Annotated in this window: 45 protein-coding genes and 1 pseudogene (2 of these 46 cut by a window edge); 26 read left to right on the top strand and 20 right to left on the bottom strand. The window is 57.9% G+C overall.

Going from position 1 to position 57,671, the window contains the following annotated elements; genetic code table 11:
* Both LHW45_00700 and LHW45_00695 read left to right on the top strand, forming a co-directional pair.
* Positions 1-20 carry the 3' end of a lamin tail domain-containing protein gene (locus LHW45_00700; protein MCB5284104.1) on the top strand. 3,253 nt of this gene lie to the left of the window's left edge, so only the last 20 of its 3,273 coding nucleotides appear in the window; the start codon falls outside the window, past its left edge; the stop codon is at positions 18-20.
* Positions 21-2,050: 2,030 nt separating this feature from the next.
* Positions 2,051-2,203 carry a hypothetical protein gene (locus LHW45_00695; protein MCB5284103.1) on the top strand — a complete coding sequence of 51 codons (153 nt, stop codon included), beginning with the start codon at positions 2,051-2,053 and terminating at the stop codon, positions 2,201-2,203.
* Positions 2,204-2,566: 363 nt separating this feature from the next.
* Here the strand turns inward: LHW45_00695 and mce are convergent, their stop codons facing one another.
* From mce to LHW45_00650, 9 genes are all read right to left on the bottom strand, one after another.
* Positions 2,567-2,983: a methylmalonyl-CoA epimerase gene (mce, locus tag LHW45_00690; protein ID MCB5284102.1), complete on the bottom strand. Its 417-nt coding sequence runs from the start codon at positions 2,981-2,983 to the stop codon at positions 2,567-2,569.
* A gap of 4 nt (positions 2,984-2,987) precedes the next feature.
* Positions 2,988-3,536 (bottom strand): 2-oxoacid:acceptor oxidoreductase family protein, encoded by a 549-nt coding sequence (locus tag LHW45_00685; protein ID MCB5284101.1) that lies wholly within the window; start codon positions 3,534-3,536, stop codon positions 2,988-2,990.
* Positions 3,533-4,375, bottom strand: a complete 843-nt coding sequence (locus LHW45_00680) for a 2-oxoacid:ferredoxin oxidoreductase subunit beta (protein ID MCB5284100.1) — start codon at positions 4,373-4,375, stop codon at positions 3,533-3,535. The genes LHW45_00685 and LHW45_00680 overlap by 4 nt, the downstream gene beginning before the upstream one ends.
* A gap of 2 nt (positions 4,376-4,377) precedes the next feature.
* On the bottom strand, positions 4,378-5,496 hold the full coding sequence (locus LHW45_00675) for a 2-oxoacid:acceptor oxidoreductase subunit alpha (protein MCB5284099.1): 1,119 nt from the start codon (positions 5,494-5,496) through the stop codon (positions 4,378-4,380).
* Between the two features lie 124 nt (positions 5,497-5,620).
* Positions 5,621-5,773, bottom strand: coding sequence for a 4Fe-4S binding protein (locus LHW45_00670; protein MCB5284098.1), 153 nt, complete (start codon positions 5,771-5,773; stop codon positions 5,621-5,623).
* A 192-nt stretch (positions 5,774-5,965) separates the two neighbouring features.
* A complete protein-coding gene (locus LHW45_00665; GenBank protein MCB5284097.1) occupies positions 5,966-7,186 on the bottom strand; it encodes a PLP-dependent aminotransferase family protein in 1,221 nt (406 codons plus the stop codon).
* A gap of 27 nt (positions 7,187-7,213) precedes the next feature.
* Entirely contained in the window at positions 7,214-7,504 is a 291-nt protein-coding gene (locus LHW45_00660) for a hypothetical protein (protein ID MCB5284096.1), read from the bottom strand.
* A 115-nt stretch (positions 7,505-7,619) separates the two neighbouring features.
* Entirely contained in the window at positions 7,620-8,600 is a 981-nt protein-coding gene (locus LHW45_00655) for a lipoate--protein ligase (GenBank protein ID MCB5284095.1), read from the bottom strand.
* 156 nt (positions 8,601-8,756) lie between these two features.
* Positions 8,757-12,617 (bottom strand): T9SS type A sorting domain-containing protein, encoded by a 3,861-nt coding sequence (locus tag LHW45_00650; protein ID MCB5284094.1) that lies wholly within the window; start codon positions 12,615-12,617, stop codon positions 8,757-8,759.
* 139 nt (positions 12,618-12,756) lie between these two features.
* Here LHW45_00650 and LHW45_00645 point away from each other — a divergent pair, with 139 nt between their 5' ends.
* The 5 genes from LHW45_00645 to LHW45_00625 all read left to right on the top strand — a co-directional run bounded on the left by LHW45_00645 (position 12,757) and on the right by LHW45_00625 (position 17,430).
* The gene (locus tag LHW45_00645; GenBank protein MCB5284093.1) at positions 12,757-13,161 is read left to right on the top strand and encodes a pyridoxamine 5'-phosphate oxidase family protein; all 405 of its coding nucleotides are present in this window, start codon (positions 12,757-12,759) and stop codon (positions 13,159-13,161) included.
* Positions 13,162-13,296: 135 nt separating this feature from the next.
* Positions 13,297-14,439 carry an iron-containing alcohol dehydrogenase gene (locus LHW45_00640; GenBank protein ID MCB5284092.1) on the top strand — a complete coding sequence of 381 codons (1,143 nt, stop codon included), beginning with the start codon at positions 13,297-13,299 and terminating at the stop codon, positions 14,437-14,439.
* A 97-nt stretch (positions 14,440-14,536) separates the two neighbouring features.
* Positions 14,537-15,502 (top strand): signal peptidase I, encoded by a 966-nt coding sequence (lepB, locus tag LHW45_00635; protein MCB5284091.1) that lies wholly within the window; start codon positions 14,537-14,539, stop codon positions 15,500-15,502.
* An 81-nt stretch (positions 15,503-15,583) separates the two neighbouring features.
* Positions 15,584-16,699: a radical SAM family heme chaperone HemW gene (gene hemW, locus LHW45_00630; GenBank protein ID MCB5284090.1), complete on the top strand. Its 1,116-nt coding sequence runs from the start codon at positions 15,584-15,586 to the stop codon at positions 16,697-16,699.
* Positions 16,696-17,430: a CCA tRNA nucleotidyltransferase gene (locus LHW45_00625; protein ID MCB5284089.1), complete on the top strand. Its 735-nt coding sequence runs from the start codon at positions 16,696-16,698 to the stop codon at positions 17,428-17,430. The genes hemW and LHW45_00625 overlap by 4 nt, the downstream gene beginning before the upstream one ends.
* 268 nt (positions 17,431-17,698) lie before the next feature.
* Here LHW45_00625 and LHW45_00620 read toward each other — a convergent pair whose 3' ends face one another.
* Together LHW45_00620 and LHW45_00615 are read right to left on the bottom strand one after the other, a co-directional pair.
* On the bottom strand, positions 17,699-19,198 hold the full coding sequence (locus LHW45_00620) for a hypothetical protein (GenBank protein MCB5284088.1): 1,500 nt from the start codon (positions 19,196-19,198) through the stop codon (positions 17,699-17,701).
* Between the two features lie 254 nt (positions 19,199-19,452).
* Positions 19,453-21,651 carry a BamA/TamA family outer membrane protein gene (locus LHW45_00615; protein ID MCB5284087.1) on the bottom strand — a complete coding sequence of 733 codons (2,199 nt, stop codon included), beginning with the start codon at positions 21,649-21,651 and terminating at the stop codon, positions 19,453-19,455.
* Between the two features lie 297 nt (positions 21,652-21,948).
* On the opposite strand from LHW45_00615, the gene LHW45_00610 reads away from it, so the two are divergent.
* The 12 genes from LHW45_00610 to LHW45_00555 are packed head-to-tail and all read left to right on the top strand — an operon-like array spanning position 21,949 to position 32,331.
* On the top strand, positions 21,949-22,296 hold the full coding sequence (locus tag LHW45_00610) for a transcriptional regulator (GenBank protein ID MCB5284086.1): 348 nt from the start codon (positions 21,949-21,951) through the stop codon (positions 22,294-22,296).
* A 2-nt stretch (positions 22,297-22,298) separates the two neighbouring features.
* A complete protein-coding gene (locus LHW45_00605; protein MCB5284085.1) occupies positions 22,299-22,790 on the top strand; it encodes an ATP-binding protein in 492 nt (163 codons plus the stop codon).
* Position 22,791: 1 nt separating this feature from the next.
* Positions 22,792-24,075 (top strand): 4Fe-4S binding protein, encoded by a 1,284-nt coding sequence (locus tag LHW45_00600; GenBank protein MCB5284084.1) that lies wholly within the window; start codon positions 22,792-22,794, stop codon positions 24,073-24,075.
* A gap of 14 nt (positions 24,076-24,089) precedes the next feature.
* Positions 24,090-24,437: a hypothetical protein gene (locus LHW45_00595; protein MCB5284083.1), complete on the top strand. Its 348-nt coding sequence runs from the start codon at positions 24,090-24,092 to the stop codon at positions 24,435-24,437.
* 3 nt (positions 24,438-24,440) lie between these two features.
* Positions 24,441-25,178, top strand: a complete 738-nt coding sequence (locus LHW45_00590) for a PHP domain-containing protein (protein MCB5284082.1) — start codon at positions 24,441-24,443, stop codon at positions 25,176-25,178.
* A 25-nt stretch (positions 25,179-25,203) separates the two neighbouring features.
* On the top strand, positions 25,204-25,686 hold the full coding sequence (locus LHW45_00585) for an NAD(P)H-dependent oxidoreductase subunit E (protein MCB5284081.1): 483 nt from the start codon (positions 25,204-25,206) through the stop codon (positions 25,684-25,686).
* A 9-nt stretch (positions 25,687-25,695) separates the two neighbouring features.
* On the top strand, positions 25,696-26,265 hold the full coding sequence (locus tag LHW45_00580; GenBank protein ID MCB5284080.1) for an ATP-binding protein: 570 nt from the start codon (positions 25,696-25,698) through the stop codon (positions 26,263-26,265).
* Entirely contained in the window at positions 26,265-26,630 is a 366-nt protein-coding gene (locus LHW45_00575) for a (2Fe-2S) ferredoxin domain-containing protein (GenBank protein MCB5284079.1), read from the top strand. The genes LHW45_00580 and LHW45_00575 overlap by 1 nt, the downstream gene beginning before the upstream one ends.
* 15 nt (positions 26,631-26,645) lie before the next feature.
* The gene (locus LHW45_00570; protein ID MCB5284078.1) at positions 26,646-28,493 is read left to right on the top strand and encodes an NADH-quinone oxidoreductase subunit NuoF; all 1,848 of its coding nucleotides are present in this window, start codon (positions 26,646-26,648) and stop codon (positions 28,491-28,493) included.
* 12 nt (positions 28,494-28,505) lie between these two features.
* Positions 28,506-28,964 (top strand): NADH-quinone oxidoreductase subunit NuoE, encoded by a 459-nt coding sequence (nuoE, locus tag LHW45_00565; GenBank protein ID MCB5284077.1) that lies wholly within the window; start codon positions 28,506-28,508, stop codon positions 28,962-28,964.
* Positions 28,961-30,523, top strand: a complete 1,563-nt coding sequence (gene nuoF / locus LHW45_00560; protein ID MCB5284076.1) for an NADH-quinone oxidoreductase subunit NuoF — start codon at positions 28,961-28,963, stop codon at positions 30,521-30,523. The genes nuoE and nuoF overlap by 4 nt, the downstream gene beginning before the upstream one ends.
* A 17-nt stretch (positions 30,524-30,540) precedes the next feature.
* Positions 30,541-32,331, top strand: a complete 1,791-nt coding sequence (locus LHW45_00555; GenBank protein ID MCB5284075.1) for a [FeFe] hydrogenase, group A — start codon at positions 30,541-30,543, stop codon at positions 32,329-32,331.
* 2,550 nt (positions 32,332-34,881) lie between these two features.
* Here LHW45_00555 and LHW45_00550 read toward each other — a convergent pair.
* Both LHW45_00550 and LHW45_00545 read right to left on the bottom strand, forming a co-directional pair.
* On the bottom strand, positions 34,882-37,374 hold the full coding sequence (locus tag LHW45_00550) for a chitobiase/beta-hexosaminidase C-terminal domain-containing protein (GenBank protein MCB5284074.1): 2,493 nt from the start codon (positions 37,372-37,374) through the stop codon (positions 34,882-34,884).
* Between the two features lie 10 nt (positions 37,375-37,384).
* Positions 37,385-38,086 carry a hypothetical protein gene (locus tag LHW45_00545; protein MCB5284073.1) on the bottom strand — a complete coding sequence of 234 codons (702 nt, stop codon included), beginning with the start codon at positions 38,084-38,086 and terminating at the stop codon, positions 37,385-37,387.
* Between the two features lie 414 nt (positions 38,087-38,500).
* On the opposite strand from LHW45_00545, the gene LHW45_00540 reads away from it, so the two are divergent.
* Entirely contained in the window at positions 38,501-39,217 is a 717-nt protein-coding gene (locus LHW45_00540; protein MCB5284072.1) for a hypothetical protein, read from the top strand.
* A 42-nt stretch (positions 39,218-39,259) separates the two neighbouring features.
* Here the strand turns inward: LHW45_00540 and LHW45_00535 are convergent, their stop codons facing one another.
* Positions 39,260-41,116 carry an FG-GAP-like repeat-containing protein gene (locus LHW45_00535; protein ID MCB5284071.1) on the bottom strand — a complete coding sequence of 619 codons (1,857 nt, stop codon included), beginning with the start codon at positions 41,114-41,116 and terminating at the stop codon, positions 39,260-39,262.
* A gap of 219 nt (positions 41,117-41,335) precedes the next feature.
* On the opposite strand from LHW45_00535, the gene hutH reads away from it, so the two are divergent.
* The 5 genes from hutH to hisS are packed head-to-tail and all read left to right on the top strand — an operon-like array spanning position 41,336 to position 48,285.
* Positions 41,336-42,865 carry a histidine ammonia-lyase gene (hutH, locus tag LHW45_00530; protein MCB5284070.1) on the top strand — a complete coding sequence of 510 codons (1,530 nt, stop codon included), beginning with the start codon at positions 41,336-41,338 and terminating at the stop codon, positions 42,863-42,865.
* A 31-nt stretch (positions 42,866-42,896) separates the two neighbouring features.
* Positions 42,897-45,572, top strand: coding sequence for a tetratricopeptide repeat protein (locus LHW45_00525; GenBank protein ID MCB5284069.1), 2,676 nt, complete (start codon positions 42,897-42,899; stop codon positions 45,570-45,572).
* Entirely contained in the window at positions 45,556-46,209 is a 654-nt protein-coding gene (locus LHW45_00520; GenBank protein ID MCB5284068.1) for a hypothetical protein, read from the top strand. Before LHW45_00525 ends, LHW45_00520 begins: the two co-directional genes overlap by 17 nt.
* Positions 46,210-46,213: 4 nt before the next feature.
* Positions 46,214-47,005, top strand: a complete 792-nt coding sequence (truA, locus tag LHW45_00515; protein ID MCB5284067.1) for a tRNA pseudouridine(38-40) synthase TruA — start codon at positions 46,214-46,216, stop codon at positions 47,003-47,005.
* Positions 47,006-47,007: 2 nt separating this feature from the next.
* Positions 47,008-48,285, top strand: a complete 1,278-nt coding sequence (gene hisS / locus LHW45_00510) for a histidine--tRNA ligase (GenBank protein ID MCB5284066.1) — start codon at positions 47,008-47,010, stop codon at positions 48,283-48,285.
* A 324-nt stretch (positions 48,286-48,609) separates the two neighbouring features.
* Here the strand turns inward: hisS and LHW45_00505 are convergent, their stop codons facing one another.
* The 6 genes and pseudogenes from LHW45_00505 to ppdK form a co-directional block, all read right to left on the bottom strand.
* Positions 48,610-49,305, bottom strand: coding sequence for a CDP-alcohol phosphatidyltransferase family protein (locus LHW45_00505; protein ID MCB5284065.1), 696 nt, complete (start codon positions 49,303-49,305; stop codon positions 48,610-48,612).
* Positions 49,302-49,784, bottom strand: coding sequence for a GtrA family protein (locus tag LHW45_00500; GenBank protein MCB5284064.1), 483 nt, complete (start codon positions 49,782-49,784; stop codon positions 49,302-49,304). Before LHW45_00500 ends, LHW45_00505 begins: the two co-directional genes overlap by 4 nt.
* 222 nt (positions 49,785-50,006) lie before the next feature.
* Positions 50,007-51,359: a phosphomannomutase/phosphoglucomutase gene (locus LHW45_00495; protein MCB5284063.1), complete on the bottom strand. Its 1,353-nt coding sequence runs from the start codon at positions 51,357-51,359 to the stop codon at positions 50,007-50,009.
* Positions 51,360-51,395: 36 nt separating this feature from the next.
* Positions 51,396-51,965: pseudogene (gene rdgB, locus LHW45_00490) on the bottom strand (RdgB/HAM1 family non-canonical purine NTP pyrophosphatase).
* Positions 51,966-51,969: 4 nt separating this feature from the next.
* Entirely contained in the window at positions 51,970-52,491 is a 522-nt protein-coding gene (locus LHW45_00485) for a DUF1232 domain-containing protein (protein ID MCB5284062.1), read from the bottom strand.
* Between the two features lie 146 nt (positions 52,492-52,637).
* The gene (gene ppdK / locus LHW45_00480; GenBank protein ID MCB5284061.1) at positions 52,638-55,358 is read right to left on the bottom strand and encodes a pyruvate, phosphate dikinase; all 2,721 of its coding nucleotides are present in this window, start codon (positions 55,356-55,358) and stop codon (positions 52,638-52,640) included.
* Between the two features lie 413 nt (positions 55,359-55,771).
* On the opposite strand from ppdK, the gene LHW45_00475 reads away from it, so the two are divergent.
* Positions 55,772-57,671, top strand: partial view of a hypothetical protein gene (locus LHW45_00475; protein MCB5284060.1) — the 5' portion only. Its footprint extends 791 nt past the window's final position; 1,900 of the gene's 2,691 nt are visible here — the first part of the coding sequence; it begins with the start codon at positions 55,772-55,774; its stop codon lies beyond the right edge, outside the window.

The following is a 57,671-nucleotide window of genomic DNA, read 5'->3' as shown; positions in this document are numbered from 1 at the left end:
AGGTGATCGCCAAGAACTAACTAACTTATAATACAACAAGATAAGCATACCCGGGAGTCCGCTCCCGGGTTTTGTTTTTGGCTCTGATTCAAACCAAGTGGGTGCAGCCCGTGAGGGCGGCAGAATGATAGCGAGGGTGTGGAGGCGCGGCTTCAGCCGCGGCGGAACCCCTCGTGCACCGTCCAGATCAACCCTGCTTTCCAAGTCCAGCGCCCATCCCCCCAAAACGCGCCGCGTTTCCGGGGTGGGAAGCTGGCAATGTTCATTATTCATCGATCTGTCGCGTTACGAGGGGCTTACGCGCCCTCGCTATGATCTATCGCCCTCCGGGCTGCTGGCTGGATGATCGCTTCCACCCTCTCGGTTTGAATGGAAACCTTGTCTTGCCCTTTGCCCTCTCCCATACGCCTCCCGCTAACCTCCCGCTGAGTTCCCGCCTGTTGGGCGGGAAGTCAGGGGGAAGTTCATGGGAAGTGAATGGGATGCGGTTTGGGGGGTGTTTTGAGGTATTGGAGTGGTGGGGTGGCGTCGGGGTGGAGGTTTGGCGGGGTGGAGTGGTGGCGCCTCACAGGAGTCACAGACGTCCCCGTATGTGAAGCTTCGGAGAAGCTTGTCTTTGGGTTCTGAAAGGCCCTCTGGGCCTTGGCTCGGGGTCCTCGCGGACGAGCACAGCGAGTTCGAGGTGTGAATGGCGGGGATGTCTGCCACTCCATTTGTTACGATGGGGACGTCTGCCACTCCATTTTTGTGGTCGACGGGGACGTCGACCTTCCGTGGAGCCCATTTGAATACGCTATGGTTACGTCATTCCGGGACGACGCAGTCGGGCCCGGAATCCAGACGGTCCGGGTAATGCCCTGGAAGGGTGTCGGTCCAGACAGCGTCTGGAGCGACCCCGCATTTGCCTGGTATCGGTTGGCTATTCCCGCAAGGCTTGGACCCGTTTGTCCGGAGGACAGCAGACGGAAGGCGGTGGCTTCAGCCACCGTACACCGCCCGGGGACCGACCCCCAAATAGACGATGTCCGGTGCTTTCAAGCACCGGCAATACACCCGGTGATTCGCCCTCTACGGCCTCCGGAGGTCGCGTTTACGGCCTTTTCACTGGATACAGGAGGATGGCGTCAGCCGGCGGTTGAAACCGCCGGAGATCGTCTCTCCCTCGCCGCTGAGGCCCGGGAACGGTGGCTGAAGCCACCGCCTTCCGTCTTTTCCCGCGGGGGCTTGGGTTTCGGTTCTGAAAGGCCCTCCGGGCCTTGGCTCGGGGTCCTCGCGGACGAGCACAGCGAGTTCGAGGTGTGAATGGCGGGGATGTCTGCCACTCCATTTTTGTGGTCGACGGGGACGTCGACCTTCCGGAGAGGGGATGCCATCTCAATTTGATTTTTGATAGCATTTTGCCGGTTCCTATCTTGAATCCTATCAGAACCCTTTAGCAGAGAGGGTTTAGGGTATATAAAGCACAGAAATCGGCCTCTCCTCCCCCGCCGCCGGAAGGCTGAAAACAGAGGTTTTTTCTACCCTGACCCCAGATCTTGGAACCTACCCCAGACCCTGGAACCTGATCCAGGACCTGGACTCATGGCCAGGATCCAGGACACGCTGGAGGAAGTGAAAAGTGAGGATGCTGAGCTTGTATCTATATAGTAATAGTAAAATATATAATAATATAATAAATATATAATATAACTATATATAGATTAATAAGATATAGCATTAGCGGCTATATACACTCTACCTTGTCAGCCCTTCCGCCGGGGAGGGAGGAGAAGGCTTTTTTTGTGCTTTATATACCCTAAAACCGCTCTGCTAAAGGGTTCTGATAGGATCCAGAATAGGAACCGCCCAGTGTTTCCAAACCCAAAATCCAGCTCTCTTTCAAATCGAGTGAGGACAGCCTAAGCTGCATTTCGGGCGTTCTCACCTGAATACATCACCGTTGCGTCATTCCGGATGTTCTCACCCGAATACTCCACCGCTACGTCATTCCGGGTCGACAAAGTAGCGCCCGGAATCCAGACGGTCCGGGTAATGCCCTGGGGAGGTGTCGATGCAGACTGCGTCTGGATCGACCCCGCATTTGCCTGTGTCCGGGATGGGCTATTCCCGCCAGGCCTGGATTCGATTCACCCCACCGGCCAACAAGTTGTCCGGCGAGGACCCCGACGGATCTCCGGCGCTGAAGCACCTGCGTCCGGAATGACGTGCGTTTGGGGTTGGGCGGTGGTTGTTTCTGGATTCCGGGGCCCCCACCCCGGAATGACACCCAGTCCGGCTCTTCAGGTGATAACGCCTGGATTGGTGAAGTGCTCCCGAAGAATTGACAGGACAAGGCCTGGATTCCGGATCTCCGGCGCTGAAGCACCTGCGTCCGGAATGACGTGCGTTTGAGGCGGGGAGAGGGATGTTCAGCTGTAGTCGATGCTCGTTCCTCTCTCGACGCCAGCTAGCTCGACGCTAGCCTCCGCCCGGAATGACGGGCTTTATATCCGGCACAGGAAAAGGCCGGCGCTGAGGCCGGCCTGGATATCAGTTCCCGGAGTCAAAAAACCGCCGGGCTGGGGATTTATTTCTCTTCTTTGGGCTGTGCTTCCTGGCAGAATTCGATCAGCACGCCGAGGCTGGATTTGGGATGCAGGAAGGCGATATCGGCATGGTGGGCCCCGGGGCGGGGTTCTTTGTCGATGAGGCGGATGCCGCTGTCTTCAGCTTCCAGCAATGCTTCGGGCAGATCGTCCACGGCGAAGGCGATGTGTTGGATCCCCTCGCCTTTCTTTTCCAGGAATCTGGCGATGGGGCTGTCTTCGGAGGTGGGGGCCAGCAATTCGATGCGGGTGTCGCCGCAGGGAAAGAAAGCCACTTTCACCATCTGGGAGGGCACTTCCTCGGTGCCTTCGAGGGTGAGGCCCAGCTTTTCATAGAAGGCGATGCCTTCGTCCAGGTCCTTGACCGCGATGCCGATGTGGGAGATATGTTTGATCATGGGGTCATTTCCCGTAGTTTTTGGCCAGCTCGAAGCCGAGGTCCATGGCCTTGAGATTCAGCTCCACGAAGGCTGGTTTCACGGTTTCGGAGATGGATTGCTTCAGCGAGGCTTCCTTCACGATGCCGGTAACCTTCACCAGGAATGCCAGAGAGAGGATGTTCGTGGTGATGGGGCTGCCCAGCTTGGCGATGGCGATCTCGGTGAAGTTGAGCTCATAGGTGTTTTCCGCGGCGAGGGCGAGGTTTTTCACGTAGGTGGTATCGATGATGAGGATGCCGCCTTCGCTGAGGTCGAAGAGATATTTGTCGCAGGCTTCCTGGGTGAGGGCCAGGAGGCAGTTGAAGCTGGTGGCTTCGGGGAAGTAGATCTCCTCGTCGCTGATGATCACGTCCGCGCGGGAAGAGCCACCGCGGGATTCGGGGCCGTAGCTCTGGGTTTGGGTAACGCGGCGTTTGTCCAGCACGGCGGCGCGGGCGAGGATGATTCCGGCCAGGATGAGTCCCTGTCCGCCGCTTCCGGATAGGCGGACCTCGTAGCTGCGGGTCTTCATTTGTCACCTCCCATGGCCTGGACGCGTTTCACGAGGTCGGCGTATTGGGCGGTGAATTCCGGCCGGACTTGCTTGCGCAGGACGCCGCGGATGATCTTGCCCTCCACCTTTTCCGGGGGAAGTTTTTCCACCGCGGCCAGGGGCACGGAGTTGTCGCGCATTTCCTTCATCATTTCCGGGGCGCCGCCTTTTTTGTTCAGGCGCCCGAAGATCACGGGGCAGGCGCTAACGATCTCGATGAGGGCGAAGCCGGGATGTTCGATGGCCTCTTTCACCATGTTTTGGGTTTCCTGGGTGTGGTAAGCCGTGGTGCGGGCCACATAGCTGGCTCCGGCGCCGAGGGCGAGTTCGCAGATGTTGAAATCCGGCTCGATGTTGCCGTAGGGCGCGGTGGTGGCAATGGCCTCGTGGGGGGTGGTGGGCGAGCACTGGCCGCCGGTCATGCCGTAGATGTTGTTGTTCACCAGGATCACGGTGAGGTCGATGTTGCGGCGGGCGGCGTGGATCAGATGGTTGCCGCCGATGGCGGTGCAGTCGCCGTCACCGGTGACCACGATCACCTTCAGATGCGGCTTGTGCAGCTTCACCCCGGTGGCGTAGGCGATGGAGCGCCCGTGCAGCGTGTGCAGGGTGTTGAAATCCACATACACCGGCATGCGCGAGGAGCAGCCGATGCCGGAGACCATCACGATGTCGTCGCGGTCGATATCCATTCCGGCCAGGGCGCGGATGATGGAGCCCAGCACGATGCCGTTGGAGCAGCCGGCGCACCAGACGTGGGGGAATTTCTTGTCGTGGCGCAGGTATTCGTGGATTATTCTTTGCGGTACGTTGGCCATGATTACATTCCCTCCTTCATTTTTCTCAGGATGTCCTGGGGTGAGATCAGTTTTCCGTTCACGCGCTGGATCTTGATCAGTTTGCTGTCGCTGCGGTCTTTCACCAGGCGCTCGATCTCGCGGACGAGCTGGCCCTGGTTGAGTTCCGGCACCACCACGATGTCCACGTCGCGCAGCATTTTGCGCACCGCGTCATCCGGGAAAGGCCAGATGGTGAGAGGACGCAGCAGGCCCACCTTGATGCCTTCGTGACGGGCCATGGCCACGGCCGCTTTGGCGGCGCGGGCTGTGATCCCGGCTGCGAAGATGGCGATCTTGGCGTCTTCCATCTCATAGCTTTCGATCTGCACCAGGTCGCGGATGTTGTAGGTGATCTTTTTGCGCAGGCGGTCCATCATATCCGCGGCTTCAGTGGGCTTGTTGGTGGGAAATCCCAGCTGGTCGTGGGTGAGGCCGGTCACGTGGAACCTGTAGCCGTCGCCGTAGCTGGCCAGGGGGGAGAGGTATTTCTGGTTTTCGTCGTAATGTTTGTACCAGTGAGGCGGCACGGTGGGTTTGATGCGCGAGATCACGCGCACGTTGGCCAGATCCGGCAACCGCACGGCTTCACGCATGTGGCCCAAAACCTCGTCCAACAGCAGGATCACGCAGGTGCGGTATTTTTCAGAGAGGTTTACGGCGCGGATGGTGAGCTCGTAGCATTCCTTCACGCTGTCCGGATAAAGAACGATGGCCGGGCTGTCGCCGTGGCTGCCCCAGCGGGATTGCTGGATCTCGCCCTGGGCGCAGCTGGTGGGCATGCCGGTGGAGGGGCCGACCCTCTGGACGTTCACCACCACGCAGGGCGTTTCGGTGATCTTGGCAAAGCCGATGCCTTCCTGCATCAGCGAAAAGCCGGGACCGGAGGTGGCGGTGAGGGATTTCGCGCCGGCCAAAGAAGCGCCGGTGATGGCGCAGATGCTGGCGATCTCGTCTTCCATCTGCACAAAGACGCCGCCGCGCTTGGGGAGCTCGGTGGCCAGGATCTCGGCGATCTCGGTGGAAGGGGTGATCGGATAGCCGGCAAAGAAGTTGCAGCCGGCATCCAGAGCGCCGTAGGACACAGCTTCGTTACCCTGCATCAGCACGGTTTTGCGTTCGCGGGTGGCCTGCAATTCCTCGAGCTTGGTTTCGGCCTTGGGGGGCTTGGGCGCGGCTTTTGGAGCGGGTTTGGTGATAGTTGGCTTTTTCGGCATGAAGCTCTCCTCAACGGTCTTTGGCGCCAGTGATGGCGAAATCGGGGCAGAGACGGTCGCAGGTCTCGCAGTGGATGCATTTTTCCGGCGCGGCCACGTAGGGTGAGCCGTCGGCTTTGCGGCCCAGACAGCCGGTGGGCAAAAGGCGACGCAGATGCCGCACTTCTTGCACCAGTTGTAATAGATCAGAACGGGGGAATCGTCGTCGCCGGGAGCCTTGACTTCGGTGAGCTCCACCTCCATCTTTTCCAGCGCGTCTTCTTCCCTGATGATCATGCCCATGCGGTCTTTTTCGACTTTTTTAGGCACTTTTCCTCCAGGTTGTATATTTTTCATTTCAAGTCTTGGAAAGGGTTCAGGACTTTTTGGCCAGAACCTGTTTGTAAAAGCTTCCCAGGCGTTTGCAGCCCTCGCGGTTGTTCTCCTCGGATTCGTAGGAGAAATTGAGGCGCATGGTGTTTTGGCCCTTGCCGTCGCAGAAGAACGAGGTGCCGGCCACGTAGGCCACCTTTTGCTCTTTGATGCAATCCAGCAGCAGGGCATTGGTGTCGATGCCCTCGGGGCCGTAGGCCATCAGGAAGAGGCCTCCCTGGGGCTTGATCCAGGTGAATTCCTCAGGCATGAATTCCTGCAGGGAATCCAGCATCACTTTCTGCTTGGCCTTGTACATGGCGCGGATCTGGTCCAGCTTGGGATCCAGGAAACCCTGTTCGATGTAGCGGGCGGCGATGCGCTGGGTGAAGGGCGGGGTGCAGAGGTCGGTGGCCTGCTTGGCCACGACGATCTTGTCCAGAACGTCAGGATGGCCGATCACCCAGCCGATGCGGAAACCGGGGCAGAAGATCTTGGAGAAGGTGCCCAGCAGGATCACCTGGCCGCTGCCGTCCAATTCGTAGAGGGTGGGCTGGTCTTCGCCTTCATAGCGCAGCTCTCGGTAGGGGCTGTCTTCCAGGATCAGGATGTCGTGGCGGTGGGCGATGTCGATGATCTCGCGGCGGCGCCTGGCGCTCATGGTCATCCCGGCGGGGTTTTGGAAATCCGGGATCACATAGATGAATTTCGGTTTTTTGCCCCGGGCGATGGCTTCTTTGATCCGTGTTTCCATGATCTCAGGGATTTCGCCCTCGTCGTCCATCGGAATGCCGATCATGTCCGCGCCGTAGGAGTTGAAAGCGCTCAGTCCGCCCAGGTAGGAGGGCAGGCCCACGATGATGGTGTCGCCGCGGTCGATGAAGATCTTGGCGATGAGGTCCAGCGCCTGCTGGGAGGCGGTGGTGATGATCATGTTGTCGATGCTCAGGTCAAAGCCGGCTTTCTTGTAGCGGTCCACCATCAGGGTGCGCAGCAGGGTGTCGCCTTCCGTGGCGCCATATTGCAGCGCGTAGGCGGCTTCGGTATCCATCACTTCGGCGATGATGCCTTTCAGCTCTTCCACGGGGAAGGTGGCCGGGGCGGGAAAGCCTCCGGAAAACGAGATCAGGCCGGGCTGGCCCAGATACTTCAGCAGCTCGCGGATGGCGGAGCGCTTCATTCCTTTGACGTTGGTCGAGAGAATTTCTTGCAGGTCGGTGATCATGATGATCCTCCAGCTGTTTATTTTTTGTTATTTTTCTTCGTAAACCAGTACTTTCTTGTTCGCCTTGCGCCATTCGCGGTAGGCGCTCTTTACCTCGAGCTCCCACACTATGCGTTTGTCGTTGTCCTCAAAGGTGACCACGTCCATGTAGAAAGTACGCTTGTTTTTGCCCAGAAAGCTTTTGCGGGGAAACTCCACCACGATCTCGCCATCGATGTTGAGGATGGTGATCTCGTTCAGGAAAACGCCGTCGGCGATCTCCATGATGGCGCGGGCTTCCACGCTGCCCGTCTGCACGTCGCGAAAATGTATGTTCATTAAAACTCCAATCTTAAGTTGAACCGCATTAAAAAAGGCAGGCCTTATTGGTCAAGGTTTTTTTTGGCGTTGGAAAAGCAGGGCTCAGGGCCTGGAACCCGCTTTGAGGAAGGGTTCAGATCAGCCCTGGCAAGAGGTCGGTGCTGGTGGCCGGGCCGAAAAATTCTTCCAGGGGAAGGGCATCCAGGGCCTGGCGCAGTTCTTTTTCGCGGTGGGGGAGGCCGGTGAGGGCGGCTTCAAACTCCGCGACGTCGCGGTTGCCGAAGAAATCGCCAAAGACCTTCAGAGCGGTCACGCGGCCGTGGTGGACGTCGGCGTGGAACTCGATGGTGCCGGCGGCGCAGCGGACCGCCTGCACGTGGTTGTAAGCCGGGGAGCGGCCGAAATTCCAATCCCAGCTGTCATATTTATCCCTGGCCAAGGCCAGGATGGCGGCTTCCTCGGCTGGGCTGAACGAGTGGGCGCGGGCTTCGGGATGCATCTTCAGCACCTCGGCCTGCACCAGGCGGATGAAGTCCTCCAGCGGCAGCGGCCGGGGCAGATGCTCGCTGAGATTCGTCACGCGGCTGGAAACCGATTTCACCGCTTTGTCGCGGAATTTGAGGGGATTGGCTTTCAGGGCGGCGCTCAGGTCTCCGATGTGGCTCAGGAAGAGGATGGTGCCGTGCTGCTGAATCTTGTTTTTGTAAACCGCGCGGGCGTTGCCGGAAAACTTCAGGCCCTTTACGGTGAGGTCGTTGCGCCCTTCCAGGCGGGCGTCCACACCAAGTTCACGCAGCACGGCCAGCACCGGCGCGGTGTATTTGGCAAAACCACTCTCCTCGTCGGCCGAGCGGTTCATGATGAAGCTGAAGTTGAGGTTGCCCAGGTCGTGCCAAACGGTTCCGCCGCCGGTGAGGCGGCGCACCACGGGAATGGCGCGCTCCATCACCCAGGGCAGGTTGATCTCCGCCAGGGCGTTCTGGTTGCGGCCCACAATGATCGAGGGCGCGTTGCGGTAGAGCAGGAACACGTCCTCTTCAAAGCTCTGCAGGATGTATTCCTCGCTGGCGATGTTGAAGGGCGCCCAGTGGCTGGAGCTGACTATGAGCAGCATGGCCGGCCTAAAGGGCGGACTCGGGTTTGGGATATTTATCCCACTTGGTGTTCATCGGGCATGGTCCTCTGGCAGCGCGTTTTGCGCTTATTTATAGTGCGATCAGATGCTGATCCCAAACCAGGATTTTCGCGGGGCCTTGGTTGTCAATGGCGATCAGTATTTTACCAGCCTGAGGGTTTGGCTGCCTGTGTCGGCTTTGATCCTGAGCAAATAGATCCCTGCGGGCAGGTTCTCGCCCCGGCTGTTCCGGCCGTCCCAGCTTAAGGCCGCCTCGCCGATGGCCAAGTTGCCAAGATCCCGCACTTTCTGCCCCCGCAGGTTGTACACGGCGCCGCTGAGTTGCGTGGTCTTTACAGCTGAAAGATCGATCCGCAACCCATCCCGGAAGGGATTGGGGTAAATGCCGATCTGGTAAGATTTGCATGCGTTTGGCCGCTCCGGATCGTGGTTGCGGATCCTGATTTGGCCAAAATGCGTTCCGGCCGCGGGAGGATCGATCCACCAGGCTTGTCCCTGCTGCAGCGTGAAGCTCTGGCCAAAAAGGGCCAGCTCGGCGCTGTAACCCTGTGGCAGGCAAGAGTTTTCCCACTCCAGCCGCAGGGGCCGCTGATCGCTCAGCTCCAGCTGAATATCCCAAAGCTTCTCCGCCTGATTGTAAAAGGGGTAGAGGCCCCGGTACTCGCTCTGCAGCACATGCGTGGCACCGCTTTGGGGATCTGGCAGCCGCAAAGCCAGCCTGTAGGACAGATCGGGGAAGGCCGGAGCTTTGGGCAGGTCGAAGGTGGGGTCATAAGCTTCGCTGCTCAGGTCGGCGGTACCCAGTTGCACCGCGTCTCCGGAGTTGTATCCATCTGAGATGCTTAAGGATACGCTCCATTGCGGGGGTGGATTCAGGGCTTCTCCCGTATAATATTGGGGATCGAATGTTACCGCGCAGGGCGCGCTTGAAATGTAATGCACAAAGGCCGCCGCGCCAGGCGGGATCGCGTCCGCTATCCTGAAGCCGGCTTGGTCGTGGAGCTGGGCTCCCGGTGTGAGCAAGTTTTCGGCCACCATCTGCGCGTAGCTTTTCTGGCTGCCGTCGTGGCTGAAAACCAGGTTTTTAAGCTGGTGGCTGTGATAATGGGGATTGGCCAGCAGATTCCAGCCCTGATGCAGGTTCAGGGATATGGGCGCGGTGGGTATTTGCACCGGCAGCGAAACCTGGAAGGCCTGCGGATGGCGGACCAGGAAGCCCTGCGTGCCGTTCAGGCTCGTTTGTGGCTGCCACTGGGCGTCCGCTCCCCAGATCCAGGCGGTGGCGGAACCACCCAGAAATTCGCTGACCGGCAGACAGGACCCGGCCTGGGGGAAACTGAGCAGGCTGTAGCCCGGAGTTTGCTGATAGACAATGTTTTGGGGCAGGATGCTGAAGCGCTGGCTGGAATATTGCAGCAGTGTGCCACCGTCGGTTAGATGCAGCAGCACCAGCAGGCGGGCGCCGCTGATCAGTTCCTGCGCGAGCCAGGGCCAGTCGGTGATCTGCGGTGGCAGGCCCGAGCCCAGGGCCAGGGAATCATGTTCCGCGCAGAGCCAGAGGTCAACGCTTTCCACCCGCTGGCGGTTGAGCACCTCGTAGTGCAGGTTCAATTCATCCCCCTGCCAAACGAAAAGGTCCGGCGCGGGATTGAAGGACACCCGGGGCGGTTGTTTGCCCCAATGCAGCTGGAAATCCTGCCAGCCGGTCTGGGTGTTCAGCCAGCTGTAAGCCCCCGAGCGCAGATCGTGCCAGCGGTCTCTCTGGACGTCGTGGAGCAGAAGGTCGTCGCCGGCCAGCAGCAGCGCTTCATCCGCGGCCAGATGCAGCAACATGCCGGTGTGCTGGCTGCGGCAGCTGAGGTCCCAGCGTTTGCAACCGGCATTGGGATCAAAGGCGGCGCGAACATCCCGCGTGAAGATCATATAATCGTTCTCCGGCCGCAGAAAGGTTCCCAGCTTCAACTGCCCCGAACCAGACGCCTCATACTGGTCCAGGGGATCGGAGCCGTCCAGCGCCAGGGGGTTGCCTCCGAAACTGAAGGTTTTGTTCTGCAAGTGGTCAATATCGCTCAGGATCAGCGACCACAGGGGATTGGGGCTCACGCTCTGCGTCTGCCAGTAATATGCCTCATAATCTCCCACATATTCCGCGCTGACCTGATAGTGGTAGATCCCGCCGTTGCAGAGCAGGGTGTCCTGATAGCTGTAAATCCCTTCCGGGTTTGGCCGCAGGCCCAGGTTCCAGGCCCAGGATGCGATCAATTCAGGACCCGCGTTACCCTCAGCCCGGTGAATGTTGAAGCCCAGCGCGCTGCTGTTATTGGCGGCGAAATTCAGGTCAATCACCCCGTCTCCGGCGGTGGCCGTGAATTCCGTGATGGGTGTACCCAGTTTCCAGATCTTTAGTTCCCGGCTGCGGGGGCTGTGATTTCCGTGTTTGTCCCGGGCTTGCACGCTTAGATAGTAAAGGCGCTCGCCTGCGCCAAGATTCAGGCTGAATGTCTTGCGGTTCTGCCAGGCCAGTTCAGAGTTGGTGTGGCGGTCGAGCACCCGGCTTTGCCAGGCTCCGTCCTGCTCCCAGCGCAGGTTCAGCACATAGCTGTCGAAATCGTAGCTGTAGCTGCGGTCCCAGCCGATCTCGGCTTCGTTACCGTAAAGCGAGGTCAGACGGAGGTTTTCCGGATTTGTAGGCCCCGTGCCGTCATCCAGGATCAGCATGCTGTCGATCACCGCGTGCAGCGCGTCCAGCCAGGGGTTGAAGAACTCCGTGAAGCGGGCGTAACGCTGGGACGTGTCCCAGGTTCCGGTTTCGTAATCATAGCCGTAAAACCAGTTCCACCAGCCGGTTTCCAGGTCATAGCACTTGGGCAGTTCATCCATCTCCACATGCAGAAAGGGCGAATAGACATCGTAGAGATTTTGCTGCTGTGTGAAGAGCATCTGCCGGTTGAATTCCGCTCCCGGCAGGTCCGAGTTGTAGGGCAGCGTAACGCTCTCGCCGTCATGCAGATAGATGACCGGATCGGATGAGGACTGGTTCACACAGTAAAAATCGAGGATGTCCACCTCGTTGTGTTCGCCCAGGGAATTGGCGGGATGCACCAGCCAGGGCGTGTGGTTGATCAGGTCGTGCCGGGCGCGGGAATTGTCGCGGAGGGGCAAGGCCGGCCAATTACGCCCGTTTCCAGCGGAAAGCATCACGTTGGGCCGACCCTGGTATTTGTACCAGTCGTAAGAATGGATTTGCAGCGAAAATTCCGTTTTATCGGTGAGGCCGCGGATCTGCTCGCAGGCGTGCTGGTAGAAGACGTTGAAGGCATGATTTGCGCAGCGCGAGGGATCGCTGATCGACTGGTTGTTGCTGTTGTAGGGAGGAAAGTAGGCAACCTCGCGGCCGGCGCCGGCGATCAGCAGGAAGCGCGCGTCCAGCTTGTAAAAGGCTTCCAGCGAGAACACCGGCGTGGGGTAGTCGTCGCAGGGATGCGGCGCGGTGATCACGATGGGGCGGCTGGACCAGGGATCATATAGGTAGAGGCCCCAGCCATGGTCGAAACTGCCGATCTCGTCATCCGCGGGGTCGGCGGTGCCGTTGGTATCGATGTCGTCGTTCAGAAACTCCCTCAGCATCAAGAGGTTGCGGCCGCTGTCCAGGTCCTGGAAATTCACCACCTGATAGCGGAAACCATAATGTCTGATCTTGGCCTGCGCGCTGTCCAGATCCAAAGCCAGAAAGTCTTCCACCACCAGCCCCCAGAGGTACAGCTCAGCCTCGGTGGGGATGAGGTAATCGCCAAAAGAGTTGTTCTGCTCTTCCCAGGGCGCGTAAACGTTCAGCCCGGACACCTGGCCCTCGGAGATGTGGCTCACCCAGTTGTCGTAGCCGCAGGCGGGCTCCGAGCCATACAGAAATCCACGCAAAGAGCCCACTTCCGTGATCACGGAACCCAGGCCGCTGAGGCTCAGCAGCAGGATGGCGAGGCAGATGATACGGGGCACGGGCGTCTCCTGGCAAGTATATTTCAACAATTTCACCTTTTCTCCCCGGCCGCCGCGAATGTCAAGCAATATGTTCGGAAGAAGATTCGCTTGACAGCGACGGGCGGCCGCGCAGGCTTAACCCACATTGGGAGAGATCATGAACATCAGCATCCTCGACACCCTGAAACCCACGCAGATGGTCCACCTGGCCACCTGCGCAGGCAACGAGCCGCGCCTGCGGCCCATGACCCTGATCGCCAAAGGGCGCCGGCTCTTTCTGGCCACCGGTTCCACGGACAACAAGAGCGCCCAGATCGCCGCCAACCCCAACGCGGAATTCTGCCTGTATTACTCTGCGGAAGCCGGTTCCGGCTACTTGCGGGGCCGGGGCAGGTTGCTCCGGGTGGACGATCTCAGGCGGGAGATAGCGGATTTCGCGCCCTTCATCTACGCTTACTGGAAGGATGCCGCCGACCCGGATTTCCGCCTTTACGAACTGGAACTTCGCCAGCTGCGCTATCTGCAGCCCGGCAAAATGCACGAGGAAGTTCTGGAACTCTGATCCCGCCCCGGCAGGGATCCACCTGCGCCCCGTCGCCGGCGGAAGCTCTTTTCAGCTTGCCAGAAACCGCTTTGCCCTTAGTATATCAGTAACCGGAACAGCATTTGGAACGGTGCAATAGATTAAGGAGCAGACATGGATTCCTTCAGTTTTCACAACCCCACCCGGATCCATTTTGGAGCGGGGATGATAGAGCGGATCGGGCCGGAGCTCAAAGAGGCCGGCGCGCGCAAGTGCCTGCTGGTTGCCGGCGGTGGCTCCATTCGTGCCAACGGAGTGCATCAGCAGGTTTGTGACAGCCTCCGGGCCAGCCAGATCGACTGGACCGAAGCCTGGGGCGTGCAGGCCAATCCCACTTTGGACAAGGTGCGCGAACTCATCGCCCTGGCCCAAGCCGAACAGGTGGACGCCATTCTGGCCGTGGGTGGAGGCAGCGTGATCGACAGCGCCAAAGCCACCGCGGCGGGTTTCCACCTGCAGGATGTCTGGAACGCCTTTTCCGGCCGGGAAAGAATAAACAAGGCCCTGCCCGTTTTCACCGTGCTCACCCTTTCCGCCACCGGCAGCGAGATGAACGGCAACGCCGTGATCACCAATACCGAAGAAAAAAAGAAATGGAGCATCAGCTCGCCGCTGCTCTATCCGCGCGTATCCATAATCGATCCAGCCGCGCAGACAAGCCTGCCCTGGCGCCAGACGGTGAACGGCGCCCTGGACGCCACCGCGCACATTCTGGAATACTTTTTCATGGACGGGCCCGCGCAAACCACCCGCGCCATCGACGCGGCCCTGCTGAAGACCATCACCACCGCCACCAACCGGCTGCAACAGGACCCTGCCGACCTCGCGGCCCGTTCCAGCCTGGCCTGGAGCGCCACCCTGGCGCTCAACGGCATCAGCGGCGCCGGCCTGCAGGGGGGCGATTGGGCCTGCCACAGCATCGAGCACGCTTTTTCCGTGCTGGACCCCCGTATCGCCCACGGCGAGGGCCTTGGCGTGATCTTTCCCGCCTGGATCGAGTATGTGAGCGAAAAACAGCCCGCCCGCTTTGAATACTGGGCCCAAAACGTGCACGGAGCCGACAGCGTGTCCCGCGCCCTGCGCCGCTTTCGCGACCAGATCGAAGCCTGGGGCTCCGCCACCAGCCTGCGCGACCTTGGCTTCCACGAAAACCAGCTTTCCCAGCTACGCGACATCATCCTGCTTTCACGCGGGGTGGGCAGGATCGTGAAATTCAGCGCCGCGGACATCGAAGCCCTGCTGATGCTGGCCTTTTAAACGCCGCGCCGGCAAAACAGGCGGCCGGCAATTTCCTGCTTGACAAAAGCGGCCGGCTGCAAAACTGGGGCGGATATCAGCTATTGTGAAGGATACGATGAAAGAGCGAAACATTATCAAGGCCAAAGCCCGCAAACAGGAATACAAAGAGCCCGCCTACACGATCACGCCCGTTCCGGAGGGAAAAAAGTACCGCCGCCGCAAACCCTGGCTGCAGGACTGGATCGAGGCCATCCTCTTTGCCTTCGTGGTGGCCATGATCATCCGCAACTACACTTTCCAGAATTTCATGATCCCCTCGCCCTCGATGGAAAAAACCCTGCTCACCGGCGATTACCTGGTGGCCAACAAGCTGAAATATTTCTTCGCCGATCCCAAACGCGAGGACATCGTCACCTTCCGCTTTCCCAAACTGGAGGAAGGCACACCCGAACATCCGGATTTCCAGGGCAACTTCATCAAACTCTTTCATCCCATCTATCTCAATAAATCCCAAACCTTTGCCAAGTTTCCCATGACCTTTTTCCACATCACCTACTATGCCCGCAAAAACGTGGTCAAACGCGTGATCGGCATGCCCGGCGACATCGTGGAAGTGCGCGACAAACTGGTTTACGTCAACGGCAAAGAATTCACCCGCGGCTACGAGTGCTACGATATTCCGATCCCCTCGCCGCCCGAATCGCCCACCCGGATCATGCCCCACCGCTATGCCGAGGGCCAGGATGACGGCTACATCACCCAACACGACTGGTATGAGCCCTACCGGGCTCCGGCCGACAGCCTCAAAGGCATTCCGGCCCGCAAGCTCTACAACCGCGACTGGTTCGGTCCCATCAAGGTGCCCGCGGGTAAATATTTCGTGCTGGGCGACAACCGTGACCTGAGCGAAGACAGCCGCTATTGGGGATTTTTGGATCGTAAGGACATCACCGGCACCCCCTGGCTGATCTTCTTCTCCAAAGGCATCGAATACAACAAGCTCTTCGATGTGCCCCACGTGCGTTGGGACCGGATGTTCCGCTTCGCCAGAACGCCCCAGGCGCCCAAAACCTCAGGATAACCCAGCTTTCCGGGGTGCGGGATGAATATGTGTCCCAGCCTGGATGCCTCGCCAGAAGCCGCTTCCCGTGGGAATAGCGGGGTGGCGGTCTATCTCCACATCCCCTTTTGCCTGGCCCGCTGTGGCTATTGCAGCTTCTTCAGCCGTCCCTTTTCCCGCTCCGCCCTGGAGTCATACCTCGGTTATCTGCGGCGCGAGATCGGTTTCTGGCAGCGGCGCGAACCCTCTTCGAAACAGGCGCGGACCCTCTATTTCGGCGGCGGCACGCCTTCGCTGCTGAGCGCCGGACAGATCAACACCCTCTGCGAAGAGTTTGAGCTGACTCCGGACCCGGAGGTCACCCTGGAGATCAACCCCATCCAAATCACGGACACCTATCTGCGAAATCTGCGCGAAACGCCTGTAAACCGGCTTTCCATCGGCCTGCAGAGCATGAATGACAAGGACCTGGCCTGGCTGGGCCGGCGCCACCGTGCCGCCCGGATACCTGATCTGATCAGGCTTTGCCGCGATCACGGCATTGCCAACCTCTCCCTCGATCTCATCTACGGACTGCCCGGCTCGGACGCGGAGGGGGTGCGCCGCAACCTTGACCTCTACCTCGCTATGGGCCCGGATCACATCTCAGCCTATCTGCTCACACCGGATCCGGACACCCCTCTGGGCCGCGCCCTGGCCACCGGAGCTGAATCCCCTCTCCCGGACGAGGAAAACCTGGCCGCGCAATACCATGCCCTGCGCGAAACCCTTGTCGGCGCCGGTTTTGAGCACTACGAGATCTCCAATTTCTGCCGTTCGGGAAAGGCCTCCCGCCATAACCTCACTTACTGGAAAAGCCGGCCCTGGCTGGCTCTGGGCGCTTCCGCCTCCGGCTGGCTGCCGCCTCTGCGCTACAGCAATCCCGCCGATTTGGACCAGTATTTTTTGAACGTTGACTCGCGAAAACTGCCTGACGAGACTGAGGAATGCGCTTTGGAACAGGCCCGCGCCGACCACATCATGATGGGGCTAAGGCTGCTGGAGGGCCTGGACCTGGATGAGCTCCAAAGCCTCTATAGATACGACCTGCGCGCCGCCAAAGCGGCTGAGATCGCCCGGCTGAGCGCCTCCGGTCTGCTCGCGCTCGAGGGATCGCGGCTGCGCCTTACTGAAGAAGCGCTCTTCGTTTCCAATGCCGTGATCGGGGAACTGCTGTGAAGCTGGAAGAACTGCGGCTGCTGCTGGCTGAGGCCACCCGGGAGACCAGATTTGAGGGTATCTGCCACTTCACCGGCGGTTGCGTGCGCGACCAACTTTTGGGCAGGTCCGATCAGGTTTTGGACGCCGACATCGCCGTGGAACTGCCCCGCGGCGGCATCGCCCTGGCCCGCTGGCTGGCCCAAACCTTCGATCTGCCGGAGCCCAGGATCCATCACTCGTTCGGCACTGCCAAACTCACTCTGGAAGGTGTCCCGCTGGAATTCGTGATGACCCGCAGCGAGCGCTACCGGCCCGGAAACCGCTTTCCCCGGGTGCGCTTCGCCCCTCTCAGCCACGATTGCCGCCGCCGCGACTTCACCATTAACGCCCTCTATCAGAGGATCTCGGACGCGGAGGTGCTGGACCCCTGCGCCCTTGGCCGGCAAGACCTCCACAACCGCCTCATCCGCTGTACGCGAGATCCCCGCGAATCCTTTCAGGAAGACCCTCTGCGCCTGCTGCGCGCCCTGCGTTTCGCCGCCGTCCTGGATTTCGGGATCGAGGCCCAAACCCTCGGATCCATCGGTGATCTGGCCCCTTTGGTCCGGCAACTGAGCCGCGCCCGCTGCCAAAGCGAACAGGAGCGGCTTGCTGCCGTTGCCACTTCCGAACAACTATCGCGCTGGGAAGAGCTGGCCAAGGCAAGCGGTGTTTGGGACCAGCTGAGAGATAAGCTCGCAACCCCATGATAAACATATAAGTTAAATGTATATTGCAGATCAATATTCAGCAGCTGATATCCATCTTACATAAAATCAATACATTGGCAAATCCATTACTGTCCGTCACCAAGTTGGCTCCCAATATCAATACGGTATCAATACGGAATCAATACGGATTTCATCCGTAATGATTCCGTATTGATACCGTATTGATATTGGGAGCCAACTGGGTTTCCACACAGGCTGGCAAATCTTGGCAAAACTAGCTGTGTTAAGTGGAGAAGGAAGCCAAGACTCAGTCCATTAGGTCACTTGCCCCGCTTTTGTCCGCTTTGTCCAGCAGCAGGCCCAGCAGGGAGGGGATGAGATTGGTTTCCAAGCCGATGCCGGCGTAGAAGCTGAATCCCTCGAAAGCCGCGTTACGGGACGGAGCGCCAGGCGGCGAACTGGGTAATGGCTGCGGTCCATCCTCTGTCATCCAGGCCGCGATATCGTTGTTTGAATACCAGTATCCTTCCAAGGGCAGTTGATAACGCGCGCCAAAGTGCAGGTTCAGATAGTTGTACTGGGCCAGGCGGAGGCCGATCTGCAGCCTGGTTTCGCCGCCCCACTGGTAGTCCCAAACGCTGTAGCTGCGCTCGTCGCCCTCCTTGAAGGCGTTCACAAAGGAGTAATAGCCGATCTCACTCACCAGCGGTTTTTGATAGGAAAAATGCCCGATCAGTTCAAGCTGCGCGTGCAGCAAACCGGCAGGCGATATATGCGCGTAGCCAGTGCTGACGCTGGCGAGGTCGAGCAGAATGCCGGACAACAGGAGGGAATCCGCGGGATCATTTTCCCAGGTGAAGACGGCTTGGTCGAGCAGGCTGGCGCCCAGCATAAAGGCCGGATAGCGCGAGGTGTAAGGTTGGGTGAATTCCTTTTGCCAGAGGTTGATGGCCTTGAAGCGCAAGCCGCTGATCGACAGTCCGTTGCGCAGCGGCGCGTAGCCTGGCTGGCCGGTTTCCCCGAGGCTGAAGTAGTGGTTCGCCTCCAGCACCGCGGCGGGCATCAATCCGAAGCGCCAGGTGTATTCGCGGCGTTTTTCGGCGTCGCTGATCTGGCGGGTTTTGGCAAATTCCAGTTCGATGGGCAGATCTTCGCCGGGGCGGATGCTGAAACTGCCGGATCGCGAGGTGTAGGGCGCGGGCGGGAAGGCGGTGTAGCTGTGTTCACCTTCGGGGAGTTTGAGTTTGTTCACCTTCTTCTTGGCCACGCCGTCGATCAGATACCTGGTGTCGTCCAGCGAAGAACTGATGGAAACCGTGCCATAGCTGAAATCCATGCGCTGGTCGAGGTGGATCCCGGCTTGGATGGTCACCGGGCGCGAGATCCGGTAATCGCCAAAACCAGTGACGGCTTTGGGCAGAACGGCTGTAACGGTGTAGGTTCCGGGTGGCAGGGGCAGATTTTCCACCCGGCCCAGATTCGCCTTGTCGATCGTGAAGCGGGCGTAGGCTTCGTTGCTGATCAGGCTCAGGGTGCCGTGGGGAAAATCGAAGCGCTCGAGGGTGGTTTCCCCCAGCCTCACCTCCACCTGGCGGTCCTCCTCAAACGGGCCTGTGACCGGATTGGCCCCGAAAGCCCGCACCAGATAGGAACCCGGGGTCAGGGGCAGATACTGAACTTCGGCGTATTCGCGGCCATTGATCTGGTATTTCACTCCGGGCAACTCACACTGCAGCAGCAGATAGCCGTTGGCGGAGCCTGTCTCCTGGGCGAAAGCGAAGAGGGGGAGAAGGAGCAGGATCAGCAATAGGCCGATCCCGGCCGCCTGCCCATGTTTGGCCGGGGACTGCGATTTGGAGCTTGGTTCTCTTGGGTGGGATCTAGTCAATGGATGTACCTTCTGTGGCGATTTTGGCTAAGGTTGCAGGCTCCTGCCACCTGTCAAGACAAATGTTTGGCGCACGCCAAACCAAGGCCCAAAAATAGCTTCCGGCCTGCCTGGCAATGCTGCCGCAAAGCGGATATCCAGTTGAGTCCACGCGATTCGGGGAACTCCGTGGTTCAGAAAGCGTGGCCGAAATTGAAATAGAGCCCCATCGCGTCCCTGCCCAGGCCGATATCCAGGCGGGCGATGATCCCGTAGAGGTACAGCCGCAAGCCAAACACGGGATTGGAGGCAAGCTTGCCCAGGTCAACTTCAGCTGGCGAATCAGCCGCGATCCCGGCATCATAGCCGATCACGCCTCCCAGCGCTTTGTAGATGGGAAAGCGGATCTCGGCGTTGCCCACCAGGGTGGTGTTCACCAGATAGCGTTCAGCCGGGGTCCCGCGCAGGGTGGTGCCTCCCCCCAGGGGGAGCATGGCCTGGAAAGGGGTGTTGTCACCGCTTTGCTGTTGGCCCTGCAAACGCAGCGCCAGAACGGTTTTGGGATACCAGAGCACGGTGTAGTACTGGGCGCTGAGGGAATTGCGGAGAAAGTAAAACTCATCGCCCCAGTCGAATTGCAGGCTTTTGGCGGAGACGCTCTCCATCAGTTTGTGCTGCGGCCAGTTGGTTTCAAAGTCATACTGGAGGGCGTAGCCGCGGCTGGGATTGTTGAAGCTGTCGCGGGTGTCGTAGCGCAGGCTGAGGATGTTGCTCAGGTAGGCGGATTCAGGATCACGGAGGGAGCCGGGCGTGTTCAGATACTGGTCCAGGAGCCTTCCGGGGAGGTAGTTGTATGCGCTCACGTGCTTGAAGCGAAATCCGAGCTGACCGTTCAGATAGCGGCTGAAGGGATGGGTGAGGTTCAGCAGCACTTCGAAAGGCTCTTTGGTGAATTTCTCCCGGTTGGCAAAACTCGATCCGGAGCCGACTCCAAAGAAGTTGTTGTTGATCCACTTGTCGTAGTCGATCTTCAGGTCCACGGCCAGCGGGTACTTTTTGCGCTGGCGGAGTTCCCGGTCCGGCAGGGAAAATTCCAGCTTGTACCAGCGTTCTCCACCTGTGCTCTGAAAGAGGATCAGATCAAAGGATTCGTTGGCATGGAGCAGATTCCATAAAAAGGACTTCACGCCGTAGCCGAAGCCGGTGTCCGTGTCGTACATCACGATGGGCAGCAGGCTGATCTGGGCATTGTCGTGTTTGGGGATCGCATCGAACAAGCCTGGCGCGTCCCTCAGAGCTTGGTCCAGGCTGACCTCGCTGAAGACGCCGTAATGGTCGGAGGGGTGCGATCCAGCCCTGGGTTCATTGAGGAAGGGCTGGTGGCTTAGGATGTCCCGGCGGTCAAACTCATCGCTGAGCAAGAGATAGTCGAGGCGGCGGCTGACGGCGGCGTTGAGGGCGTTGAAGTTTTCCCAATGGGTGTTGGGGTTGCCGCGGGCGTCCTGCCTTAGCGTGCTGGGCAGAGTGTTGGGATTGTTCGCGGCGTCCCAGGTCACGAAAGGCTTGCCGCCCATGGAGGTTTCCGTGAATTCACCCAGCGCGGCCAGCCTGAGCATGGCGTCGGAGCCGGGCGTGGCGTTGAAATCGCCGCCCATGATCAGCGGCACGTCGTCCTCCAGGCCGGAGACCTTTTGCAGCAGGAGTTGGGCTTCTCGCTCCCGCCGCCGGAGTCCGGAGTTCCATTTGTCCACAATATCCCAGTACTCCAGTGTGGTCAGCGAATCGGCCAGCGCCAGCGCGTCCAGCTCGTCCCGCAGCGCGGGGCTGAGCTCCGGATAGGCGGAGAGGTGGACACAGACCAGGTTGATCGGTTTATCCCGGTAAACGATCTGGCCAACCAGGGCGGAGATGGTCTCATCCAGATGGAAGGTGAAATTGTCGGAGTAGATGCCCGGACCCCCGGAGAGCTTCCAGTCGTCTGTTTTGCTGAGTTTCAGCTTTGGTTTGGCCAGGATGGCTTTGCCCTCCTGGAAGCCCTTGGGGATGCCGAGCCCAAAGATCTTCAGCCCGCCGATGCAAACCTGATGGATCTCATCCAGGCCCAGGTCTTGGGCCATCCGCCTGCTGTAGCCGCGTACGGGGTTGACCTCCTGCAGGAAAAGCAGGTCCGGGTTCAGCCGGCGCAGCTCGTTGACCAGGTTTTGATAACGTTGTTCCCTCACCGCCTCCGTTTCCCATTCACCGAAAGCCAGCAGCCCCTGATAGTCTGAGCCGCTCCAAACATTTACTGTGGCGAGCTTCAGGGAACCGTAGGACCGGGTGGTGATCTCCTGCGCGGCCAATCCAGCGCAGAGCAGAAATAGCAGGACCGCGACAACCAGCGTATTTTTCATGGGTTCCTCCCCCTAATACGCAAACCCCGCCACAGAGCTTTGCCCCATCCGGGTTCCATAAAACAAGGCGTAGTCACCCAGTGTCTTGTATCTGGACGACGTCCATTAATACACGCAGACCATATAATGTATCATATATTTGTCAAGTCATTTTTTTTGGCTTGCGCGCGTTGCCGGTTTCCGAACCATTGACTGGATTTCCTCCCCGGCCACGTTGAACCCGTTGGGCAATTATTTGCTTGACTGATATGGCCTTTCCTGTGGTTTGGCCTCACTATATAAAACAGGTGACAGTGAATGACATTAAAGGATATCGTACAGTTATTGGACGGCGAGGTGCTTACCCCTGAAGCCGATCTGGAGGTGGAGGTGCCCTGCGCTTTTGCCTCGGACCTGATCAGCGACATACTGATGTGCACCAAGGAGCCCACCCTGCTTTTAACCGGCCTTACGAACAATCAGGTGATCAGGCTTTCAGACATGATCGACATCGTGGGGGTGATCTTCGTGCGCGGCAAACGTCCCCTGGACGAGATCACCGCCATGGCCCTGGAAAGAAACCTGCCCCTCATCTGCACCAACCTCACCATGTACCGTTCCAGCGGCCTGCTTTTCAACGCCGGGCTGCGCAGCTGCAAGATCTGAGCATGGCGGAGTACTGGCATATCCGCGAAGGCTTTGAAGAAGCTGTGCGGAAGCATTTTGAACAGCCTCCCGAGGCCGACGTGACGCTGGATTCGGTGATCCCGGAGAAGGATTTCAACAGCGCCGGCAAAGGCTCGGCGGATGTGAAGAACCTGCTCAAGCGGCTGGGAGTGGATCCCGAGATCCTGCGCCGAGTGGCCGTGGCGGCCTACGAAGCCGAGATCAACGTGGCGGCCCACTCTCTGGGCGGGGCAATGCTCAGCCACATCCATCCGAACCTGATCCACATGATCTTCCAGGACAACGGGCCGGGGATCGGAAACATTGAACAAGCAATGATCCCGGGCTTTTCCACCGCGGACGACATGGTGCGGGAACTGGGGTTCGGGGCCGGGCTGGGATTGCCGAACATCAAGAAGAACACCGACGCGTTGCATATAAATTCGGAAGCGGGCAACACCACATTTTTGGAATTTCTGATCTTTTTCAAGTAAGATGGACAAACAGGAAAAAAAATACTATCACGCCCTCCAGATCCTTGAGGACAATTGCACCGGCTGCACTGCCTGCGTGCGGGTTTGCCCCACCGAGGCCATCCGGGTCCGGAACCGCAAGGCCCACATCGATCCCAACCGCTGCGTGGACTGCGGCAAATGCATCGAAGCCTGTGAATTTCACGCGATCATCCCGCGCAGCGATCCGCTCGAGCTGATCCACAATTTCAAGTACAAGGTGGCGGTGCTTTCCACCTCCTACTTTGGCCAATTCACCGAAGACGTCTCCTACGAAGTGGCCAAACAGGCCATCTTTGAGCTGGGCTTCGACGAAGTTCAGGAAGAGGCGATGGTAACGGAATTCATGATCGGCATGATCCGCGATTACATCCGCGCCAACCGCGAAAAGCGGCCGATCCTGAGCAGCAACTGTCCCACGGTGGTGCGGCTGATCCAGCTGAAATTTCCCTCGCTGCTGCCGAACCTCTTCCATCTGGAAGCGCCGATGAGCATCCTCACCAGCTATCTGCGCGACAGGATCAAGGCGGAGAAAGGCTTCGCGGAAGACGAGATCGGCATCTTCCTGATCGTGCCCTGCCCGGCCCATGTGACCGCGGTGCACCAACCCGAAGGGGCCTACAAACACCTTCAGGACGGCGCTTTCTCCATCGGCATGATCTATGGCAAGGTGCACGAACACATCAAACACCTGCAAAACCACCCGCCCCACCTGGAAACCTACCCCAAAGGACTCACCTGGGCGCTATCCGGCGTGCAGGCGGAGCTGGTTGACTGCGAGGACATCCGGGCCCTTTCCGTGAACGGTGTGGAAAACGTGATGGAGATCCTTTCCCGGGTGGAAGACCACTATCTGGACCAATACGACTACATCGTGCTGCGCAGCTGCACCAACGGCTGCGTGGGCGGTTCCTTCAACGTGGAAAATCCCTTTGTGGCCATGAGCCGCATCAAAAAGATGATCAAGGAAGGCACCGACAGCGAGATCGACGTGCACGACCTGGACAACCTTTACCACGCCGGAGAATTCGACGTGGTTCCCCTGGCCCCGCGGCCGATCATGGAACTGGACAAAGACATCAAGGCCGCCATTGTCAAGATGAAACGGATCAACGAGATCCTAACCTCTTTGCCCGGCCTGAATTGCAGCGCCTGCGGCTCGCCCACCTGCTACGCCCTGGCGGAGGACATCGTGCAGGGTAAAGCCACCATCGACGATTGCGTGGTGCTGCTCAAGCGCCATTCCAAGGAAGAAGAACAGCAATGACACAGGATACTGAGATGATCACACTGGCAGAATTCATGGCCGCCGTCGAAGGCGTCAACCACACTCCCCAGCTCGACCCCGCCCAGGTAAGCCTTAGCGGCGGATACGTTTGCGACATGCTCAGCGACGTGATGGGCTCGGCCCGCGAAGGCCAGGCCTGGATCACCATCATGAAGCATCTGAACACCGTGGCCGTGGCTTCCCTCACCGGAATTCCGGCGATCGTTTTTGCCAAAGGCAACGCCCCGGACGAAACGGTGGTGGAAAAAGCCGCCAGCGAGGGGATCTGCCTGATTTCCAGCCCGCTGGACACTTTCAGCCTGGCCGGGATCCTCTACGGAATGCTGCATCAGTTGATCTAGCCCATGCGATGGTTCACGGCGGACCTGCACATCCATTCCGTGCTTTCACCCTGCGGGGGTTTGGAAATGTCGCCCCGGGAGGTGGTCGCGCGGGTTAAAAGCTGCGGGATCGACTGGATGGCGATCACGGACCACAATTCCCTGGCCAACTGCCCTGCTTACGCCGCCGTCGCGGCCAGGGAGGGACTGGCTTTCACCTGGGGCGTGGAAGTGCAGACCGCCGAAGAGATCCATCTGCTGGTCTATTTTGACGCTCCGCGGGCGGCGCAGGCCTTTGGCGAAGAGCTTTACGCCTCGCTGCTGCCGATCGCCAACGACCCGGAATTTTTTGGCGATCAAGTTATCATTGACGAAAATGAGAACATTTTAGGAATGGAACTTAGAGCGCTGATGAACTCCTCCCTCTGGGACCTGAACACCGCTGCTGATGTGGCTCGAAGCCACGGAGGATACTGCGTTCCGGCCCATGTGGACGCGTCCGTGAACAGCCTGATCGGTCAGCTGGGATTTTTGCCCGCGGAACCCCAATTTGAGCTCTTTGGCCTCACCGCCAAAGCGGACCTGGCGGGGTTTCTGGGCGCCCATCCGGAATTGGCCGGCAAAAGCTGGCTGCGCTGTTCCGACGCGCATTATCTGGCCGATCTGGGCTCCGGCTGCAGCCGGGTTTGGGCCGCCGCTCCCAGGGTGGAAGAGCTTGCAAAAGCCGCGCTGGGCCTTGAAAACAGAAAGATTTTAGCATAAAAAAAATAGAGAACAGGAGGAGTTAATGACTCCCGCTACACAGCAAGACAATCTGCTGTATGAACGGCTCAAAGCCGTCATCGCAGCCAGCCAGGGGCTGCGCAACCCCCTCATCGAGGTGCTGCGCCAGGCCCAGGAGATCTTCGGCTACCTGCCCGTTGAAGTGCAGGAATTCGTTGCCCGGGAAATGAACATCCCCGTCAACAAGATCTACGGAGTGGTAACATTCTACAACTTCTTCACCATGACCCCCCGGGGCAAGTACACCCTCAACCTGTGCATGGGCACGGCCTGCTATGTGAAAGGCGCGCCGCGTTTGGCCCAGATGATCGAGGAAGAGCTGGGCGTGAAAATGGGCGAGACCACCCCGGACGGGCGGTTCACGGTAAGCGCGGTGCGCTGCGTGGGAGCCTGTTCGCTGGCGCCGGTCTTCGTGATCGGCGAAGAAACCTACGGCCGGGTGGACACCAGGGAGAAGATGTCCGAGATCCTGAAAAAGTATCAATAGGCCAGCGTAATGCAAGATATTTCCCTGCATCTGCTGGACATCATTGAAAACAGCGTCCGGGCCCGGGCCAGGAACGTCAAGATCCGCGTGATCAAGGATGTGGGCGCGAACCTGCTCCGGATCATCGTGGAGGACGACGGTTCCGGGATGGACAGCGAGACCCTGGCCATGGCGCAGAACCCGTTTTACACCAGCAAAGCGGAGCGGGAGAAGAAAGTGGGGCTGGGCATACCGCTGTTCAAACAGAACGCGGAGCTGAGCAACGGCTCGTTCATGATGAGCAGCCAGCCCGGTTTCGGCACCGTGCTCACCGTGGATTTCGAGCTCAACCACATCGACCGCATGCCCCTGGGCAACCTCAAGGCCACCCTGCTGGGCGCCATCGTCGGCCATCCGGAAGTGGACTTCCACGTCATCCTGATCCATTGCGACAGGGGCAGGGAACACTCTTTCCACTTCGAAACGGCCGCCATCAAAGAGGAATTGGGCGACATCCCGCTCACCTACCCCGATGTGATCGAATACATCGACCAGTCATTAAATGAAGGAATACAAAATACAAACATGGAGAATGTCTGATGAAAACACTTGCAGACCTCAAAAAAATCCGGGAAAAGGCCCAGGAAGAGATGAAACTTCGTGGCGGCAGCGTGCGCGTCAAGATCGTGGTGGGGATGGGAACATCCGGCATCGCGATGGGTGCCCGCGAAGTCATGAAGACCTTTCTGGAAGAGATTTCCAACCGCAACCTCACCGATGTTTTGGTTACCCAGACCGGCGAAAAAGGCCTCTCCTCGATGGAACCGGTGGTGGACCTCATCGAAGATGGCAAAGCCAAAGTCACCTACGGAAACATGAATCCGGACAAGGTGAGAAAGGTGGTCGTCGAGCACATCGTCAATGGCAGGGTGGTCTCCGATTACGTTGTGGCAACTGGCGACTGAGCTGGAGGTTGAGTAATGTCTCTGAAAAGAATTGACCTGCTGATCTGCTGCGGCTCCGGCTGCGTATCGGCGGGCGCTCTGAAGATCAAGGAACGGTTTCACGCCGTGTTGGCCGAAAAAGGCATCGCCAATGAGGTCAACCTGATCGAGACCGGCTGCATGGGTCCCTGCGACTATGGCCCCGTGATGGTGATCTACCCCGAAGGCATCTTTTACAAACACGTGAGTGTGGATGATGTGGAGGAGATCGTCTCCGAGCATTTCGTGAAAGGCCGCCCCGTCCAGCGCCTGATGCTGCAGGACGAAGAGAAGGTGATCTCCGCCAAAAAGGAAGTGCCCTTCTACCAGAAACAGGTGAAGGTGGCGCTGGCCAACTGCGGCTACATCGATCCCGAAAGCATGGACGAATACATCGCCACCGGCGGGTATGAAGCCCTGGGCACGGTGCTCACCCAGATGACGCCCCTCGAGGCCATCGAATTGGTGAAAGCCTCCGGTTTGCGCGGCCGCGGCGGCGGCGGTTTCCCCACCCACATCAAATGGAAACTGGTGCACGACGTTCAGGCCGACCAGAAATACATCATCTGCAACGGCGACGAAGGCGACCCCGGCGCGTTCATGGACCGCTCTCTGCTGGAAGGCGATCCCCACCGCATCCTGGAAGGGATGATGCTGGGCGCTTATGCCATCGGCGCTTCCCAAGGCTTTTTCTACATCCGCGCGGAATATCCGCTGGCGATCAAGCGCATCAAGCAAGCCATCGCCCAAGCCCGGGAAGCCGGTTTGATGGGTGAGCATATCTTCGGCTCGGATTTTTCGTTCGAGGCCGAGGTGCGCACCGGCGCCGGAGCTTTCGTCTGCGGCGAGGAAACGGCCCTCATCCATTCCCTGGAAGGCGAACGCGGAAATCCCTCCCCCAAACCACCCTACCCCGCGGTGAAAGGGCTCTGGGATAAACCCAGCGTGGTGAACAACGTGGAAACCATGGCCAATCTGCCCACCATCTTCCTTAAAGGCGCGGACTGGTTTGCCTCCATGGGCACCCCCACCAGCAAGGGCACCAAGGTCTTCGCCCTCACCGGCGACATCAAAAACACCGGCCTGGTGGAAGTGCCGATGGGCATCACCCTGCGTGAACTCATCTTTGACGTGGGCGGCGGCATGACCGGCGGCCACAAGTTCAAAGCCGTTCAGCTGGGCGGACCTTCCGGCGGCTGCCTCACCCAGGAACACCTGGACGTTCCGGTGGACTATGAAAGCCTGAAGGAACGCGGGGCCATGATGGGTTCCGGCGGCGTGATCGTGATGAACGACCAGAAGTGCATGGTCAACGTGGCCAAGTTCTTCGTGGAATTCTGCGTGGACGAATCCTGCGGAAAATGCCCTCCCTGCCGCATCGGGCTCAAACAGATGTACAACATCCTCGACCGGATCACCACCGGAAAGGGCAAGGAAAGCGATATCGACGAACTGCTGCGCCTGGGCGAAACCATCAGCAAACTCTCTCTCTGCGGCCTCGGCCAGACGGCGCCCAACCCGGTGCTCTCCACCCTCCGTTATTTCCGCGACGAGTATGAGGCTCACATCCGCGACAAAGCCTGCCCCAACAAGGTCTGCACCGACCTGTTCCACTTCAATATCGACAAAGACCGCTGCATCGGCTGCTCACTTTGCGCCCGCAAGTGCCCTGTGAGCTGCATCAGCGGATCACGCGAGGAAAAATACACCATCCACCAAGTGGATTGCATAAAATGCGGAAACTGCCAGGACGTCTGTCCTGTGAAGGCCATCGACAGGATCCCCGGCATGCACGCCGAGGTCATCCAACACGTTGCCAGCCTCGCTCAAACCGAAGAAGACTGACAAGGAGTACCCATGTACAAAGAAATTTGCGCCAAATACACTCCTGACAAAGACAACCTGATCCAGATCCTGCACGAGATCCAGGATACCCATCCCCAGCACTACATCTCCGAGGAAGCCGTGCAGGCCGTGGCGGAGTATCTGAACCTTCCGCCGAACCACATCTACGGCGTGCTTACCTTTTACACGATGTACAGCACCAAACCCCGCGGCGGCAACATCATCCGCCTCTGCGAATCCCCGCCCTGCTACATCAAGGGTAGCGAAAACATCCTCCGCAAACTGCAAATCCTTCTTGGCGTGGAAACCGGCGAAACCACCAAAGACGGCGTCTTCACCCTGGAACTCTGCGCCTGCCTCGGCGTCTGCGGAAACGCTCCCGTGATGATGATCAACAACGACGTTTACGGCGACCTCACCGAAGAACGGGTGGAGGAGATCATCGCCAGGATCAGAAGGGGGAACCAATGAAATTCTATCGCAGCCACATCCTTGTGGGCATAAACGAAACCTCCCTGCTGGCCGGGGTGGAAAACTTCGTCGTTGCCCTCCGCGCTGAACTGGCCAAACATAACCTCCAGGAAGAGGTGAATGTCCTCGAGACCGGTCCCCTGGGCTTTTTCGGCCGCGGGATCTGCCTCTCCGTCTATCCCGAAAACGTCAACTACCAGGACGTGAAGGCCGAGGACATCCCCGAACTGGTGGAGGAACATTTCCTCAAGGGACGCCCCGTCGCCCGTTTGCTGCTGGACGCCGCCGGAAAGTACACTCCCAAGCTGAACTATCAGAACCGCATCGTGCTGCGCAATTCCGGCATCATCGATCCTGAAAGCATAGACGAATACATCGGCGCCGGCGGCTATGAGGCCTGGGAAAAAGCCCTCACCCAGATGCAGCCCATCGACATCGTCAATGAAGTGAAAAAGTCCGGCCTCCAGGGCCGCGGCGGAGCCGGGTTCCCCGCCGGCGTGAAATGGAGCTTCACCGCCCCCATCGACGCGCCCCAGAAATATGTGGTGGTGAATGCCGACGAAGGCGAGCCCGGAACCTTCAAAGACCGCCTGATCATGGAAGGCGACCCCCACCAACTGCTGGAAGGCGTGATGATCTGTGCCCGCGCCGTGGGCGCCACCAAGGCCTGGATCTACATCCGCGGCGAATACAAGCTCTGCATCGAGCGCCTCCAGAAGGCCATCGACAAGTGCCGTGAATACGGCATCATCGGCACCAACATCTTCGAAAGCGGATTTGACCTCGACATTGCCATCAAGATCGGCGCCGGGGCCTACGTCTGCGGAGAAGAGACCGCCCTGATCGAATCCCTGGAAGGCAACCGCGGCAATCCCCGCTGGAAACCGCCCTTCCCGGGCGTCGAAGGCCTCTGGAAATGCCCCACCGTGGTGAACAACGTGGAAACCCTGGCCAACGTGCCCTACATCATCAAAGCAGGGGCCGAGGCCTTCAAGGCCCACGGCACCCCGGACAGCACCGGCACCAAGGTTTACACCATCCTTGGCGATGTGGCCCATCCCGGCCTCTGCGAAGTGGACATGGGCACCACCCTGCGCACCATCATCAACGATTATGCCGGCGGCATGAAAAAAGGCTTCCGCTTCAAGGCCGCCCTGGTTGGCGGCGCGGCCGGGGTTTTCCTGCCGGAACGGATGCTGGATGTGAACATGGACTACGCCAGCCTCAAGCAGTATGCCGCCGTCCTCGGCTCGGGCGCCATCCTCGTGATGAACGAGCATCAGAGCATCGTGGACATGCTGTGGTCGATCCTGCGCTTCTTCCGCCACGAATCCTGCGGAAAATGCGCCCCCTGCCGCAACGGCTGCCAGCAGCTCTACAAGCTGATCACCAAGATCAAAAAGGGGCAGGGCACCATGGATGATGTGAACCTCATGGTAACCATCTCCGAAACCATGCTCGCCACCAGCTTCTGCGCCCTTGGCCAATCCCCCGTGATGGTGATCCGGAGCGCGGTGGAATACTTCAAAGACGAATTCATAGCGATTACAAAAAAGTAAGATAAAGAGGATATGAAATGGCTAAAACAGTAAATATCTGGATCGATGACCAACATCTGGAAGTTCCGGATACGATGACCATCATCGAAGCCGCTCGCCAGCACGGGATCTATATCCCCAGCCTGTGTTACCATCCCGATCTGCCGCCCACGGCCAACTGCGGCGTCTGCGTGGTGGAGATCACCGGAAATCCGGCCCCCAAACGCGCTTGCTGCACCCCCGTGGCCGAAGGGATGAAGATCGTTACCAACACCAGGAAACTGCGTTCCTACCGCAAAACCCTGGTGGAGATGATCCTTTCCAACCACGACGTGGTTTGCCCCACCTGCGTGGCCAACAACAAATGCGAGCTCCAAACCCTGGCGAATAACCTCGGCGTGGACCCCGAAGCCCTGCCCAGCATCCTGGTGAAACAACCTGTCGACACCAGCTCCCTGTCCATCATCCGCGACGTGAACAAATGCATCGCCTGCGGACGCTGCATCAACGTTTGCAACGAAGTTCAGACCGTTTACGCCCTCACCTTCTCCGACCGCGGCATCGATGCCCACATCGACACCGCCTTCGGGCTCGGCATGGCCAACAGCCCCTGCGTGAACTGCGGCCAATGCACGGTTTACTGCCCCACCGGCGCTCTGCGCGAACGCGGCGAGATCGACGAGGTCTGGGAAGCCATCCTCGACCCCGACAAACACGTGATCGTGCAGGAAGCTCCCTCCGTCCGCGTTTCCCTGGGTGAGGATTTCGGCCTGCCGCTCGGCTCCGTGACCCCCAAGAAAATGTATGCCGCCCTGCGCAAGATCGGCTTCGACAGCGTGATGGACACAAACTTCACCGCCGACCTCACCATCATGGAGGAAGGCACCGAATGCGTGGCCAAGCTGGTTGCCGGCGAAAAGCGCCCCCTGATCACCTCCTGCTCCCCGGGCTGGATCAAATTCATGGAAACTTACTATCCCGACCTCGCGGACTGCGTTTCCACCGCCAAATCCCCCATGAGCATGTTCGGCGTGCTGTCCAAGACCTACTACGCCCAGGAACACAACATCGATCCCGCCAAGATCGTCTCCGTGGCCGTGATGCCCTGCACCGCGAAGAAATTCGAGGCCCGGCGCCCCGAACTGCGTGATTCCGGCTTCCAGGACACGGACTATGTGCTCACCACCCGCGAACTGATCCGCATGATCAAGGAAGCGGGCATCGATTTCGCCAATCTGCCGGAAGAGGAACCGGATGAGGGCATGAGCTTCTATTCCGGGGCCGGCACCATCTTTGGCGCCACCGGCGGCGTGATGGAAGCAGCGATCCGCTCCGCCTACTACCTGGTCACCAAAACCGACCTCGCCAACGTCGAGATCACCGGTGTCCGCGGTCTGGAAGGCGTGAAGGAAGCCGCGATCGACGTTCCCGGCTTCGGCGAGGTTCGCGTGGCCGTCGCCCACGGGCTTTCCAACGCCCGCAAGGTGATGGACCAGGTGCGCGAAGGCCTGGCCACCAAAGGCGAATCGCCCTGGCACTTCATCGAGATCATGGCCTGCCCCGGCGGTTGCGTCGGCGGCGGCGGACAGCCCTACGGCAACGATATCGCTTCCCGCGCCCGCAGAGGCCTCTCCCTCTACGAGGAAGACCGCAATCTGCCCGTGCGCCAGTCCCACCGGAATCCTGAAGTTCTCAAGGTTTACGAGCGCTTCCTCGGCGAACCCAACTCCCCCCTCGCCCTCAAGCTGCTCCACACCTACTACTTCAAACGCTCCGTCAACAGCGGCCAGGTGCTCGAACAGGTAACCCATAAGCACGAAGCCCACTGACGCGGCTTTCAATAAACGATCAAACCAAGGCGGGATCCATTCCCGCCTTTTTGCATCCCCGGCTTGGGTTTGATGCTGTCATTCCGGGCTAAACAGGAGTGGCAGACGTCCCCGTCTGCCAAGATCCGGAAGGTCTTTCAGAACCCAAAGACAAGCTGCTCCGAGGCTTCGCAAACGGGGACGTTTGCGGCTCCATTCACGCTTCCAGGCATTCACTTTTAATGCGGATTACCGATTGGACGGCTTCACGTATTTAAACACCCCCACCCTGCCTCAAATTTGCGTCATTCCGGACGCAGGTGCTTCAGCGCCGGAGATCCGGAATCCAGCTCTTGCGGGAATAGCCCATCCCAGATTCAGGCCAATGCAGGGTCCGATACAGACTGCGTCTGTGTCGGCACCCTCCCAGGGCATTACCCGGACCGTCTGGATTCCGGGGCCCAGCGTGCTGGCGTACGCTTCCCCGGAATGACACGCCGGGGTCCTCGTGAGCGAGCGCAGCGAGTTCGCCGGGTGGGAGGGCTGGCATCCAGTTCTTTTTCTGGATCCCGGATCAAGTCCGGGATGACGTAATGGACTCCGGGATGACGCCGTTGAAAAAACAGCGGTTGTCAATTCGGAGGATTTGGTTTAGGTGCAAAAATGAAAATGAGTAATTCGAATAATTCACAAATTCCCACTATACGGCCGCTTTTTGGCTTGACTCATCCAGGACCAGGAGAAGGGTATGTAATATACTGATATATATACTATATAGATATAATATATACTAATATAGTAGGTATTAATAGTTATATAGGTATATATATGCTATATATGACTATACATCCAGGTGTTGTCTATTTGGACAATTCTCACCTCCGGCGGGGCCGTATAAAGGGAACTTGTGAATTATTCGAATCATTCAATTTTAATGATTCCCCAAATTCACCAATTCACCCTATACGGCCCTCCCCGTTCCAAGCTTCCTCTAAACCCAATCGACCAGGGCTGGTTTGAATGATCCGAATAATTCACAAATTCCCCTTATATAGCCGCTTTTGGCTTGTCTCATCCAAGACCGGGGTGAAGAGGGTCCAAGTTTCTGTTATATATATACTTATATATAATATATAGTAATATAGTAGGTATTAGTAGTTATATAGGTATATATATGGTATATAGGAGTTTAAGTCCTGGTTGTGCCATTTTTCCCAGAACCCCTCTCCGGCGGGGCCGTATAAAGGGAACTTGTGAATTATTCGAATCATTCAATTTTAATGATTCCCCAAATTCACCAATTCACCCTATACGGCCCCTTTTTATAAACCCCGGTCCAGAACCAGGTCCAGGATATATAAGATACTGATAGATATACTATATAGATATAATATATAGTAATATAGTAGGTATTAGTAGTTATATAGGTATATATATGTAATATATGGTCTTCCGTCCATGTGCTGTCATTACCGGCAAATGCCCCCTCCGGCGGGGCCGTAAAGAGAGAATCAGTGAATTTGGAGAATCATTAAAATCGGTTTCCCCCGTATAAGGGGAACTTGTGAATTATTAGAACTATTAAAACTGCCACACCCTGCGGCGATTCATTCCAGAAACCAAGCTATCCCCACTCCGGCTGCGGGGCTGGATCCCGGATCAAGTCCGGGATGACGTATGCATTGTAAGCTATGGAGTCCTAGCCGGCTGTATAGAGTTGAAACAAACGCAATCGCTTGGCCGGCTTGGGCTTCAAACAGGGTCTGGTTTTGTTGGCTGCGGATCAACCCTCGCTGTCTGAAGTCCAAAGCCCCTCTGGGTGTGGCGATCCGCGTTTTTTACGCAAGTAGCAATCCAAAGCTTGTTTTTTTCTTTGGCTCTTTTTCAAACCGAGTGGGTAATGGCCGGAAAAACCCCTCGCCAGAGGGGTGAAGCACTATAGGCGGGGTGTTTCAACCCCCGTGGCAGGGATGACCAGGCAAAAGGATAAAATCCTGCAGGGTGAAGGAATTTGCGGAGCGATTAATCGCTTCGCCATAATGATCTGGGATTTAGCAACGCACCTCTGATCCGCGATAAATCACGAACCGAAGTCATGCTCCCCTCTGGCGAGGGGTTTTTCAGGGATTTGCCCGAGTGCTTTTAAGGGGGTTGAAACACCCCGCCTATAGCCCTGCACCCCGCGCAAGGCGGGGTTGTGTGTCCAGGTTAAGTTTCTGCCGCTGTGCAGAGTCAGCGCAGGGATTTGGCAACCCAAGATAAGATGGCATGGTTCATAACGGGTTGCCTCAGTTACTTGATTTGAAAGAGAGCCTTTGTTTACCTGCGATCAACCGGATCGCAGGGATTTTCACCTTATCCACACTTTCAGCGCTTTCCGAGGCTCATCCCTTATTGATTCTACTGCCCCTCCAGCCTGCCTCCCGGGAGATTCCCGCCTCTGGTGCGGGGATCAGGCGGGTGGCTTCCAAACAGCCGGATCGATGGCCTCAGGAACGACTCCTTGGAAAGCAAAGGCCTGCCAGAGCGGCAGGCCTTGCAGTCAAAGGGCCGCAGTCCGGACAAATCAATTCACTTGAAGATCAGCGGCTCCGCCTTTCCGGCCAGTTGCACCTCGAGGTAGGGACGTTCCGTTGTATTGACGTAGTCCCGGGAACGGAAATAGGTGATGGGGATGTTGTAGTCGTTCCAGGGCGTGATGTCGGTGATCTTCCAGCCATAGTTGAGGGTTGTTCCAGCCACAAAATCCTGGACGTCGGCTGTTACGTCCCAGGCCATCCAGGAAGGGCAGGAGGCGGGCACGGAGCTGGAGACTGAGGTGGCCACGGGATAGGTGGGCTGGTTGTTCCAGGTGAGCGTGTTTTCGTTCCAGGGCAGGTTGGCGCTGAAAAGCGACAGCGTCCGGCCTGCCGGGTTGTTGTCCTTGTTATCGCAGTAGTATAGCATCAGGGTGGCGGAATCGATGGTGGAGCCAGCGGGGACCGAAGCCAGGCTGAACCAGATGAGGGTGTCGATCTGCCAGGACCCGGCCGGGGGCGGATAGAGCGGATTTCCCACCCCGTTCCTCACAGTGAGGCGCTCTCCGGTGCCGTCGTTGGTGTTTGGCATGGCCGCGTGGATGCTGGCGTCCTTTCCGGACCCATACTCCTCCACGTCGATGATCGCGTATGCGGCGGAGGCGGTGAGGCTGGCATTGTATCCGTCCTTGAAGCCTCTGGCGTTGACGGTGGCGGACTCTGTGAGAGTGAAGGGGTTCACATACTGGAGTGAGGAAGTGGTGGGAGTGGTGCCGTCGGTGGTGTAGTGGATGTTGGCGGCGTCGGTGGCGCAGGAGATGGAGACAACCACGGATGTCAGGTAGTCTCCGGCAGCGGGGCTGACCGCCGGGGTCGCCACCGCCGGGGTTGAAATCGTGTAAGTGGCCGAGGCTGTGTCACTGGGCTTCCAGGGGCTCTTGAACGCCCTGGCCTTCAGGGTGGTGTCGGAGTTGATGTTCACCGGCCCGAAGTAGAGGGTTGAGGCGGTGCTGGGATCGCTGCCGTCGGTGGTGTAGCGGATGGAAGCGCCGTCGGTGGAGCAGGAGATGGTAACGTTCTGGGCGGCGGCATAGTTTGCTCCGCCCGGGCTGAAAGAAGGCTGGGCGACCTGGTCGGTGGTGGCCGAGGCCAGAGTAATGGGGTAGTCGAAAACGGTGACTCCCCATTCCAATCCGACGCCCAACACTTCAACCTCCACCCCGGCATCGGCTTTGAAGCCGGCCTTCAAGGTCCACCAGGGAGTGGCAAAGACATCGGCTTCCAGTTCAACGTAGAGGGGGGTATATATAAACGGACCGGCAATGCCGTAGAGCTTGAGCTCCAGTTGCGGCCCCGCGGCGACGGAGGCGTTCAAACTCGTGGAGAGCGAAGGCGGATTGAAGCTGAAGCTATTGGCGGCGTCTCCATAGGGTGACCATTGGGCCGAAGCGTCCTCATCGTATTTGATCCCGGCGGAAAAAGTTACGATATCGGTCACCGAGGTTGTGACAGAGGCTCCCACGCCGGCTTCAAGCTCCAGGGCCAAAGTCACGGAGGGGAGCAAAACGATTGGCACGGGACCCGCCCAGACGGTTATGGGCGCGAAATTTATCACGCCGAGTTCGACCTTTTTGTCCACCGAGAGTTCACCGCCGATCTCCAGTCCAATGGTGGCATTCACAGATCCATGTCCACCGGCTTTCAGGTAACTCAGTTTCGTGTCCCAAAAGGGTCCGCTCACGGTGATGCTCATGTCGTAGCCCAGGGTAATTTTAACTTCCCCGGTGACAGCGAGTTTGACCCCTTCATCCGTGGTCATCTCGAAACTCAGGTCGAATGTATGGCTGAGGTCCTTGCCATCCGGAACATAAGTGACTCCGTCCACCAAGGGGCCGAAGGAAACCATGTCCGAGGCTTTCAGGTCCCCGCTGAAGCTCAGCTGGACCTGATCGAAGGCCTCTTCCAGCGTGGCAGTTACCGTTTCGAGGTAAACCAGGTTGCCCGAGAAATAGAAGCTGACGACCTTGCGTATCAGGCCGGAGGGGATCTGGGGGCAGGGAGCCATTACAAGGATGTTGCCGGGGGTGTAGTATTGAGCCGGGGCTGAGTTGAGAAGCACCAGGTTCATCTCGTCCATATGCACTATGAAGGGCAGATCGGCGGCTGTGAGGACATGGGTGAGGGGAGATACGATGACGGGGATGTTATCGTCGGCGACCACCTTGGCACGGTAGTTGGTGCCAGAGGGGATGCCGTCCTGGCTGTAATCCCAGACGATCTGGCGGGGAGCGCCCTGTACGGTGGCTTCGAGGATGCCGATATCCCCGCTCAGGGAACCAGGGCTGGGAACGATGCCGTAGCTGAGGCCACCGTCGTCCGATATTTCCACCGAGACGTTACACAACAATTCGTCGGGATGGGCGAGGTAGTAGTCGATCACCACCAGGTTTTCCTGCTGGGAGGCGGTCACGGCGGTCACTTCCGGAGCGCCCGCGAACAGGCACAGGACGGATAGCAGGGCCGCGAGGGTCAGGATTGTCTTGTTCATGGCTGCCTCCCTATTTCAGCAGCACCAGTTTATTGCTGCAAACACGGCTGGGGGAAACGAGGCGGAGCAGATAGATGCCGCTGGAGCAGGGGCGTCCGCGGCTGTCCCGGCCGTCCCAGGCCAGTTTGTGATAGCCGGGGCTGAAGCTCTCGGTGCTCACCAATTGCCCGGCCAGGTTGTAGATGCCGAGGACGGCGGTTTCGTCGGCCTTCACCTCGATCTCGAGGTTGGCGCAGGCTCTGAAGGGGTTGGGCCAGGGATCACGCATCAGGGTGACCTCGGGCAGGGGTGGGGCGGAGGCCGGTTCCACGGTTACGCTGGCGGGGCCGTAAAAGTTGCTGCCGCAGTAATCGGCGCTTTCCAACCAGTAATGATAGGTGCGGCCCAGCTCCACTTCCTGGTCCACATGGCTGTAGCTGTGCGGTTGGGAGCTGTTGGTAGCCGGGATGCAGACAGGAGTGAGAAGCTGGGCTCCGGCCAATTCCGCCGCTTGAGCCCGATAAATGCGGTAGCCGACCAGGCCAGTCTCCGTCTGACTGGTCCAGTTCACTGAAACAAAGTTCTGGACTGTAACCGCGGCAGTAAAGGACGACAGCTCCACCGGCAGGGTCGGCACGATGATGGTGAAGATGTTGGACTCCCCGAAGCCGACGAGTCCATGCGCACTTCCCAGTGATGCGAGAAGCAGAGTGAGGATGAGAAGTTTTTTCATGCTGAACTCCTTACCATGAGGATTTGAAGGGGGGAGGCCGGAGCTGTTGACAAACATCAACAGACCTCCGGAAATTCAACTTGAAAGCCAAGAGGTCTCGTGAAGTTTCCATGGCGTAAACCTCCTTTGCCAATGGACTTTTCCGCTCTGTCAGCCTTGGGGAGCGCCGGTGATGGCCGCAAGTCCTCTTGCGGCGTAGAGCTTCACATCCCGGCGGGTGGCCCGGAATATGGCCTGCCTGGACGCGGCTGAGAGGCGCTCCACTTCATAATCCGTTTTTAAATGGAACGTAATTATTTGTCAAGTGAAAAAACAGGGCAGGGGAAAGGGTGGGGAGGCCGCGAGTTTTTTGTTGACACGATCGGCATTACGGGAAAAGGTCCGCTGATCAAGAATCACGTAAGGACTGACGCAATGCCTGAAAATAAGACCACCGGAGCCAGGATCGAATTGATCGCCCGCTGGCTGCTTGTCCTGCTCAGCGTTTGGGCGGGCGTGAGCTATTATCTGCAGGGAAACATGGTGCGGGTGCTTTCCGCGGTTTTGACCGTGGTCCTGTTCCTGCTGTTCCCGCTCTTGGGGAAGATTTTCAAAATATCGTTGCCCCAGCCTTTCAAGGTGATCTGGCTGCTGTTCATCGGAGCCTCGATGTATCTGGGCGAGCTGCACAATTTCTTTTACCGCTTTGCCTGGTGGGACGAATTGATCCACACCGGCTCGGCCATGCTGCTCACCTACGCCGGTTTGCTGCTGCTCCACATCCTCAGCCGGGACAGTAAGATCCACATGCGGCTGGGGCCTGCGCTCACAGCTCTGGCCATGGTCTGGTTCACCCTGTCGTTCGGGGTGGTTTGGGAGCTGTTCGAGTTCGGGGTGGACAAGCTGCTGGGCCTCAATCTGCTCAAAGGCCGCGCCAGCACGGACATGAGCGGGATCTATAACTGGCAGCGCGCTTTGGAGAACACGATGGCCGACCTGGCCATGGACCTCGCGGGCGCGTTGCTGGTGGCTGTGGCGGCTTTTTTCCACTTCAGGGCCGGCGGCGGATCTTGGTTGGGGAAGCCGGTGGAGCGGTTCATCAGGGAAAACCCGTCCCGTTTCCGGTATGGGTCCGAACCCGTCCTGAAATGACTTTCGGCGGTTTCTGCCGAGCTGTTAGTCCTGTTCCAGCCTCTATTTGATCAGCGCCATCCTGTGATGCAGTGTGGCCGCGCCATGGCGGACGCGAAGATCGTAAACCCCGGAAGGGAGGATGGCTCCGTTCAGGCCGGTTCCGTTCCAGGACAGGCTGTGATCGCCGGCGGGAAGGCACGCGTCGGCCAGGATCGCCACTTTTTGCCCGCGCGAGTTGAAGACAGACACTTCCACCTTTCCGGCTGACATCAGGGTAAAGCTGATCCGGGTGGTGGGGTTGAAGGGATTGGGATGGTTGGACACCCGGGGAAGGGCGGGCAGCAGGTTTTCCTGAACGGGCACGGCGCCGATGGTGAAAGTCTGTTCGGGGGCGAAGCCAGATCCCGCGAAGCAGTTGTCGATGGCCTGCACGCTCCAGTAATAGGTGCCATCGGGCAGGTTTCGCAAGGAATAATCGTGGCGCTGTCCGGCGTTTCCAGGCCGGGCCACTTTGCGCCAGCCGCTTGCCAGGTCGGCATGGGGACTGACGACGTCGCAGACGCCGGGCAGGGTACCCACTCTCAGGTTGTAGGAAAGCCCGGCAGAGGGGGTTTCGCCGTCTGTGCCCGAGCCCCAGCTTAGCAGAACGTCGCTGCCCGTGACCTCGCTGCCCAAGGCCAGCGGAGGTTGCGGCGCTGTGTTGGCCGCGGGATTGATGTTCTGATAGAGTTTGTTCCAATAATTACCGGACGCATAGTGGCCACTTACGCTCATGTCCAGCTTGCCGTCGTTATCATAATCCCCCAGGGAAATGGCCGCGTATTTGAGGTAAGTGAGGGTCTGGGCGTCTTCATAGAGGCCGTTTTGGGGGTTGTAGAGATAGAGTTTTTCCACGTAGGTGGTGGTGGTGATCAGGCCATTCACGATCAGATCCGGATAGCCGTCGTTGTTGATGTCTCCCCAAGCCACATCACCCTGCCTTTCGCCGATCACGTTTGGCTGGGGGACGTCGGTGAAGACGTCATCCCCGTCATTGCGAAAGAGTTTGAACACGCTGGGTTCGGAATTGCTGTAGGAACCGCTGAGCAGGAGGTCCAGATCGCCGTCGCAATCGAAATCGTACCATGATATGCGGCTGTAGCGCAGGCCGGGAAGGGTTGCCCCGGTTTCGGAGAAAGTTCCTTCGCTGTTACCGGCCAGGATCTTGGAGATGTAATTGCTGGTTCCCGCGCTTCCGGTGAGGGCGATGTCCAGCCAGCCGTCGTTGTTGTAATCTCCGAAATCGGCATTGCCATATCTGATCCCCGGGGCGTTCACATCCACCTGGCTGAAATTGAAATCACCGTCATTGCGGAAGATGTGGATGAAGCTGGTGGAGGTATCGTCAACCGTTCCGCCGGTCAGGAGGATGTCCAGATCGCCATCGCAATCGTAATCCCCGAAGCGGACCGAACTGGAGATCCGGTGCGGAATGACCGCGTCGGAGAGGATGAAGCTTGCCGCCTCGTTAATGTAGATGCCGCTGAAATCCACACCCGTGGCAGACTGGCCGCAGACAAAGGCGTCCAGGTCGTTGTCTCCGTCCAGATCGGCAAAAGCCACGCTGCCGTTGCCTGTGCCCGTGATGCCCAGATCCAGCAGAGCGAAGGCGGAATTGCCGTCGTTGCGGTAAAATTTGTGGTAACCTTGGCCGGAGGTGGGTCCGTAACCAGCCATCAGCAGGTCCAGGTCTCCGTCGTTATCAAAATCGCCCCAGTCGCTTTCGCTGTACCAGAGTCCGAAAAGATCGTCCACATCCACCACCAGATAATCGGTTTGGGCGCAGACCGGGGCCGCGCAGATCAGAAAAAGGAATACGAGGGCACCCCGGCGGACAACGTTTCCGAGGAATGAAGCCTCATTAGATGACGCTTTCATGGCTGCTCCTTGCAGTTTTTTTCAATTGTATCACTCTCAAAGATCTGTCAACCAAAAACTGCGCTTCCAAGCAGGCAGATCTGCCAGCTCTGATCCACCGTGGAACGATTCCGCGGACAAGGGGTTTGACAAAAAAGGGGCGGGAAAAAAACTTGAGCAAATCTTGGCTCGCGGAACGCCTTTGAAAACAAGCCCCGCCAGCCGCCAGTGAGGACCCCCATGCAGACAATAGCCATCGACGGAAACAGCCTGAGCCTGGAGCAGGTGGAGGAAATAGCTGTACAGCGCTCACCCATAGCGCTAACCGAGGCCTGTTTGGCCAAGGTGAGTAAATGCCGCGATTACGTGGACACGGTGATCGCTCGCGGCGACGTGGTGTACGGTCTCACCACCGGTTTCGGCAAATTCAGCACGGTCACCATCCCGCCGGAACACATCGCGGAACTGCAGTTGAACCTGATCCGCAGCCACGCCACCAGCGTTGGCCCCGCCTACAGCACGGCCCAGGTTCGCGCCATCATGCTGCTGCGGGTGAACGTTTTGGCCAAAGGGCATTCCGGCATCCGCGTGCAAACCCTGCAAACCCTGGTGGGGATGCTGAACCGGGGAGTGCATCCGGTGATCCCGATGCGTGGATCAGTGGGCGCCAGCGGCGACCTTTCACCTCTTTCGCATCTGGCCTTGCCGCTGATCGGCGAAGGCGAGGCGGAATTCCAGGGCGAGCTCCTGAGCGGCGCGGAAGCCATGCTCAGAGCGGGCTTGGAACCGGTAGCCCTGGCTGCCAAAGAAGGCCTGGCGCTGAACAACGGCACCCAGGTGATGGCGGCTTTGGGCGTTTTGAACCTGCTGGAGGCCGAACGGCTGTGCAGATACGCCGATCTCAGCGCCGCCGCCAGCATCGACGCGCTGCAGGGCACGCCGCGGGCTTTCGATCCGCTGATCCACGCCTTGCGTCCCCATCCCGGCCAGGCAGCCAGCGCGGCCAATCTGCGCAAGCTGCTGGCCGACAGTCCTCTGCGCGCCTCGCACGCGAACTGCGGCAACGTTCAGGACGCCTACAGCCTGCGCTGCACACCGCAGGTCCATGGCGCCACGCGCGACGCTCTGGCCTACGCGCGCGGGGTTCTGGAGGTTGAGATAAATTCCGCCACGGACAATCCGCTGATCTTTCCCGAAGAAGAGAAGGTGATCTCGGGAGGCAATTTTCACGGCCAACCCCTTGCCCTGGCACTGGATACACTGGCCATCGCCATCGCGGAACTGGCCTCCATCGCGGAACGGCGCGTGGAGCAAATGCTCAATCCCGCCCTCAACCGCGGTTTGAATCCTTTTCTGGCCAAGCGTCCGGGTATCGATTCCGGCTACATGATCGTGCAGCTCACCGCCGCCTCGCTGGTTTCTGAAAACAAGGTTTTGGCCCATCCCGCCTGCGTTGACAATATTCCCACCTCCGCCAACCAGGAAGATCACGTTTCCATGGGCTCCATATCCGCGAACAAACTGGTGCAGGTGGTGGAAAATGTTCGCGCTGTGCTGGCCATGGAGCTGATGATTTCCTGCCAGGCCCTGGACCTGCGGGGCATTCCCAGCTCGCCGGGTTTGGAGCGGGTGAAGGCGCTGCTGCGCCAGAGCGTCCCCCGGCTGGAAGAAGACCGGATCTCGTATCCAGACGTGAACGCCGCGATCGCGCTCTTGTCCTCCGGAGCCATTTTCAGCGCCCTGGCCGCCGCGGGCGTAGATTTGTATTGACAAATATTTGCCACCACGCCCGGCTGTGACCATGAGAAAAATAGTTCCGCTGTTTTTACTGGCCTTTGCTCTGGCCTCCTGCATCCAGGTGAACACGCTGTACAACGCGCGCAAGTATTTCGCCGCCGCGCAGGCCAGGCCCCTGAACGCCAATGGCCGGCCCAACAACCAGGCCGTGGAGGAGTACACCAAGACAATCCAGAAATGCGGCATCATTCTCAGCAACGAAACCCGGGACAGCCGCAGCGACGACGCGCTCTTCCTGATGGCCAGAGCCCTTTACTACAAAGGCAACAGCGCTTTCCAGGCCAAGGACCAGTTCGAATCCCTGATCAAGGGCTGGCCGGACAGCCCCTTCTTCGGCGAGGCGCACATCTACCTGGCCCGGGTGCTGCGCGACATCAACCGCAAGGAAGAAGCGGTGAAGGTGCTGCAGGAATTCATTCTGGATCCCCAGCACAAAAAACTGCATCCCCGCGCCCTGCTCACCCTGGCGGAATTCAACATTGCCGACAAGGATTACCTGCAGGCCCAGTATTGGCTGGGAAGGATCATCACAGACTATCCCAAGTCCAGCGAATACCGCGAAGCTTTCTTCATTTACGGGCAGAACTACTTCATCCAGCAGGACTACCAGGCCGCGCTGGAGGAGTTTCAGAAGATAGCCAAAGACGGCCGCATCCCCCAGGCAATGAAGCTGGACGCTCGCTACTATGTGGCTTTGAACCAGTTTCTGCTGGGCGATCACGAGCAAAGCCGCAAAACCCTGCAGAAATTGCTCAAAGACGAACTCCGTCCGGAAAAGATCTCCCAGGCCAGGGTGCTGCAAGCCAGGCTGATGCTGGCTCGCGGTGATGCGGAGCAAGGCCTTGCCGAGATCGAGGACATCAGCAAGGTTTATCCCCGCACGCTGAGCTCGGCCGAGGCGCAATACCGTTTGGGCGAACATTTTTTCTACCAGGCCATGGATCTGGAAAAAGCCGGCACAGCTTACAATAAAGTGCGCACGGAATTTGCGAACTCGGAACTTGCCGAACCCGGCCAGCAAAAAGCCACCGCGGTCAATCAACTGAAGGCCAGGGTCAGCTTCGATCCCACTGTCAACCTGCAGCAATTTGTGGATTACCATATCTCCGCGGCGGAAAACTACTTCAACGTGTTTTCCCTGCCGGATTCCGCGCTGCTGATGTATCAGCGGATCATCGATTCGCGTGACAGCCTGGTGACCCTGCGGGATAGCGTGGCGGTGGAACTGGCCCCCAAACAGGGACGGGTGGACTCGCTGAGCGTGGCCCTGGCCGCCTTGCCGGAACCGGTGATGCCGGACAGCACGGTGGTGATCGCCGACAGCCTGGCGGTTGCAGCCGATTCCCTGGCCGTGGCTGACAGCCTGAACCTGGCTGAAACTGAGATCATCAAGGATCTGGAGGCCGGGGCGGACAGCCTGAACCTGGCTGAAACTGAGATTATCAAGGATCTGGAGGCCGGGGCGGACAGCCTTTTGATCACGGAGCTGGCACCAGATCTGGAAACCGTGGCGGACAGTCTGAACCTGGCCGAAACTGAGATCATCAAGGATGTGGAGGCCGGGGCGGACAGCCTTTCATTACCTCAACTCGATCCTGATCCGGACACCGTGGCGGACAGCCTGGACCTGGCCGAAACTGAGATCATCAGGGATCTGGAGGCCGGGGCGGACAGCCTTTTGATCACGGAGTTGGCACCAGATCCGGAAACCGTGGCCGACAGCCTGGACATCATCGAAAGCGCTCCGGACCCTGAGGAACAGCGCCGGCAGCTTCAACAGCAGCTGACTTCTGCGGAAACCGAACTTAAACAGGCCCAGGACCGTCTGCAGGCTCTGGATACGCTCTTGCAGCGCTACGACCGGGAACTGATCCCGCTTGCCCTGTTTTCCCAAGCCAACATCCACAGCCGGACCGGCCCCGACCGTCCGCGCATGGAAGCCATTTATGCGGACATGCTGGCGCGCTTTCCCAACAACAAATACACCAATGCCCTGGAAGACCTGCTGGCTGGAGAGACGGTACGCCTTGTCGATCCAGCGGAGGAAGCCCAGGAACTGCTTCTGGACAGGGCTTTCGGCCTGGCAGAGTCAGCGCCGGATTCCATGCTGGTGATCCTGAACGAACTTGCCGCCTCGGATTACCTGCCGATCAGCCTGAAAGCCAATTACCGCCTGGGCTGGTACCACACTTTCGAGCTGCCGGACACCACCGCGGCCAGGCCCTATCTGGACAAGGTGCTCGAGCTCGAACGCGGCAGCGAGTACGCCAGCGTGACCTCCCGCTTTTACGATGGCAGCAAGTTCAAGCTGCACAAATTCGACGAGTTGGTCGATTCCCTGGCAGTGGCGGACAGTCTGCAGGCCCTGGCTGATTCAACGGCGGCAGCCGATTCACTGAAACCCTTTGAAGGCGGCACACCCGAGCCGGAACCAGAGCCGGAGATCAAGCCGCAGGAAGATCTCCAGGAGCCGGAACAAGCGGGGGAAGGCGGCGCCGGAACGGAACCTTTGCCGTCGGAACCCGACCCGGATGAGCCCAAGCCGGAAGAGCCCAAGCCGGAAGAACCCACACCGGATGAGCCCGCGCCGGATGAAGAAACCCCGCCGCAACCGCCGGAAGATCTGCCGGATGAGGACGGCGGCTCTGAACTCCTGAAACCGGATGCCCCCTCAGAGTAACAGCCAGGCTTCCGCCCTCAGCGGGCAAAATCTCTGGTTGCGTCTGCTGATCCTGGTCCTGGCCCTGTTCGCCGCGCTGGATGCCTCCTGGCGGCAGCTTGGCATGCTGATGGCACTCCACTGGCTGTTCATGCTGCTCGATCTTTCCCTCTACCCCAAGTTCCTGCGCGGCCTGCGCCTCACCCTGCCCTTCCTGGCGGCTTACTGGATCTTCGGGACCCTCTTCAAAACAGCCTTCCCCGACTTGCTGCTGTTCAGCCTGAAGCTCGTCTTCTTCATTGAGGCCAGCGTCTTTTGCTTCGGAAATTTGCGTCTCGGCTTGGTGCTGCGGGACACCTCCTGGCTGCGCGAACGCAAGTGGGGCAGGCGTATGCTGCACTTTGTCCTGGCCACCACGCTGTATCTCCGGGCCTATGCCAAACATTTCGACCGGCACAAGCTGAAAGGCCACAGCAGCATTGGCGCGGTGCTGGACAACATGATCGCTGCCGGGTCCAAAGTTTACCGGGATTCCGCTGTGATCGAGGCACAACTGGCCAGGATGTCGCAAGCCCCAGTGGAGGAAACGGACAGGTCCGCGGCCAATCTCATCGGCCTCAGCCTGATGACCCTGATGGTGCTGATAAGCTCGGTGTGAGCCCATGGCCCGCTATCTGATGCGCTTGATGTATGACGGAGCTGGCTTCCGCGGCTGGCAGGTGCAGTGCGCCGGACGCAGCATCCAGGGTGATCTCATCTCCGCCTTTCACCAGATCGGGGTGCGCCATCCCGGAGTCACCGGGGCCGGGCGCACCGATGCCGGAGTGCACGCTTTGGCGCACTTCGCCCATTTCGATTATCCCGGCACCATGAGTCCACGCCAACTTCTGCTGGCTCTGAACAACAAACTGGGCGAGGACCTATTGATCACAGGCATCTGGCCGGTGGCGGACGATTTTCACGCCCGCTATCAGGCCATGGCCCGCAGCTATGCCTATCTGCTGGCCCGGGTGCAAACCCCGCTGAACCGCCTGCACACAGGTTTCATGCCCCGCCGCAACATCGGGAGGGAAACTTTGTCCCGGCTGGCCGAAGTGCTGCTGGGCCCCCACGACTTTTCCTCCCTCAGCCGCGATAACCCCTTGGTGCCCAATCATGTCTGCGATATCCAGCAGCTTCGCGTCTCCGAAGAACGGGGCATCATCCGCTTCGATATCAGGGCGGACAGGTTTTTACACAACATGGTGCGCCGCATCGTGGGCACCCTGGTCAACCTGGACCACGCCGGCCTGGGCTCCGCCGCGCTGCAGGCCATCCTGGACGAGGCCAACCCGCGCCAAAAGCTGGTTACCACCGCTCCCGCCCAGGGTTTGTACCTCACTGGGGTGCGCTATCCGAATTTGCCGCTTGACGAATCCGCCCCTGCTGAGGATTTGCTCTATTTCTTGAGGTGATGATGAAATACCAGATACCCCGCGGAACCTATGACATCCTGCCTGAGCAAAGCTATAAGTGGCAAAAAGTTATCTCCGCTTTTCGCGAGCTCGCCGCCGCCTTTGGCTATGAAGAGATCAGCACGCCTGTCTTCGAGCAGGCCGCTCTGTTCGAACGCTCATCCGGAGAGAGTTCCGACGTCGTTAAAAAGGAAATGTACCGCTTCTCGGACCAGAAAGGCCGCCAATTCGCGCTGCGTCCGGAAGGGACCGCGCCGGTGGCCAGGGCCTACCTGGAAAACCGCCTGGACATCGGCTCCGCCGTGCGCAAGCTCTACTACATCGGCCCGATGTTCCGCTACGACCGCCCCCAGGCCGGACGCTACCGCCAGTTCCAGCAATACGGCATCGAATTCATCGGCAGCGACAATCCCTTTTACGACGCGGAGGTGATCTCCATCCTCTGGCTCTACCTCAGCGGTTTGGGGCTTGCCAAGCTGCGTCTGGAACTGAACAGCGTAGGCTGCGCCAACTGCGCCAAAGACTACGACAAGGCGCTGCAGGAATATTTCCAGCCCCACGTGGCAGAGCTTTGTCCGGACTGCCAGCTGCGGATCGGCCTGAAACCACGCCGGCTGCTTGACTGCAAGGTGAAGGCCTGCAAAGATATAGCCCGGGGCGCGCCGTCGCAGTTGGATTATCTGGACGAACCCTGCCAGATCCACTTTGCCGCCACCCAAAGACATTTGGAACTGATGCAGGTGCCTTTCACCATCAATCCCCGCATCGTGCGTGGGCTGGATTATTACACCAATACGGCTTTCGAGATCGTGTCGGAAGGCCTCGGCGCGCAGAATTCCCTGGCCGGAGGCGGACGCTACAACGGCTTGCTGGAACAGATCGGCGGCAAGAGCATTCCCGCCATCGGTTTCGCCGGAGGCTTCGAACGACTCCTGCTGGCCCTGGAAGAGGAAAAAGTGTCCCTTGGCCAGGCGCCTGTCCCGGATGTTTTTGTGATCCCGATGGGAACCGCGGCCCAGGAATTCATCCTGCCCTACCTGAACGATTTGCGCAAGGCGGGTGTTTACGCCGAATACGATCCCGACAAGAATTCCTTCAAAGCCCAGCTCAAGGCCGCCGACAACAGCCAGGCCCGCCACGCCCTGATCATCGGCGAGACCGAACTGGCCAGGAAAAGCGCCATCCTCAAAGACCTCAGCAGCGGAGAACAACTCACCTATCCGCTGGAGCCCCTTTCAGAGCTGATCTCCGCCCTCCGGCGCCGATCCCCTGTTCATTGAACCAGAACTGAACAAGACGAAAACGGGGCCAACTGCCTTTTTTAGGGATCTTTTGCAAATCGGGTAAGTAGATCCCAGAAGCGGAATGCGTTGGCATGAGGGTGAAGTGGCCGGGGACCCCGCAGAGGACCGAAACGATGCCCCTTTGGCCATTAAGGCCATTTCCCGGGGCCCGGACGCGCCTCCCGCATGATAGCCGCGTTTGATGCGATGATCAGGCGGGGAACGTGGGAGGGGGATGGAAGCGAGCGCTCAGGGCGTGACTGGAAGGACTTTGCGGTGGGTAAGCATCTCTGTCGCCCCAACATCTGCGGTTGGCCGGATTCATTCCTCGTTGCCCGCGCCCGGCTTTTTCGCCCGGTCAAGTTTGTCCAGTTTACGCGCAGTTCTGATGGTGTTCACCACGAATATGATCAGAAACACAAGGCTGAAGAACAGGCCGCCCAAATCCATGATGGTCAGATCATCGCCCCGGTATCGCATCACCCGGCCGTCCCAGAAAACCATGACCGTGTTGAAGAGGATGATGGCCAGCCTGATCTCGGTGGGTCCGAACTTCATGTAGGAGATGCGGAACTCCCCGTGAGTGTAGGCGGATACGTGCACAAAGACATTCATCAGCAGATAGCCGATGGCCAGCATCATCGCGATGTCGAACCGCATGAGGGGCGACATGCCAAAAGCCAGGCAGACTATCACCGTGGTCAGGGCGTCGGCCATATGGTCCACAAAGTAGCCATAGCGCTCTCGCTCGATATGCCTCACCCGGGCCAGGGTGCCGTCCAGGCTGTCGCCAAACCAGTTCAGCACGAAGCCGAAACTGGCCAGAAACAGCCACCAGCGCGAGTGCGCGCTCAGCAGATAGGCCGCCGCGCTGAGCAGCGTGGCCAGAAATGCCAGTGCCGTGAGATGGTCCGGAACCACCTTCTCCGGCAGGGCTGCAGCCAGCTTGCGCAAGATCTTTCTTTCCCAGGGTCCGGTGAGGGTGTCGATCACCCTTTCCGCGTTTGTCTCGTTCATGCTTTCTCCCTGATCTCCTTGTCAGCAGGCACGGAGGTCTGTTTTTGCTTTCGTTTGGGGAATACCAGATATTCGTTTGCCAGCAGCTTGAAGAGCGGTCCCAGGATCTGTCCCGCCACGCTCGCGGCCATGTAGTGGACGCCCAGAAAGTGGTTCAGCAGCCACAAGATGCCCAGGTTTACCACAAAATCTATGGACGCGGTCACGATGTTGTAGCGCAGCAGCAAGTTGAAATAATTGCCGGGAGAGCGCTTGGTGCGGTCTTTCCAGGTGATGAAGTAGTGTCCCGTGAAATTGTGGATGATGGCCACTTCGATCGCCACAGCGCCGGCGATCAGCAGGGGCATCTTCAGGACGCCGTGGGTTAGCCACAGAACAGCGAGGTTCACCAGCGTGCCCAACCAGGCGATCAGATGAAAGCTGATCAACTTTCTCAGATTGATCTTCTTCAGCCTCGCCCTGAACTTTGCTGTCTTCATCCTGCTAGTCCTTTGTCTGTACTTGGTACTGCCAGTCAAGGGTGTTTCCCTTAAAAATTTTCATCTGCACGCCTGCTATACCCGGGCGTATATTTTGTAAAGCATTATCTTTCAGGCTCTCTTTTTCCCCTGCCGGCCTGCCCCCGGCCCGAACCTGGCAACAAAAGGCAAGAGAAAACCCGGAACCGCTTGGCGCCGGGTTTTCAGAGCTTTGGAGCAGGCTCAGAGATACTTGTTGATCTTTCCTTCGATCAAGGCCTGGATCTCGTGCATGCGGGCTTCGGATTCCGCCTCGAAGCGGGTTACCAGCACCGGGGTGGTGTTTGAGGCGCGAACCAGTCCCCAGCCATCGCTGAAGGTGATGCGGGCGCCGTCGATGTCGTTCACGTCGTATCCCTCGGCCTTGAATTCCTCGCAGACCCTGGCCACCACCTCGAATTTCCGCTCGTCGGCGCATTTCAGATGCAGTTCCGGGGTGTTGTACATCTTTGGCTGGTCGGCCAGGTAAGTGCTTACGGGGGCGTCGGTTTGGGAAACAATCTCGATCAGGCGGCAGCTTACGTAGATGGCGTCATCGAAGCCCAGATAGCGGTCACCCAGAAACACGTGGCCACTCATCTCGCCGGCGAAATCCACCCCGATTTCCTTCATCTTCATCTTGATGTTGGCGTGGCCGGTTTTATACATCATGGGCACGCCTCCATGCTTGCGGATGTCGTCGTAGAGGTTTTTGGAGCATTTCACGTCGGCGATGATGGTCTTGCCCTGGTTTGTCTTCAGATAGTCGCGGGCCAGGATGTTCAGGATCTGGTCACCGAAGAGCATTTTGCCCTTTTCATCCACCACGCCGATGCGGTCCGCGTCACCGTCCAGGCCTATGCCCAGTTCGTATTCCGCTTCCACCACGGCCCGGGCGAGGTCCACCATGTTCTTGGCCACGGTGGGGTCCGGATGGTGGTTCGGGAAAGTGCCGTCTGGCTCGCAATACATTTCGATGAGTTCGCAGCCCAGCCGGGAAAGGATCTCCGGCAGATAGGGCCCGCCCATGCCATTGCCGCCGTCGATCGCCACCTTCACCGGCCGCTCCAGATGGATGTTGGCGGTGATGTAGTCGATGTAATCAGCGTTCACCGAGTCGTCTTTGGCATATCTGCCCGCGCCGCTGGCAAAATCGCCGGCTTGGATGATCTTCAGCACCTTCTGCAGCTCTTCCGCGTAAACGGAACCCAGTCCCAGATTAAGTTTGCAGCCATTGTACTGGGAGGGATTGTGGCTGGCGGTGACCATGGCGCCGGCGTCGGTTTTCAGCTTCCAAATGGCGTAGTAGAGCACGGGAGTGGCCACTATGCCGATGTCGGTGATGTCGCAGCCCGTCTCCAAAGCCCCTTTCACAAAGGCCTGCATCATTTTCGGGGTGGTAAGCCGGGCGTCGCCGCCCAGGGCTATCGTTTTCAGGCCTTGCTGGCGCAGATAGCTGCCAAAACCTTTGCCTATCAAGTAGTATGATTCTTCGTTCAGTTCTTCGTCAACTATGCCGCGAATGTCGTATTGGCGGAATACCTGGGGTTCGATCATGTTAACCTCCTTATCTGATTCCATGATATCTTTCAGGATGGGCAGCATGGCTTCCAAAGCCTTGGCCCGGTGGGAATGCGCGTTCTTTTCGGTGTCGGTCATCTCGGCGTAGCTGCGTTCTCCCGGCTCCGGAATGAAGATGGAGTCATAGCCAAAGCCGTTGCTGCCGCGTTCACTGGTGGAGATGGAACCCGGCATGATGCCTTCGGTGAATGCCACCACTCCGTCCGGGGCGGCCAGGACCGCGCAGGTGCGAAACTCCGCGCGGCGGTCGGAGACGCCTTCCAGCATCCGCAAAGCCTTGTCCCGGTTGTCTTTATAGCTGCAATGCTCGCCGGCAAAGCGGGCGGCGTAGATCCCGGGCTGGCCGTCCAGGGCATCGATGAACAGGCCCGTGTCGTCGGCCAGGCAGAGCATTCCGGTGTGCTTCGCCGCTTCCAGGGCTTTCTTGGCCGCGTTGCCGCGCAGGGTGTCCTGGTCCTCCAGCGTGGCGGGAAGGTCCTCAAAATCGAGCAGGGAAAAGACCTCCATTGCCGTTCCGGCCAGCAGCGCGCGGAGCTCGGCGATCTTGTCCGGATTCCGGGAGGCGATCAGAAGTTTGTGCACGCGCCTACTTGATCTTGAGCCACTTCTTGATGCGGGCCAGCACTTTTTGGTCCAAAAATTTCTCGGCCGTGGCGGTGATCTTCTGCATCAGGTGCAAAACGTCGCCCTCGCCGCTCCAGTTGTCTTCCAGCACTTTCTGGTCAACTTCGTTGAGCAGCATGTTCAGCCCCATCACCACCAGCACCAGGTCGTCCACCGAACCCAGGATGGGAATGAAATCCGGAATGATGTCCAGGGGCAGCATCACGTAGGCCACGATCCCCCCCAGCATCAGTTTGCGCTTGGTGGGCACCCGTTTGTCGAGCGCGACGCGGCTCACCAGAATGAAGAAATCCGGCAGCAGAAAAAGGTATTCGGCCAGCTTGTTGCCGGCTTTGCCCGTCTTCTCGTTCGTCCAGTCCCTGGCTTTTTTGCGCAGCTTCTCGTAAAACTTCAGCTTGTCATCATCCAGGTCCACGATGCGTTCGTCCAGCTCTTCCCGCTCGGCGTCGGAAACATCCTGTCCTGCAAAAATTTCGTCGTTCATGTTCACCTCACAATTCCATAAAATCGATCCTCTCCAAAACGGTCAACCACTTTTTTGGCTGGCAGGGCTCCAAACCCGGAACACAGGCATGAAAAAACGCCGGAGAGCCAAGTCTCCGGCGCTGTATCTCATACGGTGTTATTGCTTTAGCGGATGGCTGCCATGGCCGCGGCCAGCCTGGCGATCGGCACGCGGTAGGGTGAGCAGCTCACGTAGCTCATGCCCACGCGGTGGCAGAATTCCACGCTGCTGGGCTCGCCGCCGTGTTCGCCGCAGATCCCCACCTTCAGGTCGGGCCTGGTCTGGCGTCCGCGCTCGGTGCCCATCTGCACCAGCTGGCCCACGCCTTCCTGGTCCAGGATCTGGAAGGGGTCGTGTTTCAGCAGGTTTTTGCTGATGTAAACCGGCAGGAAGACCCCGGCGTCGTCGCGCGAGTAGCCGAAGGTCATCTGGGTGAGGTCGTTGGTGCCGAAGCTGAAGAATTCGGCGTTCACGGCGATCTTGTCCGCGACCAGGGCGGCGCGCGGGATCTCGATCATCGTGCCCACCAGGTATTCCACTTTGGCGCCCTTTTCCGCGAAGACCTTCTCCGCGGTGGCGCGGATGATCTGTTCCTGCAGCTTGAATTCGGCGTCGGTGCCGATCAGCGGGACCATGATCTCCGGCAGCACTTTCACGCCTTTGGCCTGAACGCTGAGGGCGGCTTCGATGATCGCCCGGGCCTGCATTTCAGTGATCTCGGGATAGGTGTTGCCCAGGCGGCAGCCGCGGTGGCCCAGCATGGGGTTCATCTCGTGCAGCGAGTTCACGCGGTCCTTCACGGTTTGCAGGGGCAGGCCGAGTTCGTCGGCCATGATCTGCTGCTGCGCCTCCTCGTGGGGCACAAACTCGTGCAGGGGCGGGTCCAGCAGCCTGATGGTTACCGGAAAGCCGTCCATGGCGGTGAAGATGCCTTCAAAATCGGCGCGCTGGATGGGCAGAAGTTTGTCCAAAGCCTTTCTGCGCCCGGCTTCGTTGGCGGCGAGGATCATCTCGCGCATGGCTTTGATGCGGTCTCCTTCAAAGAACATGTGTTCGGTGCGGCAGAGGCCGATGCCCTTGGCGCCGAAATTGCGGGCCACGCTGGCGTCCTTGGGGGTGTCGGCGTTCGTGCGCACGTACATTTTGGTGTATTTTTCCGCCAGGGCCATGATCTGAGCGAAATCGCCGCTGAGTTCCGGGTCCACGGTTTCGATCTTGCCTTCCAAAACCTGCCCGGTGCTGCCGTTGAGGGAGATCCAGTCGCCTTCCTTGAAGCTTTTGCCGCCCACGCTCATGGTGCGGGTCTTGTTGTCGATGTTGAGGGCGCCGGCGCCGGAGACGCAGCATTTGCCCATGCCGCGGGCCACCACAGCCGCGTGGGAGGTCATGCCTCCGCGGGCGGTGAGGATGCCTTTGGCGACGTTCATGCCGCGCAGGTCTTCCGGAGAGGTTTCCAGGCGGCAGAGGATCACCTGCTTGCCCTGGGCGGCCCAGGCTTCGGCGTCGTCGGCGAAGAAGACGATCTGGCCGGTGGCGGCTCCCGGAGAGGCGGGCAGGCCTTTGGCGATCTCGGTCGCGCCGGCCAGGCCGGCTTTGGAGAACACGGGATGCAGCAGTTCGTCCAGTTTGTTGGGTTCCATGCGCAGCAGGGCGGTCTTGTCGTCGATCATGCCCTCTCGCACCAGGTCCATGGCCACTTTCACCATGGCGAAGCCGGTGCGTTTGCCGTTGCGGGTTTGCAGCATCCAGAGTTTGCCTTCCTGGATGGTGAACTCGATGTCCTGCATGTCTTTGGCGTGGTTTTCCAGTTTTTTCTGGGTGGCGAAAAGTTCCTGATAGACCGTGGGCATCGCCTCTTCCAGGGAGGGATACTTGGCGGCGCGGTCGGCTTCGGAGACTCCGGCCAGTTCGGCCCAGCGCTGCGATCCGATTTTGGTGATCTGCTGCGGGGTGCGGATGCCGGCCACCACGTCTTCGCCCTGGGCGTTGATCAGGTATTCGCCGTTGAACAGGTTCTCGCCGGTGGCGGCGTCACGGGTGAAGGCCACGCCGGTGGCGCTGGTATCGCCCATGTTGCCGAAAACCATGGCCTGCACGTTCACCGCGGTGCCCCAGGCGTCCGGGATGCCGTTCAGCTGGCGGTAGAATATGGCCCGGTCGTTGTTCCAGCTGTTGAACACGGCAAACACCGCGCCCCAAAGCTGTTCCCAGGGGTCATCCGGAAAATCGTGGCCGGTGTTGTCTTTCACGGCTTTCTTGAAGCGGACCACCAGTTCCTGCAGGTCGGCGGCGCTGAGGTCGAGGTCCTGCTGCACGCCACGCTCCTGTTTCATCGCGTCGATGATCACTTCAAAGGGGTCGTGTTCTTCCTTGCTGGCGGGCTTGAGGCCCAAAACCACGTCGCCGTACATCTGCACGAAGCGGCGGTAGCTGTCCCAGGCGAAACGCTCGTTGCCGGTCTTTTTGATGATGCCCTGCACCGCGTTGTCGTTCATGCCCAGGTTCAGGATGGTGTCCATCATGCCGGGCATGGAGGCCCGGGCACCGCTGCGAACCGAGACCAGCAGCGGGTTTTCGTTGGAGCCGAAACTCATGTGCATCAGGTCTTCGATGTGCTGCACGGCACTTTGCACCTCGGCCAGCAGCAGTTCCCGCATCCTGGCTTCGCCCAGCTGGGTGAATTCGATGCAGGCGTCTGTGGTGATGGTGAATCCAGGGGGCACGGGCACGCCGATCAGATTCATTTCGGCTAGGTTGGCGCCTTTGCCGCCCAGCAGATTCTTCATGTCCGCCCTGCCTTCGGCACTTCCGTTGCCGAACAGGTAAACACGTTTGGTATTAGGCATTTATCCTCCATTAATGGTTTTTTTTAATATTTTCTTACCTGATTTTGGCAGGGGCCATTTTGTCAATGAATAACTGGCCTAAAGTGCATTTCTATTCCCAGTGGTTGTTTACATAGATACCGAATTAATCATAAATTGGTCCAGCTACATATTCGTCTAGAGAATCGTTGTATACTTCTCCAAGCTTAAAAAAACCTTGACGGATTTGGACGAATTATAAGACTGCAATTGAATGTTCAATTGTTGAATTTATCGGATTAAGAAGTTTTGTTATTAATAAAAGATGCATAGAAGACATATTGATATACTCAATGCAACATATTGCGAAACAATATATTGTGGATACAGCCATGAATTTTATCATTGTCATCTAGGTTGGAAACACATTGATTAGTATAAATAGTGAGGTTATTATGGTATACTGGATTGAGGAGTTCAAGAACAAAACTGCTCTAGTTACAAACGATGTAGAAAAAGTTGCTAAATGTGCTCACTTTCTTGATCTAATATTGCAAATATATTCTGTGATTTATTACTCTCACACAAGAATCGTCAACAAAGTTAGTAAAAGCATTATTGAAGTGATTTTATACAGGTTTCACAATAAGAATCCTCTCTCATCATCATGGGCAGATCTTTTGAAGAACTGCTCTCTGATTCTTGCGCTTTCAGACAAAATATCTTCTAAGATTCAAGAAACGAATTGTGGTAAGAGTGTAACCGAAATTGCTAATTTGTATCGGCCTGCAGATGAGCAGAGAGCATGTAATTCATATGATATTAATACTTTTATAGCTGATTTAATGACTATACGAAATAAGGCATATGCTCATGGGAAGATTACTGACGAAAGAGCAAAGATAATCAATCAACTAGGTCTTTTTGAATCACTTGTTTGCTTCAGCCAGATATTGAATAACCTTATTGATGGTAGAGTATTATTATCTAAGAATACTAGCTATGACGTAGATAAAGAAGGCAACCTGGATTTTAATGATTTCTCCTCTTTCCCGATAGTAAAGTATTATATTCCGATATCATCCATCGAAGGACATGATCCTATCTATGTTGGAGAATATTATTATTACTATAAAGACTCACTAATACCATTAAGGCCATTTCTTATCTGCTCAAATGAAGAACTATATGTATATAGCGGGGTGAATAAGAAGAATTTCCCTCAATACCAACAAATCATTGACATAGACCAAACACCAATTACAAAGAAGAGCTTAACAGAGGCTTTTAAGGAGACAATTAAGGAAGATATTGATCTATTGCATGAAGTACCAATAAGAATTATGATGAGAAAAGACAATAATGTTATTCATAATGTACCAACGCCTTTTTTTGACAGATTCATTGGTAGGACACAGATAATAAGTGAAATAATAAGGAATCTAGACCATCGAAGACATTATTTGATTACAGTAAGCGGAATAGGTGGAGTTGGAAAATCTGCTATAGCAATTGAGACGGCCAGAACTCTAATAGAATTGCCTAGCATGAAATATCAGTACATTATTTGGGTCAGCGCAAAATGGGAATTTTTAACTCCGGAAGGTATTAAACAAGAAGAGATTAAATTTACGCAACTGAACCAATTGTTAAATGTAATATTGGACGCGACAGGGTTCGATGAGTATAAAAATCATACGTTCAAATACAAAAAAGAACAATGCCTCGAGATACTCTCAATGGATTCATTTCTGCTAATACTGGATAATTTTGAGACAGTAGAAAATCCAAGTGCATTCTTAGATTTTTTTGAAGCAGTGGGTGATCAGTCGGAGGGAACCAAAATTTTACTTACTACAAGACACCAACTTGGCAGCTCAGAGAAAATCATAGAGGTAAAAGAGTTTGATTACGATGACTACCGGGAATTCTGCAAATACTTGGTTAGAGAAAAATTCTGCCTTGACATTGATATATCGGACGGTGATGTTAAAGCCTTGCATAATTTTACGGGAGGCGTTGCGCTGGCAACTGAAGTTCTAATTGGTCAAATAAAGAATGAATCATCTATAAAGAAATTAGTAAAAAATATAGAAACCAAGAATTTTGCAACTAAGGAAGAAATCTTGAAATTCTCTTTTGCTCAAACGTTTGAATCGCTTGACGAGAAGCAAAAGAAGGTGCTGTTTAGTTGTTGTATCCTTGATAATCCATCGAAAGACAGCATATGTTTCGTATCTTCAATAAATGAGTTCGATGTAGAGGAGATAATAGGGTACCTTAACAAACTTTCTTTGATTAATCATGACTCCATGAATCCAGGCTCTTACTCTATGCTTCCTTTGACTAGGTCAT

Source organism: Candidatus Cloacimonadota bacterium, assembly GCA_020532085.1.
Lineage (GTDB): Bacteria > Cloacimonadota > Cloacimonadia > Cloacimonadales > Cloacimonadaceae > Syntrophosphaera.
Note: the sequence above shows the minus strand (reverse complement) of the source record. Positions and strands in the feature narration are given on the sequence as shown.

What these genes read in the sequence shown, in the direction of transcription:
- LHW45_00695 (MCB5284103.1), top strand. Translation starts at nt 2,051, where the DNA reads ATGCAGACTGCGTCTGGATCGACCCCGCATTTGCCTGTGTCCGGGATG.
- mce (MCB5284102.1), bottom strand. Translation starts at nt 2,983, where the DNA reads ATGATCAAACATATCTCCCACATCGGCATCGCGGTCAAGGACCTGGAC.
- LHW45_00685 (MCB5284101.1), bottom strand. Translation starts at nt 3,536, where the DNA reads ATGAAGACCCGCAGCTACGAGGTCCGCCTATCCGGAAGCGGCGGACAG.
- LHW45_00680 (MCB5284100.1), bottom strand. Translation starts at nt 4,375, where the DNA reads ATGGCCAACGTACCGCAAAGAATAATCCACGAATACCTGCGCCACGAC.
- LHW45_00675 (MCB5284099.1), bottom strand. Translation starts at nt 5,496, where the DNA reads ATGCAGGGTAACGAAGCTGTGTCCTACGGCGCTCTGGATGCCGGCTGC.
- LHW45_00665 (MCB5284097.1), bottom strand. Translation starts at nt 7,186, where the DNA reads ATGATCACCGACCTGCAAGAAATTCTCTCGACCAACGTCAAAGGAATG.
- LHW45_00660 (MCB5284096.1), bottom strand. Translation starts at nt 7,504, where the DNA reads ATGAACATACATTTTCGCGACGTGCAGACGGGCAGCGTGGAAGCCCGC.
- LHW45_00655 (MCB5284095.1), bottom strand. Translation starts at nt 8,600, where the DNA reads ATGCTGCTCATAGTCAGCTCCAGCCACTGGGCGCCCTTCAACATCGCC.
- LHW45_00645 (MCB5284093.1), top strand. Translation starts at nt 12,757, where the DNA reads ATGAACATCAGCATCCTCGACACCCTGAAACCCACGCAGATGGTCCAC.
- LHW45_00640 (MCB5284092.1), top strand. Translation starts at nt 13,297, where the DNA reads ATGGATTCCTTCAGTTTTCACAACCCCACCCGGATCCATTTTGGAGCG.
- lepB (MCB5284091.1), top strand. Translation starts at nt 14,537, where the DNA reads ATGAAAGAGCGAAACATTATCAAGGCCAAAGCCCGCAAACAGGAATAC.
- LHW45_00615 (MCB5284087.1), bottom strand. Translation starts at nt 21,651, where the DNA reads ATGAAAAATACGCTGGTTGTCGCGGTCCTGCTATTTCTGCTCTGCGCT.
- LHW45_00610 (MCB5284086.1), top strand. Translation starts at nt 21,949, where the DNA reads ATGACATTAAAGGATATCGTACAGTTATTGGACGGCGAGGTGCTTACC.
- LHW45_00605 (MCB5284085.1), top strand. Translation starts at nt 22,299, where the DNA reads ATGGCGGAGTACTGGCATATCCGCGAAGGCTTTGAAGAAGCTGTGCGG.
- LHW45_00600 (MCB5284084.1), top strand. Translation starts at nt 22,792, where the DNA reads ATGGACAAACAGGAAAAAAAATACTATCACGCCCTCCAGATCCTTGAG.
- LHW45_00595 (MCB5284083.1), top strand. Translation starts at nt 24,090, where the DNA reads ATGATCACACTGGCAGAATTCATGGCCGCCGTCGAAGGCGTCAACCAC.
- LHW45_00590 (MCB5284082.1), top strand. Translation starts at nt 24,441, where the DNA reads ATGCGATGGTTCACGGCGGACCTGCACATCCATTCCGTGCTTTCACCC.
- LHW45_00585 (MCB5284081.1), top strand. Translation starts at nt 25,204, where the DNA reads ATGACTCCCGCTACACAGCAAGACAATCTGCTGTATGAACGGCTCAAA.
- LHW45_00580 (MCB5284080.1), top strand. Translation starts at nt 25,696, where the DNA reads ATGCAAGATATTTCCCTGCATCTGCTGGACATCATTGAAAACAGCGTC.
- LHW45_00575 (MCB5284079.1), top strand. Translation starts at nt 26,265, where the DNA reads ATGAAAACACTTGCAGACCTCAAAAAAATCCGGGAAAAGGCCCAGGAA.
- LHW45_00570 (MCB5284078.1), top strand. Translation starts at nt 26,646, where the DNA reads ATGTCTCTGAAAAGAATTGACCTGCTGATCTGCTGCGGCTCCGGCTGC.
- nuoE (MCB5284077.1), top strand. Translation starts at nt 28,506, where the DNA reads ATGTACAAAGAAATTTGCGCCAAATACACTCCTGACAAAGACAACCTG.
- nuoF (MCB5284076.1), top strand. Translation starts at nt 28,961, where the DNA reads ATGAAATTCTATCGCAGCCACATCCTTGTGGGCATAAACGAAACCTCC.
- LHW45_00555 (MCB5284075.1), top strand. Translation starts at nt 30,541, where the DNA reads ATGGCTAAAACAGTAAATATCTGGATCGATGACCAACATCTGGAAGTT.
- LHW45_00550 (MCB5284074.1), bottom strand. Translation starts at nt 37,374, where the DNA reads ATGAACAAGACAATCCTGACCCTCGCGGCCCTGCTATCCGTCCTGTGC.
- LHW45_00545 (MCB5284073.1), bottom strand. Translation starts at nt 38,086, where the DNA reads ATGAAAAAACTTCTCATCCTCACTCTGCTTCTCGCATCACTGGGAAGT.
- LHW45_00540 (MCB5284072.1), top strand. Translation starts at nt 38,501, where the DNA reads ATGCCTGAAAATAAGACCACCGGAGCCAGGATCGAATTGATCGCCCGC.
- LHW45_00535 (MCB5284071.1), bottom strand. Translation starts at nt 41,116, where the DNA reads ATGAAAGCGTCATCTAATGAGGCTTCATTCCTCGGAAACGTTGTCCGC.
- hutH (MCB5284070.1), top strand. Translation starts at nt 41,336, where the DNA reads ATGCAGACAATAGCCATCGACGGAAACAGCCTGAGCCTGGAGCAGGTG.
- LHW45_00525 (MCB5284069.1), top strand. Translation starts at nt 42,897, where the DNA reads ATGAGAAAAATAGTTCCGCTGTTTTTACTGGCCTTTGCTCTGGCCTCC.
- LHW45_00520 (MCB5284068.1), top strand. Translation starts at nt 45,556, where the DNA reads ATGCCCCCTCAGAGTAACAGCCAGGCTTCCGCCCTCAGCGGGCAAAAT.
- truA (MCB5284067.1), top strand. Translation starts at nt 46,214, where the DNA reads ATGGCCCGCTATCTGATGCGCTTGATGTATGACGGAGCTGGCTTCCGC.
- hisS (MCB5284066.1), top strand. Translation starts at nt 47,008, where the DNA reads ATGAAATACCAGATACCCCGCGGAACCTATGACATCCTGCCTGAGCAA.
- LHW45_00505 (MCB5284065.1), bottom strand. Translation starts at nt 49,305, where the DNA reads ATGAACGAGACAAACGCGGAAAGGGTGATCGACACCCTCACCGGACCC.
- LHW45_00500 (MCB5284064.1), bottom strand. Translation starts at nt 49,784, where the DNA reads ATGAAGACAGCAAAGTTCAGGGCGAGGCTGAAGAAGATCAATCTGAGA.
- LHW45_00495 (MCB5284063.1), bottom strand. Translation starts at nt 51,359, where the DNA reads ATGATCGAACCCCAGGTATTCCGCCAATACGACATTCGCGGCATAGTT.
- LHW45_00485 (MCB5284062.1), bottom strand. Translation starts at nt 52,491, where the DNA reads ATGAACGACGAAATTTTTGCAGGACAGGATGTTTCCGACGCCGAGCGG.
- ppdK (MCB5284061.1), bottom strand. Translation starts at nt 55,358, where the DNA reads ATGCCTAATACCAAACGTGTTTACCTGTTCGGCAACGGAAGTGCCGAA.